The organism is Pseudomonas sp. IT-P176 (assembly GCF_949767245.1).
In the GTDB taxonomy this organism is placed as follows: Bacteria; Pseudomonadota; Gammaproteobacteria; order Pseudomonadales; family Pseudomonadaceae; genus Aquipseudomonas.
In genome coordinates, this window is record NZ_CATKPN010000047.1 from 1 (window position 1) to 57,671 (window position 57,671).

Genomic DNA, 57,671 nt, shown 5'->3' on the forward strand with positions numbered 1-57,671 from the left:
CCGTTTGCGGCTTGCTCGCGAAAAACGTCAACGATAACGCGTGTATTCAGTATAAACGCGGCGCCGTTGAGTTCTTCGCGAGCAAGCCGCAAGCGGGCACCCGCTCCTACAAAAGGGCTTAACTGATCAGCATTAGGCCACCTCGCCCGCTTTTATCACTCAGGCCGACTGCCAGGACACCGGCCCATGGTTACTACATATATCGTTAGCCTGCTTCCTTTTATCCCAACCGCACGCCATGATGCCGGGTACCGCCCGCCCGCGAACGAGCTCCCATGTCTGCGCAGCAAACACCCCCCGTCAGTTCCATGGCGATCACCCTGCAGATCGTCTCCATCGTGTTCTATACCTTTATTGCCTTTATCTGCATCGGCCTGCCCATTGCAGTGCTGCCGGGTTATGTCCACGAACACCTGGGGTTCAGTGCGGTGGTGGCCGGGTTGACCATTGGCTCGCAGTACCTCGCCACCCTGCTCAGCCGGCCCATGGCCGGGCGCATGTGTGACAGCGTCGGCACCAAGCGTGCAATTGTCTATGGACTGCTGGGGATCCTGCTCAGCGGCGTGCTGACCCTGGCCTCGACCCTGCTGCAGAGTCTGCCGCTGCTGAGCCTGGGCATCCTGATCTGCGGCCGGTTGTTGTTGGGCGTTGCCCAGGGCCTGATCGGCGTCGGCACCATCAGTTGGTGCATGGGCCAGGTCGGCGCCGAACACACGGCGCGCTCGATTTCCTGGAACGGCATTGCCTCCTATGGCGCCATCGCCATCGGCGCGCCACTGGGGGTGGTGATGATCGACGCCTGGGGCTTCGCCAGCCTGGGGATTGCCCTGGCCGTGCTGGCAGCGGCCGCCTTGCTGCTGATTCGCAACAAACCCTCGGTACCGGTGATCCGTGGCGAGCGCCTGCCCTTCTGGTCGGTGTTCGGGCGGATCGCGCCCTTTGGCGCCTGCCTGAGCCTGGCCTCGATCGGCTATGGCACCCTGACCACCTTCATCGCCCTGTTTTATGTCAGCCGTGGCTGGACCGGCGCGGCCTACTGCCTGACGGTGTTTGGCCTGTGCTTCATTCTCGCGCGGCTGCTGTTCATCTCCTGCATCAACCGCTTCGGCGGGTACAGCTCGGCCATCGCCTGCATGAGCATCGAGACCCTGGGGCTGGCGCTGTTGTGGCTGGCCCCCTCGACGACCGTGGCCCTGATTGGTGCCGGGCTCGCAGGCTTTGGCCTGTCCCTGGTGTATCCAGCCCTCGGCGTGGAAGCCATCAAGCAAGTACCGAGCAGCAGTCGCGGCGCCGGCTTGAGCGCTTATGCGGTGTTCTTCGATCTGGCACTGGCGATTGCTGGTCCCTTGATGGGAGCCGTGGCGTTGAACCTGGGGTACTCGTGGATCTTCTTTGGCGCAGCGCTGTTGTCGATCAGCGGCTTGGGCCTGACCTTGCTGCTCAAGCGCAGGCACCTGCGGGGCTAGTCACTGCGTCAGGACCCATGTTCCTCGCTGACAGTCTGCAGCCCGGCACGGCTGGGTTTGCCCAGGGTGCGTGAGAAAAACGCGGCAGCTTCGGTGATCAGGTTGCGGTGAATGTCCTCGCGGTCGACACCATCGGCATCGGTGCACAGGGCCGCCATGGACAGCCGTTGTTCAGCGCTACACGGCGCCATGAACACAAAGTGCCCGGCCCCGGCCAGCAGCTTGAAGTCCGGCGCGGTCGGTAGCTTGCGCGCCAGGGCCGCCGCGTTCTTGTCCACTGCCACCAGCTTGTCGCCATCGCCACTGTAGAGCAGCACCGGCACATGCACTCCCGCCAGGGTTTGCCGGCCGAACTTCAGGCTCAGGGGCGCCATCAGCATCAAGGCGTGGACCCGTGGATCGGCGACCGGTTGCAGGTCGTCACGGTCGACGATCAGTTCGCCCTGGGTGTTACAGGCGTCGCGATCCTCCGGGCGCTCCAGGCAGTAGCGGCGCAAGCGATCGAGGTCGGGAGTGGCGCCGGACAGAATCAATGCAGTTTCACCACCGGCTGAATAACCGATGACCCCGACCTGCTCGGGATTGACGAATGGCGCCAGCAGCGGATCAGCCAGGGTCGCGGTGATGGCCTCGGAGATCTGGATCGGCCGCCCGTACAGGTTGCTCAAGGTGCCGAGGCGGCTGTGGTCCTTGGAGTTGTCGCCGGGGTGAATCACCGCCACCACCACAAAACCCTTGCGGGCCAGCGCCGTGGCGAGGTCGTGCAGGGCCAGGGGCGTACCGGTGTTGCCGTGCGACAACATCAGCAGCGGGAAACGGCCGATGGCGACCCGGGCATCTTGCGTGGCCTGGATTTGATAGCCCTCCAGCATGCTGGGGTGTTCGATGCCAGTCGACGGATAAAACGCGATGGCGGACATTGGTTGCAGGTCCAGCGGGTCGAGAAAGCTCAGGGAGTGGTAACCGACGCTCCAATGTGGGGTCAGTCGGGGTGCGGCGTGCACTGAATTCAGGCTGCCCAGCAGGCAGATCAGTAACAGTGCCCACAGACGCGACATGGCATGCCCCACCTTGTTAACCGATTGGTAGAAATATCGAGCTCAGCGCGAAGCTGGCAAACCTAAATTGCAGAATCCTATTGCAGAACCCCATTGCATAACTCAAGCCACTCTCACTCTGCGCGAGCGGCTTTTTTCAAGCGGACACAAAAAACTGCGCGCCTTGATCGTTTTACTCTCGATCAAAGCGCGCAGTCCAGTGGTTGACGCAAGCTTTACGCAGCGGCGAACAGTTGCTCGCTGATGTGCGCCTGGGCATCGCTCATGGCTTTGTTGCGAACCTCATCACCGTAGGCCAGGCCATGGGCACGGACAAACTCGATGTCGGTGATGCCCATGAAACCGAGCATGACTTTCAAATACTCTTCATGGCCAACACCGGTCGGTTGACCGGCATGCAGGCCGCCGGAGGTCGACACCAGCACCACTTTCTTGTTGCCGCACAGGCCTTCAGGGCCGGCCTCGGTGTAGCGGAACGTCTGGCCGGCGACGGCGATGCGGTCGAACCAGGCCTTGAGTTGGGTGGGGATGGTGAAGTTGTACATCGGCGCGGCAATCACCACCGCATCAGCGGCGAGGAATTCGGCCAGGGTCGAAGCACTCAGTTCGGCTTCGTGCTGCTGCGCGGCGTTGCGCAGTTCGGCGGTGGTGCCGGCGGCAACCAGGGTCGCGGCAGAAAAGTGGCTAATGGCATCGCTGGCCAGGTCGCGGTAGGTCACCTGGGTGGCCGGGTCGGCGGCTAACCAGGCCTGGACCACACCCTGGCTCAACTGACGGGAAGCGGAGTTGTCACCGAGGATGCTCGAATCGATATGCAGAAGTTTCATGTGGGATCTCCAAGTGAGGATCGCCACCGGGCGATCAAGTTGAGACAATCCTACAGGTGAATCCAATGGACGATTAGTCGGCAACAATGTGATAGTTCGTCCCACTGATAGGACAATCGAGCGCGCCATGCAAGATCTCAATGACCTCTACTATTTCGCCAAGGTGGTCGAAGCCGGCGGTTTCGCTGCGGCCGGGCGGTTGCTGGGGATTCCCAAGTCGCGGTTGTCACGACGCATCGCCGAGCTGGAAGAACGCCTGGGTGCGCGCCTGCTGCAACGGACGACTCGGCAACTGAAGCTGACCGCAGTGGGTGAACGTTACTTGCGCCACTGCCAGGCCATGCTGCTGGAAGCGGAGATGGCCGATGAAGCGGTGGCCAGCATGACCAGCGAACCGCGGGGACGCTTGCGGGTGTCGTGCCCGGTGGGCCTGGCCCATGAGTTCCTGCCGAGCGTGATCAGCACGTTTCTCGAACGCTTCCCCCTGGTACAACTGGAGATGCAACTGCTCAACCGCCGGGTCGACCTGGTCACCGAAGGCATAGACGTGGCCTTGCGGGTCCGCGATTTGGGCGACGAGGACCCCTTCCTGGTGACCCGCCGCCTGCGCCAGGCGCAAACAGTGCTCGTCGCGACCCCGGCGTTCCTGCGCGAGCGCCAGATCGACCACCCCGACGACCTGAAAAATGTGCCGGTACTCGCGGCCCTGGAAGCCGATCGCCTGGTGCATTTGCGCATGCTCGACGCGCAGGGGCACAGTTGCGACTTGAGCCTGGAGGCGCGCCTGGGCATCGATGACTTTGTCGTGCGCAAGGCCTGCACCCTGGCCGGGTTGGGTTTCACCATTTTGCCGATGCTGTATTGCGAACAGGAACTGGCCGACGGCACGCTGGTGCAACTGCTGCCCCAGTGGTCGCTGCCCGGTGGCTGGTTGCAGGCCGTCTATCCCCATCGGCGCGGCGTGTTGCCGGCGGTGCGGGCGTGGATAGACCATCTGACTGAATCGTTCAAAGGCTGTGGAGATCGACTGCTATGAAAGCCAAGGTGATGAGCGAACAACAGGTCGCCGACTTCTGCCTGGCCCTGCCTGGGGCCCGGGAAGATTACAAATGGGGGGGCGTGCGGGTGTTTTCGGTGGTGGGAAACAAGATGTTCGCCCTGCAGAATCTGCGGGGCGACTCATTGGCGTTCAAGGTGGACAAGGAGTTGTTCCTCGGCCACGTCGACCGCCCGGGGATAGGACCGGCGCCTTATCTGGCGCGCGCCCAGTGGATCATCATGCAGCCCCCCTACCCGCTGGGGGCCGCTGAGCTGCAGGGCCTGTTGCAACGTTCCCACCAACTGGTGGTGAGCAAGTTACCCAAGCGGGTGCAGGTCGGCTTGCTCCTTTAAAACAGGCTGAACAAGCCGGCACCGAGGAATAACTGGTCGATCCAGAACACCTGATGCAGCAGCACGATGATCCAGAACACGACCTGGAACGAGACCTTGCGGGTCTTGTGGCGGAACACTTGCTGGGCCAGCAACGCGCCCGGCCAACCGCCGGCCAGCTCCACTGCGTGCAGGACGTTTTCCGGGGTGCGCCAGCGCTCGGTACGGGCCTTGCGCTTGTCACTCCAGTACAGCAGGAATGCCAGGACGCTGACCACGCCGTAGGCCGCCAGCGCCAGCGGCGAGCCCCCGCGCAGCCACAACAGGCTGGAACCGATCAGCGGCAAGGCACACAGGCCCAGGAAGATCAGGCCCTTGAGACGCGGATGCTGGATGGCAACACCGTTGCGAGGGGCGTTCACGCCTTGGCCGCCGTCCAGTCGATCCAGCCGAACTGCCAGGTCGCCAGGATCAACAGGCCGAAAGCTATCCGGTACCAGGCAAACGCCGCGTAGCTGTGGCTGGCGATGAACTTGAGCAGGCCTTTTACCGCGATCATCGCAAAAATGAACGCGGTGACAAAACCCACGGCAAATACCGGCAGGTCCGAGGCCTGGAACAGGTCACGGTACTTGTAGCCCGAGTACACCGCGGCACCGACCATGGTCGGCATTGCCAGGAAGAACGAGAACTCGGTGGCCGCCTTGCGCGACAGGCCGAACAGCAGGCCGCCGATAATTGTCGAGCCGGAGCGCGAGGTTCCCGGGATCATCGCCAGGCACTGGGTGAAGCCGATTTTCAGCGCATCTTTCCAGGTGATGTCATCGACCGTCTCGGCGCGCACGCTGTGCTGGCGACGCTCGGCCCACAGCATGACGATCCCGCCCACCACCAGGGCCGTGGCCACGGTGATCGGGTTGAACAGGTAATGGTGGATCAGGTCGGCGAAAATCACCCCCAATACCACCGCCGGCAGGAAGGCAATCAGCAGGTTAGCGGTAAAGCGTTGCGCATTGCGCTGGGTCGGCAAGCCGATGACCACGTCGAGGATCTTGCGGCGAAACTCCCAGACCACCGCGAGAATCGCCCCGAGCTGGATGATGATGTTGAATGCCATCGCCCGCTCGCCGCCAAAATCGAGCAAGTCCGCCACGATAATCTGGTGCCCGGTACTGGAAATCGGCAAGAACTCGGTCAGCCCTTCTACAACCCCAAGAATCAACGCCTGTATGGCCGTCCAAAGATCCATCAATCCCCCATGAAGCGATGCCCCTGGCATGCCACGTTATCTAGTTTTTTTGGTGTTCACTGCGCTCAGCGTAGCTGAATGGCAAGGCGTACAGGATCTACCAGAACCGGTAAAAATCCTGTGAAAAATCAGCACGGATTCAGGTTTTCCCGTGCGCGGCCGAAATCCTATCAGACATGCCCGGCCAGTGCTGCGCCGTCATGGGACTTCAGTCGTATTGGCGTAGTGGCAAAAGCATGCCCTTATGCTGGCGCTGGTTGATGACAAGAATAAGAACCTGGAGTGACGCACTATGAACAGCTTGCGCAGTATGTCGATCAGCCGGCGGTTGTGGCTCATCCTGGTAGTGGCTGTACTGATGCTCTTAACCCTGGGTTTGCTGATGCTCAAGCAGATTCATGACGACCTGTATCAAGCCAAGGCAGAAAAGACCCGCCATGTGGTTGAAGCGGCCAGCGGCGTGCTGGATTACTACCGGCAACTGGAAACCGCCGGCACCCTGACCCGCGACGCGGCGCAACAGCAGGCCCTGAGCGTGGTCCGCGGCTTACGCTATGAGCAGAGCGACTACTTCTGGATCAATGACCTGACCCCGGTGATGGTCATGCACCCCACCAATCCCAAGCTGGATGGCCAGAACCTGTCGGCGATCAAGGACCCGGACGGCTTTGCCCTGTTCAACGAGATGGTTGCCATCGCCAAGGCCAAGGGTGCCGGCATGGTCGACTATCGCTGGCCCAAGCCGGGCGCCAGTACACCGGTGCAGAAAACCTCCTACGTCAAATTGTTCGAACCCTGGGGCTGGGTGATTGGCTCGGGGGTCTATATCGACGACATGCAACTCGAGTTCCGGAGCCAGGTGCGGGAAGCCTCGCTGGTGGGCCTGGGCATTGCGCTACTGATGGCCCTGCTGGTGATGCTGATCGCGCGCAGCATTGTGCGGCCCCTGCAGGAAACCGTGGACGCCATGGCCAACATCGCCAGCGGCGAAAGCGACCTGACCCGCAGCCTCGACACCCACGGCCAGGACGAAGTGACCGAACTGGCCAGGCATTTCAATGCCTTCACCGCCAAATTGCGCGGAGTGATCAGCCAACTGCAGGTATCGGCCAGTGCCTTGGGACAATCCTCCACGGACTTGGGCGATAACGCCGCGCAAGCCCAGTCCCGCAGCCAGCAGCAGTCGCAACAGATGGAGCTGGTGGCAACCGCCATCAATGAAGTGACCTACGGCGTACAGGATGTCGCCAAGAATGCCGAGCACGCCGCCAGCGAAATGCGCGATGCCCAGGCGCAGGCGCACCAGGGCCAGGTCAACATTGACGGCAGCCTGCAGCAGATCGATCAGTTGTCCGCCACCATTGAACAGGCGGTGCAAGTGATTCGCACCCTGGCCAGCGAAAGCACCCAGATCGGTAGCGTACTGGAGGTGATTCGCTCCATCGCCGAACAGACCAACCTGTTGGCCCTCAACGCTGCTATCGAAGCGGCCCGGGCCGGCGAACAGGGCCGCGGTTTTGCCGTGGTGGCCGACGAGGTGCGCCTGCTCGCGCAACGCACGCAGAAATCCACCGCGCAGATCCAGACGATGATCGAACGCCTGCAAAACCATTCGGAGGCTGCCGTGCAGGTGATCGGCGACAGCAGCCGCGCCTCCCAGTTGACCATCGAGCAAGCCGGACTGGCCGGTGCCAGCCTGCATGCCATCGGCCAGGCGCTGCACAACCTCAACGGCCTCAATGCGTCCATCGCCAGCGCCACCCTGCAGCAGGCCCACGTGGTCGAAGACATCAACCAGAACGTGACCCAGGCGGCCGGCCTGTCACACAGCACCGCCCTGGCAGCGCAGCAATCGAGTGCGGCGAGCGTGCACTTGAAGGAACTCAGCGAACAGCTCAATGGACTGCTGAGGCAGTTCCGGGTGTAGAGGCGCTGTTGGCATGCCCTCGATTTGCGGCGCTGCTGTACAATCGGCGCCCTCTTCGACTTCCCCAAGGAACCGCCATGTCCGGGCTTGAACTGTTTGCCGCCACGCTCGGCGTGATCGCCGTCTGGCTGACGGTCAAACAGAATCCCTGGTGCTGGCCGATCGGCCTGGTCATGGTGCTGCTCTACAGCTGGATTTTTTTCGAGGTCAAACTCTACTCGGACATGTTGCTGCAGGTGGTCTACGCCGGCTTGCAGCTGTATGGCTGGAGGCAGTGGACGCGCGGTGGCGAAACCCGCCACGGCCGGCAAGTGACGCGCCTGGGCAACGCAAGCATGCTGCGCGACCTGTCCTTGGGCGCAGTCGGAAGTCTGTTGCTGGGCGCCGCCATGGCCCATTGGACCGATGCCGCGCAGCCCTGGCTGGATGCCGCATTGACTGGTTTCAGCCTGGTTGCCCAGTGGTGGATGGCACAAAAGCGGGTGCAATGCTGGCCGTTGTGGATCGCCGTGGATGTGATCTTCGTCGGGCTGTTCCTCTATAAGGGCCTGTACCTGACGGCAGCGCTCTATGCGGTGTTTACCCTGCTGGCGGTCCAGGGACTGCGCGAATGGCGGGCCGACCCGGCGCTGCGCACATGAAGGTGGTGGTCCTCACCGGCCCGGAATCCAGCGGCAAGAGCTGGCTGTCGGCCGAACTGCACCAGCATTTCGGCGGGCTGCTGGTGGGTGAATACGTGCGCTACTTCATCGAGCAGAACCCACGCGATACCTGCCTGGCCGATATCCCGCAGATTGCCCGGGGCCAACTGGCCTGGGAGGACAGCGCCCGGGTGCAACAGCCGGCGTTGTTGATTCTCGATACCCACTTGCTGAGCAACATACTCTGGAGCCAGACCCTGTTTGGCGACTGCCCGCCCTGGATCGAAGAACAATTGCTCGCCCGCCACTACGACCTGCACCTGCTGCTGTCCCCGGAAGCGGTGGAATGGACCGACGACGGCCAGCGTTGCCAACCACAATTGGAGCAACGCCTGGCGTTCTTCGATGCCACCCGTGGCTGGTTGCAGCAGCACGGACGCAAGCTGCAAATCATCGAGGGTGACTGGGCCCAGCGGCGGCGTCTGGCGTTCACTGCGGTAGAGCAATTGCTCCAGGTTTAACCCCTCAAAGCGGCCTTCGAGCCGCACTTTTGCCCCGGTTCCGGGGCCCAAGTGTCCATTCCTGAAACACATACATGCAGCGAAACCGCCGATACAAGCGGGTTCACCGCATTGTCACGCGCACCGTTACACCACTGATACAGCCCCGCCAGAACCCTTGTTCCAGAGCTTTACCTCGACCGCTGCCACGTGCTGGCGGGGTGCCCTGTCTCATGCTTGATACAGTGCCAGCCGGTGATTACCCGGTTGAATCGCCAAGTCGTTGAATTCATGTAAAAAACAAAAAGCGGCACAGCTTCTGCTCTCTCCCTGACAACGCTGACAGGGCCAGCGCATAAAAGAGAAGGAGCGCCGACATGGAGAATAACGATAAAGGCTTTACCCGCTTGCTGATGTTCGGATGCGCATTGAGCTCCGTGCTCAGTATGCCGGTCCAGGCTGAGGGTAATGGCGTCATCGTGCTTCAACGTGACGTCCAGCCCCGCTCCATCGGCAGACAACCTTTCGACAAAGACCCCTACCCCACGACCGTCAACGCCAACCCGTCCGCACGGGTCGTGCAAGCCACCAACAACGAACTGAGTGACGGCGACTTTGCCGGCATCAACAGTGGCTATCGGGTGATCAATCAAAACGTTGTACCCAACCCCAAAAGCGGCGCCGGGATCAACGTACTGACCAATCCCAATGGTCTGCCCGGCATGTCCGCCGGACACGGCGGCGGCAGTGGCAACGCGATCTCCGGAACCATCACTCGCACCATCAATATCGGCCTGTCGCCTTTGACCAACATGGGGAAATGAGATGAAGCGCACCCTGATCTTCATTGCCCTGCTGGGCAGCACCTGCGCGATGGCCGACTCCGCTGTCAACGTCGTGAACAACTCGACCCTGAGCAACTCCGGGGCCAACTACAAAGGCAACATGATGATGAACCAGGCTGCCGGCGACCAGCAACAACAGGTCAACAGCCGCGCCATTGCGATCGGTACCGAGGCTTCGGCCAGCGGCAACCTGCGCCAGTCCATCACCACGCCTGCCGACCGCTCGATGAACGCAACCAGTGCCATCACGGGCAACGCGTTCAGTAATGGCAACGGCGCACTGGGTGTCAACCAGTCGGCCGGCGCCAACAACCAGATGATCAATGCCATGCGGATCAGCGTCAGCGCCGTACCGCAAAGCATCGACGACAGCGTCCTGTCCCAACAGAACGTGGCGCTGTTACCAGACTCAGGAGCAACTGGCACTTCGCAAGGCAGCCGCCAGGTCGTTACCAGCGACCAGGCCTTCACCGGCAGCCGAGGAGTGATACAGGTGAACCAGAGTGCAGGGGTGGGGAACCGAATGGCTAACACCCTGAGCATCCGGGTCGCTGACTGACCCAAACCGCAGTGCGATTAGAAAGTACCAACACTTAACCAACTAATAAGCACGGAGAAACACCATGAAACCTACAACAGCTCTGAAACCACTGGTTTTCGCTCTGGCAGCGGTCATGGCAATTGCGGCTCAGGCCGATGGCGGCAAACGTCATCATCCGACTAAACCACAAGGTCCAACCCTGGATCAGATCCTGTCCATCACCGCCGGTGCTGGCGCCGCGATCCTGGACGAACAGGACAGCAGCGACAACAGCGTGCTCAACCAAGGCACCAACAACAATGCCAAGGCTGATAACTCGCTCAATGGTTCCAACGGCAATATGGGCGCCAACGTTGCAGCCGGTGCTGGCAACCAGCAAGACAACGCTGCGGCGATCGCCACCGCCGATGAAAAATTCATCTTCGGCAGCGCCGTTGCGCTCTCCAGCGCCACTCAAACCAACACCGATAACTATGTGAAAAACCGCTCCACCCAAAACAACGCTACGCTTAACAACTCAGCCAACAACGGCTCCGGCAACATTGGTGTCAACGTGGCTGCTGGCGACTTCAACCAACAGAAAAACAACCTCGCCATTGCTGTTTCGGCAGGTCGCGTAGCCACGGCAGCCGCTGCGGCCAACCAGACTTCTACTGGTCTTGAAGTGGAAAACAAAGCGGATCGCGTAACCAAAGTGGTTGACCTCAAAGGCAGCTTCAAAGCCCACGGCAGCTACAAAGGCACCGGCTACGGCACCATTGACGGTGGCAAAAAAGGTCACGACGACGACGACAGATATGGCGGTGGCAACAACAAGGATCAGAAATTCACCTTCAAAGAACAAGGAAGTATCGAACTGGCTGGCTACTGGACTCAGCAAGTGCTGACCAAAGATGGCTGGAAAAACCCAGTGGTTAACAATGCTTCGATGACCGGCTCCATGAATGGCTTCTCGGGTAACGGCGGTGCCAACGTTGCAGCAGGCGTGGGCAACCAACAAAGCAACTCGCTGTCCATCGCTGCAGGCTGCAAAGCTTGCCCTGGCGGCAACAGCTTCTAACTGCGAAGACCAAGGAAGCCCCGGCAACGGGGCTTTTCTTCAGACCCTACAAGGCGTATCGACCATGCGTGTTGCTGCCCTCTCACTGATGCTTTGTCTGACTGGCCTGACTCAGGCTGCACAGATGCCAGTGGCCGCCCTTCCCGGCGGCGTCATGGTGTACAAAGAAGTGCAAAGCTTGCGCGAGCGCAAATTCGCTGACCTGGTCCAACAGAAAACCGATTTCAGTTGTGGCGCCGCCGCGCTGGCAACGGTGTTACGCCAGGCCTACTGGCTGGATGTCGATGAAGAGCACGTCATCAAAGGCATGTTGGTCAACGCTGACCAGGACCTGGTACGTACCCAGGGTTTTTCCATGCTGGACATGAAGCGCTACATAGAAAGTATCGGCATGCGTGCCCGGGGCTACCGGATCCCTCCGGAAAAACTGGAAGCGGTAACGATTCCCGTAGTGGTTCTGATGGATATTCGTGGTTACAAGCACTTCGTGGTGCTACAGCGGGCACAAAAAGACTGGGTGTACATCGGTGATCCGGTCCTGGGCCACAAACGTTATTCCCACGAAGACTTTGTCAAAGGTTGGAACGGTATTGTGTTTGCCATCATCGGCCCCGGTTACGACAAGGCCAACGCCTTGCTCGATCCACCGGCACCGCTGACTGCCAAGAACAAGCTGGACAATTTCAACCCTGTCAAAGATGCCGAGTTGATGGAGTTTGGATTTATTCAGAGCGATTTCTTCTAGGCGCTCAATAAATATAAAGGAGCAGTTGGACGCTCCAGGAGCCGAAGATGAAAACTTCACATTGGGTGGTCGCCGCATGCTTGGCTGCGAGCTTTCCGTCGCTCACCTACGCAGGTTTTACCCCGATAGAGATCAAAGACTCGGAACTGGCTCAGTTGCGCGGTCGTTACGTCATGCCCGGGCGGATCATCAGCTTTGGTGTGGTCATGAGCAGTACCTGGCGCAATGCCAGTGGCGACATCATCGGTGCCTCCACTTCCATGCAGATTCAGTCCTCAACGGTCAAACCACAGTTTTACGTGTCGACCGTGAATGAGCCCGGCAAAGGCGGCCATACGCCACAACAGGGCAGCGGCAACGTAATAGGCGGCAACGCCTTGAGCACGACCCAGGGCATCACCCAGACCGTGCGTGCCGCGGGCGATGGTAACAGTGCCTACAACGATGTCGGTATCAACGTCAAAGAAGCTTCCAGCGCTCCGGCGCCGATCACTCCGCCCGCGGGCAGTCAGATATTGACCGCTGGCAACACCATCAATGCCAGCAACGGCGCCGGCTCGATCGCCGTGACAGCCACCAGTGGCGGCATTCAGATGGCCATCTCCGCCAACAATAATCAGGGTAATGCCCTGCAGCAAGTCGCCCAGGGTGGACTGCTGCAAAACACCCGCCTGCTGGGCAACAGCAACGTGGTGAATAACCTGACTCAACTCAACGTGGTACTCAATAACAATGGCCCAAGCGCCGGCGCGTTGGATTGCAACCTGAGCCAACTCACAGGACTACGCAACATGGGATATTGAACTACGCTGACTTTCGACCATTGGGCTCAAAGGGACGGCTTATTTCATGTATCGATCGGTGTCATTACGCGCGGTTGTATGTCTGAGTACTCTATTCCCCGCTGCACTGCTGCAAGCAGCGACTGACCCGGACGTAGAGTCCCTGAAACAAGAACTTCTGGAGTTGAAACAACGCTACGAAGTCCAGCAAAAAGCCCTGGCGGTGCTCGAGCAGCGAGTCCGCCAGGTTGAAGATCAACCGGCCGAACCGCCGCCAAAACGGCTGGCCAAATCGCCCGCCGACATGCGCGGCAATAATCAGGTCGCCGGTACAGGCGCCGGGGCAGCATCAGGTGGGGCCGCTGGGGGCGGAGGCGCCAAGGGCAGTTCCTACGGCCAGTCGCTGGCCGACGACACCCAACCGGCACAGAGTGTGTCGAACCTCTATGACGAAGCCAGTGGCTTCTTCGGTGGCGGCAAGTTCAGCGTCGAGACCGGCCTGACCTACGCCCGCTACGATTCCCGGCAACTGGTCCTCAACGGTTTCCTGGCCCTGGACTCGATCTTCCTCGGCAACATCAACCTGGACCGGATCAAGTCTGACACCTGGACCATGGACGTCACCGGACGCTACAACCTCAACAACCGCTGGCAGTTCGACCTCAACGTCCCCCTGGTCTACCGCGAGTCGACCTATCAGTCCGGCGGTGCATCTGGCGGTTCGGCAAGCGTCACCACGGAGGAGACGGTGACCCAGGACCCAACCATCGGCGACGTCAACTTCGGTGTCGCCTACAAGTTCATGGACGAGTCGGTCACCGCCCCGGATGCGGTACTGACCCTGCGCGTCAAGGCGCCGACCGGCAAGGAACCGTTCGGTATCAAGTTGCGCCAGGTCAGCGACAATACCAACCTGTTCGTGCCGGATGACCTGCCAACCGGTAACGGTGTCTGGTCGGTTACCCCAGGGATCTCCCTGGTCAAGACCTTCGATCCGGCCGTGCTGTTCGGCTCCCTGTCCTATACCCACAACCTGGAGGAGTCGTTTGACGACATCAGCGCTGACGTCAACCAGAAGACGCCGGGCAAAGTGCGCCTGGGCGACAGTTTCCAGATCGGCGCGGGCGTCGCGTTCGCCTTGAACGAGAAAATGAGTATGTCGTTCTCGGTCTCCGACCTGGTGCAAAAAAAGAGCAAGCTCAAGCCTGATGGCGGCGACTGGCAATCGGTGACGTCCAGCGATGCCAACGCCGGCTACTTCAACGTCGGCATGACCGTGGCGGCCAGTGACAACCTGACCATCGTCCCCAACCTGTCGATCGGCCTGACCGACGATGCGCCGGACTTCACCTTCAGCCTGAAATTCCCTTACTACTTCTGACCCGTGTCACACAGCAAAAGGCCCGCTGCGAGGTGATCGCAGCGGGCCTTTCACTTTCACCGCGCCCTAGCGGATCTGGTGCTTGTGCAGCAAGCGGTAGAACGTTGGCCGGGACACCCCCAGCACCCGGGCGGCGACACTGAGGTTGTCGCTGTGCCGGTTAAGAACATCACACAAGGCCTGGCGTTCGGCCCGGGTCTTGTAGTCTTCCAGGGTGCCCATGGGCGTGGCGATCGCCTGATGGCTGATCAAGCCGAGGTCACGGGCCTCGATCTGCCGGCCTTCGGCCAACACCAGGCCGCGGCGCACCCGGTTCGCCAGTTCACGGACATTGCCCGGCCAATCGTGCTTGCCCATGGCCACCAGGGCGTCCTCGCTGAAACTGCGGGGCCGGCGTCCGGTTTCCTGGCTATAGAAGTGGGAGAAATGGTTGGCCAGCATCGACAAGTCGCCATGGCGCTCGCGCAAAGGCGCGGTAATCACTTGCAGGACATTGAGCCGGTAATACAGGTCTTCGCGAAAGCGCTTGGCCTCGATGGCCGACTCGAGGTCAACGTGCGTGGCGGCCAGTACCCGCACATCCACCGCAATTGGCTGGCTGCCGCCTACCCGCTCGATATGTTTTTCCTGCAGGAAGCGCAACAGGTTGGCTTGCAATTCCAGCGGCAGGTCGCCGATTTCGTCGAGAAACAGCGTGCCGCCATGCGCGGCCTCAATGCGGCCGATCTTGCGCTGATGGGCGCCGGTGAAGGCTCCCTTCTCATGGCCAAACAGTTCGGACTGGATCAGGTGTTCGGGGATCGCCCCGCAGTTGATCGCCACAAAGGGCTTGCTGTGGCGTTGCGACTGGCGGTGCAGGGTCCTGGCCACCAGTTCCTTGCCGGTGCCGCTTTCGCCACGGATCAACACCGGGGACTCGGTCGGCGCCAGCTTGCTGAGCAGTTTGCGCAGTTCGCGGATCGGTTTGCTGTCGCCCAGCAGTTCGTGCGCCGGCTGGTCGACATGGATCGTGCCCTGGCCGCGCAAGCGCGCCATGCCAAAGGCCCGGCCCAGGGTGACCTGGACCCTGGAGACGTCGAACGGCAAGGTATGAAAGTCGAAGAACCATTCGCAGACAAAGTCACCGACGTTCTGCAGGCGCAACACTTCCTGGTTCAATACGGCAATCCATTCGGTGCCGCTGCGGCTGATGAGGTCCTTGACCGCTTCGGGCCGCTCCAGGTGAAAAGGTTGCAGGCGCAGCAGGCCGACGTCGCAACTGCGGTCGCCGGCATTTTCCAGGCTGCAGCTGTCGACATCCCAGCCGATGGCGCGCAGACCGGGCAACAATTGGTGGCAATCGTCACAGGGATCCACCACCAACAGACGGCGTAGTGCAGGGACTTCGAGCATGACTGTTCCTTGGCGCCAAATAATGGAAAAGTTATTAGAAACAGTCGTTTGGCAGACCTGGGTGTAACATTAGCAAGAACTTGACAGGGTCTTGTATCGTTTAACTATAAGGTTAATGACGTTTTAGTTATAAGAAGCAAGTTGCTTAGCAAGCTATCGACTCCCAAGCTTTCATTCAGCTTTCAAAGTGTCCGCTAATCCCAAGTCTATGAAAGAAAGTTTAAATTTCTTTAGAAGATGTGTGACCTACCCGGTGGTTGCGCGCATCAGTACAAGTAACCAGCCGAACGGTAAGCCCAACCGACGGCAGATCACTTGATTGGGCACTACGAGAGAAGACCCCATGAACGCCCCGCTCCGTCTCAACGAAGCTCTTTTGATTGCCGACCACGCATTTACTCCTTTCCAATGCGTGGCCTGGGCCCCACAAGATGGCACTGGCGAACTGACGCTGACTGTGATCGACCGTACCAGCACCCCGATTGAACGCAAGCAAGTGCCGTCCAGCATCTACACCGACCCGGTACAGCTCGAGAGCCTGCTCAAGCAGGCGCGTGCCGAACTGAGCGAAGAAGGTTACCAGTTGCAATCCTGGACTATGCCGCAATAAAACAGCGCGCGGGTCACTGATCCAGGTGGCCCGCCTGTTTATCGAGATAACTTCCTGGCATCCTCTGCCGCAATCTCGGTGAGCCTTGGTTAGTTAGCCAGGAAAACTCCGGTTAATTGACGACAAGCGGTCGCTTTTCATGGCTAATCCAAACTTCAGCTCGCAAAGACACTGTTCTGGCACACAACGCCGCACCGCCTGTAATTTCTGACAGTTGTGCATTATTTGAATCAGCGCTTGAATGTTTTCTTCATGAAGTCCTCCTCCTCGATACCGGATCAGGTCGACTCGCAAGGAGAAGCGGCATGTCCATCCACGCCATTCACAGCGCCCTGGCTTACTGTGCCCCCACAGATACGGCAGGACAACTTGACAGCAGTTTTGCCTGCGCCGGCAAAGCCTGGGTCGATTTCCCCGGCAGCCAGTGGAGCCTGGCCAATGACGTTACGGTCGACCGCCAGGGCCGATTGCTGGTCGCGGCCAAAGTCGGTCTGGACCACGGCTGCCACTTCGGCCTGGCCCGCCTGCACACGGACGGTTCGCCGGACCTGAGCTTTGGCACTCAGGGCTGCGTGCTCGGACAATTCGCGCCAGGCCTGGAGTCCTCTGGCGGCAAGGTGCTGGCCTTGGCCGACGGGCGCATCCTGGTATCGGGTCTGATATATGAAAGCCCATACCGCACCCTCCCTGCCCTCGCCTTGTTCGACTCTCAGGGTCGCCCGGACTTCTCGTTCGGTGATGGCGGCGTACAGGTGGTCCGCCTGCCGGGCAACCTTTCCCAGGGCCTGCGTGACGCCTGGCTGCCTCCCGGCGTACCCGGCGCCGAAGCCTGCGACGCTCAGGTTCAGGCCGATGGGCGGATCCTGCTATTGGCCAATCACCATTTCGAATTTGCCGATCATGTCGGCATCCTGATTCGCCTGGAGCCGGACGGCAGCCTGGACACCTCGTTCAATGGCCGGGGGTTTGTCATGGTCCGCCATTTGCTCCTCAACACCTGGCTGTCCAGCATCCTGGTGCAGCGCGATGGCGCAATTGTGGTCGGCGGCTCGATCGACCTGCCCCAGGAAGGTTTGCTGGCACGCTTCGACAAGGATGGCCGTCTGGATAGCAGTTTTGCCGAACACGGCTTCCTGAGTTTCCGCGCCCAGGAGCGCAGTGCCCAGGTCAGTCGGGTGGTGCAACACGTGGATGGGCACCTGCAGTGTTTTGGCAGCAGTCGCGACCCAATGCATTGCCTGTCCCTGAACGTACGTTGCGATGGTCGTCCAGACATGACTAACAACGCAGGCCATGCCCACCTCACACAGATCGCCAAGGTTCCCAGCCAATGGACGGCTGCAACTACCTGCCCGGATGGCCGGGTGCTCAGCGTGGGTGCCACTATCGGCGGGGTCGAGGCAGACTTCCTGGTCGCCCGGCACCTGGCCGACGGCCGCCCGGACCTGGATTTCGGCGAGGGTAACGGCTGGGTTCGCACCCGTCTGGGGCATAGCCTGGACACCGCGACGTCACTGGTGGTGCAGGCGGACGAAGGCATCGTGGTCGGCGGCTACTCGCTGGACGGTCACTATCGTGCCGTGCTGGTTCGCTATCGGGCTTAACCCCCGATCGTTCATGAACAACAATAAAACTCAAGAACTTGATCTTGTCCGAGTGTTACGGCAAGTTGCGCGCTTCTTAATCAAAGGAGCAGCCGATGTCCGGTTCAATGGCCCAGGCGTTTGCGCATAATTTCCTCGGGCATTCGCCGCGCTGGTACAAGGCGAGCATTCTCGCTTTCCTGATACTCAACCCCTTGCTGCTGTGGACCGCTGGCCCGGTGGTGGCTGGCTGGTTGCTGGTGGCCGAGTTCATCTTCTGCCTGGCCATGGCCCTCAAGTGCTACCCCTTGATGCCGGGTGGCTTGCTGATGGTCGAGGCGCTGCTGCTGGGCATGACCACGCCCCAGGCGCTGTATGACGAGTTGCTACACAACTTCCCGGTGATCCTGCTGCTGATGTTCATGGTGGCCGGGATTTACTTCATGAAGGACTTGCTGCTGTTCCTGTTCTCCCGGTTGTTGCTGGGGGTTCGCTCCAAGGCCGTACTGGCGTTGCTGTTCTGCTTTCTCTCAGCCTTTCTTTCGGCGTTTCTCGACGCCTTGACCGTGACGGCGGTGATCATCAGCGCGGCGGTGGGGTTTTACTCGGTCTATCACCGCGTCGCCTCGGGCAACGATCCGCGCCAGGACAGCGCGTTCAATGACGACCACGACTTGCCGGTGTTGCACCACGAAGACCTCGAACAGTTTCGCGCCTTCCTGCGCAGTCTGTTGATGCACGGCGCGGTGGGGACCGCCCTGGGCGGCGTGTGCACCCTGGTGGGTGAGCCGCAGAACCTGCTGATCGGCCATGAGATGGGCTGGCATTTTGCAGAATTCTTCCTCAAGGTCGCGCCGGTCTCGCTGCCGGTACTGGCCGCCGGCCTGGTGACCTGCGTGCTGCTGGAGAAACTGCGCTGGTTCGGGTATGGCACGCTGCTCCCGGACTCCGTACGCACGGTGCTGGCCGACTACGCGGCGCAGGACAACGCCGAACGCACCAACCGCCAGCGCGCAGCCTTGTTGGTGCAAGGCGCAGCGGCGGTGATCCTGATCATCTGCCTGGCGCTGCACGTGGCTGAAGTGGGCCTGATCGGGCTGATGGTGATTGTGTTGATCACTTCGCTGACCGGGATTACCGATGAGCATCGCCTCGGCAACGCCTTCAAGGACGCCATGCCCTTTACCGCGCTGCTGGTGGCTTTTTTTGCCGTGGTGGCAGTCATTCACGATCAACAACTGTTCACCCCGTTGATCCAGTGGGTGCTGGCCCTGCCAGTCGAGCAGCAACCGGGCATGCTGTTCATTGCCAATGGCCTGTTATCGGCGATCAGTGACAATGTGTTCGTAGCGACTATCTACATCACCGAGGTCAAGCAGGCGTTCCTCTCCGGCCACATGAGCCGGGAGCACTTCGAGACCCTGGCGATTGCCATCAACACCGGTACTAACCTGCCCAGCGTTGCCACTCCCAACGGTCAGGCGGCATTCCTGTTCCTGCTGACCTCGGCGATCGCGCCGCTGATTCGCCTGTCGTACGGGCGCATGGTGTGGATGGCGTTGCCCTATACCGTGGTGATGGGCGTATTGGGCTGGTATGCGGTGAGCTACTGGTTGTAGTGGTGTGCGAGCGAGCGCGCGCTCCAGGCTGAACGCGTAACCTTGTGGGAGCGAGCTTGCTCGCGATGGTCTGGGGCGCGCCGCGGTCGCCAACGATAACGCGTCGGCCTGGCGTCGGGGTCAGCCCAGGCTGTGCCACTTGCGGCCGTCGCGGGCCAGCAGTTCGTCGGCGGCGCTGGGGCCGTCGGTGCCGGCGGCATAGGCCTGGACGCTGGCGTCTTCCTGCCAGGCATCGAGGAAGGGTTGCACCGCACGCCAGCCGTTTTCGATGTTGTCGGCGCGCTGGAACAGGGTCTGATCGCCGGTCAGGCAATCGTAGATCAAGGTTTCGTAGCCCGTGGAGGGCTGCATTTCGAAGAAATCCTTGTAGGCAAACCCGAGTTCGATGTTGGCCATGTCCAGCGCCGGGCCCGGACGTTTGGCCAGCAGGTCGAACCACATACCTTCATTGGGCTGGATCTGAATTCTGAGGTAAGTCGGTTGTAGCTCATCGACTTCCGTATCGCGAAACTGCGCGTAGGGCGCAGGCTTGAAGCAGATGGCAATTTCCGTGTCGCGCACGCTCATGCGCTTGCCGGTGCGCAGGTAGAACGGCACGCCGACCCAGCGCCAGTTGTCGATCATCACTTTGAGCGCCACGAAGGTTTCCGTGGTGCTGTCAGGCGCCACTTTGGGCTCCTCGCGATAACCGGCCACCGGCTGGCCGCCGCTGTCTCCCGTGCTGTACTGGCCACGTACCGAGTTGGCACGCGCCTCAGCCGTTGACCAGGGGCGGATCGCCCCCACCACCTTGGCCTTTTCACCGCGGACCGCATCGGCGCCAAACGCCGCCGGCGGTTCCATGGCAACCATGGCCAACAGCTGGAACAGGTGGTTGGGCACCATGTCGCGCAAGGCGCCAGTGTGCTCGTAAAAACTGCCACGGGTCTCGACGCCGACGGTTTCCGCGGCGGTGATCTGGACGTGGTCGATGTAATGGTTGTTCCAGAACGCTTCGAACAGGCTGTTGGAAAACCGGCTGACCAGAATGTTCTGCACGGTTTCCTTGCCCAGGTAGTGGTCGATCCGGTAGATCTGCTTTTCCGTCATCACCTTGAGCAGACACGCGTTCAAGGCTTCGGCGGTATGCAGGTCGGAACCAAAGGGCTTTTCAATCACCACCCGGCGAAAAGCCTCGGGGCCCTCCTCCAGCAGCCCGGCCGAGCCGAGCTGGCGCACCACTTCGCTGAAGAAACGCGGTGCGGTGGCCAGGTAGAACACCGCATTGCCTGTGCCGCTATCGGCGATTTTCGCCGCCAGCGCCTGGTAGGTGCTAGCGTCGAGAAAGTCACCCTGGACGTAGCTGATGCCCTTGGCCAGCTTGGCCCAGAGCGCCGGGTCCAGGGAGTCATGGCCGTTACCGACCTTGTTCGCCGCCTCGTTGCGGATGAAGTCTTCGAGTTTTTTCGCGAAGTCGAGATCGCTGATGGCGTTGTGATCCACCCCGATGATCCGCAAGTTGTCCCCCAACAAACCATCGCGACTGAGGTTGTACAGCGCCGGCATCAGCAAGCGCTTGACCAGGTCGCCATGGGCACCGAACAGAAACAGTGTGGTCGCCGGTGCTGGTTGTGCCTTGGACTTCTTGCGGATCGAGGTCATTTTTTCGGAGTCTCGACGTGGCCACCAAAACCGAAGCGCTGGGCCGAAAGGATCTTGTCACCGTAGACGCCTTGCTGGCGCGAGCGATAACGGGAGAACAGCGAGCTGGACAACACCGGCACCGGTACGGCCTGTTCCATGGCCGCCTCGATGGTCCAGCGCCCTTCACCGCTGTCAGCCACGGAGCCGGAGTAACCCTCAAGCTTCGGATCGCTGGCCAGCGCATCGGCGGTCAGGTCCAGCAACCAGGACGAAACCACGCTGCCACGACGCCAGACCTCTGCGATATCGGCGACGTTCAGGTTAAAACGCTGGTCTTCCGGCAGCATTTCCGAGGATTTGGTCTTGAGGATGTCGAAGCCTTCGGCAAACGCCTGCATCATCCCGTATTCAATACCGTTGTGAATCATCTTCACGAAGTGCCCGGAACCGGCGGGGCCGGCGTGGATATAGCCGCGCTCGGCACGGTCATCTTCCGACACCCGGTCCTTGGTCCGCGGGATATCGCCCATGCCCGGGGCCAGCGCCTCGAACAACGGGTCCAAACGCTTCACTTCGTCGCAGTCGCCGCCGATCATCATGCAATAACCACGCTCCAGGCCCCACACGCCGCCGGAAGTGCCGACGTCGATGTACTTCAGGCCTTTTTGCGCCAAGGTCTTGGCACGACGGATATCGTCTTTATAGAAGGTGTTGCCGCCGTCGATGATCACGTCACCGGCTTCCAGCAGCTCGCTCAGGGTTTCGATGGTGTCTTCGGTCGGTGCGCCAGCGGGCAACATGACCCATACCGCGCGCGGCTTGGCCAGGCCAGCCACCAGTGCCGGCAGGTCGGCAACGCCGGTCGCGCCTTCTTGAGCCAGGGTATCAACGAACGCGGTGTTGCGGTCGTAGACCACAGTGCTATGCCCGTTGAGCATCAGGCGCCGTGCAATGTTGCCGCCCATGCGGCCCAGTCCAATGATCCCTAATTGCATGTGCTGATGCTCCTTACTGCGAAAAAATAGTGTGCCAAAAGTCGATAGCGCCACGAACCAAGTCAAGCTTAGTCCAGAGCGTTGCTACATAGTTTCCGGGCATTTTGCCTGAACTATAGGGATAACGTCCCAAACAATGGCGAAGACACAGGGACAACGTAAAATAAAAAAGTTCCCTTCAACGGCAAAAGAAATCAAAATCGCCGTCGAAAGTGGCTGCGCACACGCTTCTGCGTGCCGGACCACCGTTGTCAGACGCCATTTGCGAGGTGAGCAATGGGCACAGTAGTAACCGCACTCCCAGTACAAACCCTGTACGTCACCGTTCGTCGTGATGAACTGCGCCAACTCAAGGCCGAACGCGAGCAGTTGCTCAACGAAGTCGCGCACCTGCGTCAGCAGCTACAGGCGCAGCGCGGTGAAGGGTTGACTGCGCGCATGCCGATACGCTCACTGGATTGATCACCCCCGCCTGAAAGGTTGCGCCTGCTTCCCCGGCAAGCGCAACGCACTGATCAGGACACCAGGGCATGCTATGCCATCGGTGGAACGGCATCGAAAAAGTACTTTTTCGCGAACGCCGCCTTCATTCCCCCCGGGTACACCACTTTTCCCGCGTTGAGCTCGGGGTGTTGCACCTGATCCTTGACCGTGACGAACCGCAGGCGCGCCAGTTTCAGGTGGGCTTCGGTCAGGGTCAGGACCGATTTGGCCGTACAGTGAAAGTGTGCGTACCACAGTACCTTTCTACCAATGCGGCTGGCGCTGTCGACGATGTCGTATTCCAGCAAATAGCTTGTTTGATTGGCAGTAGACTTGTCGGTCCAGGACGGATTCTCGACGTGGACCTCCCGCTCCCCCAGCAGGTACTCGAAGCTTCCGGCATTCGGTGGCAGCTGTTTGGTAATCTCGACGCGCAGCTTTTTCCCTTCGCGGATCAATTGTTCTCGAGCGCTGTTGAGATCCTGATATATCTTGACTGCCCTCCCCCGATCCGCACCTGTAACACCTTGCATTCCATGTTGGATTTGCGTAGCCAGCTCCGAGAGTTTTTGGGCCTGAGACAAAAACCGGTCTTCCACACTGGCAGGCTCGCGGTACCGGGAGACATCTTTTTTATAGTTTGCGATCAGCGGGGTTATCCCTTCGACCAGTTTCCTGCCTTTGTCCAGCAGCGATTGGAGCGCCAGGGCCGGCTTCGGTGGAGCTGCCACAGGTACTTCAGGCTCCTCCTCCCGCTGCCGGTAAAGATCTTGCCCTTCATCCTTGTAGAAAATGATCTGCTTGTCCGTTGCCGCGTCCTGGACCACCACCGTTTCGCCGGTTTCATCTGAACTTTGCTCGCGGACATCGCCCACTCGATAACCATCCGCCGTTTGGATCAGACGCTCGTTGGGGCGCTTGATTCTCCTCCTGGTTTTTTTCACCCGCTCTTCGGCAGGTAGCGTGCCCTCTTGCTCCGCGGGCTCTTCCTGCAAGTCTTCACTGATTGATTCGCTGAGTTCTGTTTCCGCGATCGCTCGTGCCCGCCTCAGAGCATCAAGAAATTTCTCGAGAAAAAACTGCGCGACGTAGCTTTGTCGATCGCCAATCTTGCGCAGGTTGGCCGCCATCAGCTCCGCATCGTTGTAGACATAGATCGCGGCCTGCAGTAGCTCAACACGCTGCCTGGGCTCAAACCCCTGCGTCGTGCTCAAGCGCAAAACGCTATCCGTCACCGCGCTCAGCTTCGCCTTGCCCAGCCCTTCCAGTCCTGCGACTTCCGCCAGGCTGGGTTCAAGCGCAGGGTCACCCACCAATGCACCGCGTAAACACACCATCTCGTGCACGATTAGCCAGTCGGTGTTACTCACCCGTTTGTCCAGTATGTCCTTGAGCCTTTGAGTATTTTCCGATAGATAGCCGGTTCTTTGCAGATAGCCTTTTCGAACGCTGCGATCCAGAACCTCAAGTTCCGTCATTGTCTTCTCGAGCTGGGTACTGATCCTGATACGCTCCGCAAATCCATTGACGATGCGTTTCCTGGCTTCCAGCAACACGCTGTACGGCACATCGGTGACAGCCGTGCGCAGCTCAAAGGCCAGTGGAAAAAGGGTCCGAATTGAAACCCCTGACTCTTCCCATACCGCCGACATCCTGATCAGGTTTTCGTCGACAACACCATAACCGGAAACGATTCCCTGGAGATTTTCCAGTATGGCGTCACGCTGGTAGTCTTTGTCCTTTGCAAGCAGGCCATCAATCTCCTCACACAGTTTGATCCGCCCCAGATGGCCATCAATGTAGGTCCTGACCTTCTTCTTGTATTCGATGTCCGCGGCGTGCAATTTCTTTCTCAGCGCCACACGTTCCTCCAGCAGCCGGCTCCGCTCGGCGTCACTGGAAGCCTCAATCGCCGTCGTCTTGTGCGCAATTTCTTCGGCGAGTTGCAGCACCTTTTCCTGTGCCGCCTGCCCAATTTCCTGTGCCTGCTTGATGCTGGCATCCAGTTCCGGCAGGCGATCCTTGAGTCTTTTGACTTTCAGCGCATAGTCGGCACGTCGCGCCCGCAGCTGCGAATCAGCGAAGACATCCGACAGGTAGCGACTCATGCCCGGTCCACCCCCGCGCACACGAAACTCCGGCGCTACCTCCCAGAGGTCCTGGCCATTGTTCTTCAATTCCAGTCCTTTTATCGGCCTCCCAAGATGATCGAGGATGACCACATTGCCGCCCTCGGCGGGCTCTACATTGGCCCATCCGTACCCACGCAGGCGAGCCGGCACTTTTGCATACCAGCGCCCCCCGACCACTACGATGCCTTGGGGCGCTGGCGCTGTGACCTCCCGCCCGCGTCCGACCTGCTCGGTGCTCAGGAAACGCTCCAGCAATCGACGCGAGTCACCCGATACCGGGGTAGAGAAATCCAGCACGCTGTCACTGATGGCGCTGGCCGCACCCGGCCCAATGGGTGGTTTGATCACTGCGCTGACTTCAAGAGCACCCGGCCGGGAGACGATCGCATGGTGCTCGAAGGGTTTTACCGCTGTACCGGCGCCCGGTGAAAGACGCTGGATCAGCAAGGCCACTGCCAGATTGATGAGCAGGTTGTAGGTGAAGTCTTTGGCCGGCGCGCTGTCGTCGCTCGCCAGTGACTCAAGGGCCTCCAGAACCGCGGTTTCCACCACTAACAACCAGCCAACGGCAGCTGCAGGTCCGCTGACAAAGGGTAATACCGTGTTAAGCACGCTATTGAAGATGATCAAGCCCATCTCTTTCAGCGTATTCCAGCGGTACTCGGCATTGGACAGCGTCTGTTCGTCAGCCAACTGGGCCAGGACGTTGGCGTTGGCTTCATACAAATGAGCCAGCACCTTATCGTCGAGCTGCTGCAGATCGAATCGGGCGGGAGCCGATGGCCATAGCTGCGTTTCGAATATGATTCCCACTGGGTGGGGTTCCAGAAAACCGCCATTGTCATAGATTTTCCGTGCATCGGGCGCCAACCAGTCGAGGATGCTTTGCTGTAGCGAGGGGTTGGACTTGCCATCCGGGAGAGCCGACATCGCAGTTCGAGGGTTATTGCTCACGATCTCAGCCATCAAGGCGTCGAGCGAAGCAAACTCGATCAATGGTTCGGGGTACAGCGGCCGATACAGCACATGGGGCCCGGCCGTCACATCAGCGGGGCCAAACACAAACATATCGGCAACCACATGCGTGTGGTTCGATACGTCGGTCTTGAAGGCCAGGGTCCTGGCCAGCATCACTTGCCCGCTCACACGCCGGGCTTGCGGATCCGACTCCATGATGGCCGCCACACAGCGATACCCGGCATCAGTGAACCCCGAGCGCTTCCTGATCCTGTTCTCCAGTGCCAGCATCGGTAATTGAATGCGCAATTGGTCGCTGAACAGCTTTTCGCGCTCGGCTCGCTGTACCGGATCATCGAGCAGTAGCCTTTTGACTTCATCGGGGTAGTTTTTGCCGATATCGGCATCGCGAATCAGTTCCCTGACGGTGTCGAGGGTCATCCAGGCCGGTGCCGCCGAACCGTCCTTGCGCTTGAACTCAGAGACCAGGAAAGGCACGCCGGCAAGATTGTTCAACGCTCGATGAGTCAGGCTGAGGGTTTCACTGGTAAACCGTCCGGTTCCTGGCCCTACGATCACCAACAAACCGTCTTCATTGCGATACTGAGTGATGTCGACCTGGTCTGGATCCACCGCCTCGCCGTACGCGGCCATGCCGTCCTGCAGGACTTCCCGGGCGAATTGCTCAGCCGTACGAATCCCGTGGCTGTACTCCTGCCCCTTGCTCGCCAACTGGAGGGCGGCCAGGCGAAACATGTAGCGACTGTACTCCTGGGTCTCGGCGGGCGTGGCCAGTTCTATCCAGTCAGGCAACTGGCTGCCGACTTCGCTGTACAGTACTTGCTCATACGCACCGGGGTTCTGCTTGAGCAAATGGGGAGCCAGATCCGTCAGACTCGCATAGCGCTCTTCCAGCACTTTCAGGTCCTGGCCTTCGAATACCCCGAAGAAGCTCAAGCTTTCAAGTTGATTATTGAGCAGCGCCTGGGCCTGAGTCACAAAGACATCGCCGAACGACTCATAGGGTTGCAACTCAAGCACACTCAGTTCCTGCCTGCGCCCCCATTTGTCGCCCTCTGAATCAGCGAAGGCCTGCCATGTGTCGTAAGTCTCGATAACGCCGCTGGTGCTAAACCCCATCACAATGTCCCGCGTCGATACCGTGCGCACGGCTACCAGATCAAACGCCAGGTGAGCTTTGTGAGTACGTCCGGTCCGGGCGTGATAGTCGATGAGGAAAACCTGTGTGCAGTCCGGTCCGTAACGAGCCACTCGGTCCTCCTTGATGGGGCAACGAATGACTTGCAGGACGGTATCGACCTGCCCGGCATCCAGAAACGCACCGCTGCCCGAAGGCCCCATGCTGACCAGCAATGCGCTTCTGAGGACATCGCCGAGCCATTGCCAGCGGCTGGTGCCGTCAACCGCCGGCTCATTCCAGTAATCCGTCAGCGCCTGCTGCAATGCAGCAAGCATGACCTTGGGCAGTCGTCGCAAAAGGTCTTCGACTTCGCGCATTTCGACGGCGATTCGCCGGTCGTCCCCGTCGCTCAAATAGTGCTCACGGGTGAAGGTCAATTGGGCGCTGGCAGTGATGGCGTGAATCATCACTTCAAACAGCGGTGTTGTGGTGTAGCCGTCGATCCAGGGATCGTCGTGCTCGACGAGGTGTCCGCTATCGCCCTCTCCCTCTAGCGCCGCCCGACTTGTGCGGACCCAGTTGGGTGAATTGAGCGAAGTCGTCAACACGTCGATGTTCAGCCCGGGGTACCGATTGTTCAGGGCCGCGCCGAATTGTTTCAGGGCCGCTGTGACCACTATCGGTCGCCCCTTGAACTCTTCGTATACCGCCTGCGCCAATGTGTCGGAAACGTCCTCGGGTGTTGCGCGAGTGCCTGTCATTTCAGCATCCTGTTGTCATGGAATGAGCAGCAGGCGCCCTGGCCTGCTTCAACCGGATGTAATGCGGTTTCACTGAAGAACGTGCGGTAACTAAGTATCCTCATCCATAGCTTCACAAAACTTTCACATGAACTTACAGATACTTGTAAACACTGTTGACGCTCGATTTTCGAGCGTTTTTTTGTCACTGGCGCTCAACACTTTCAGTGGTTGAAGTCATTAATCAGCTGGAGCGCTGAATGGCGATGTTTAAACGCAGCAGTACGCCTGCAAAAGGGTTTGATTGGGCAGGCTTGGGCTGGCTGTTCCTGTTCTTCTGGTATTTTTCCGGCATCACCCAACTATTGATCCTGTTGACCGGAACCTCCGGGTTCACCGGTTTTCGCCAGGCCTTCGTGATGTCCGCCATCTGGCTCGCGCCGATGCTGCTGTTCCCGGCCCGTACGCGCCTGCTCGCGGCGGTGATTGGCGTGGTGCTCTGGGCCTGTTCGATGGCTAGCCTGGGTTACTTCTTCATCTACCAGCAGGAGTTCTCGCAGAGCGTCATCTTCATCATGTTCGAGTCGAACGTCTCGGAAGCCGGCGAGTACATGACGCAGTACTTTGCCTGGTGGATGGTGGCCGCATTCCTCGCGCACACCGCCGTGGCCCTGTTCCTCTGGAGCCGCCTGCGCCCGGTTTACCTGCCGCGCGGCAAGGCCTTGCTGGCAGCCACGGCAATCCTGGTCGCGGTCATTGGCTACCCGCTGGTCAAGCAGACCGCGCGCACCGGCAGCCTGGCCGCCGGCTACGAAAAATTCGAAACCCGCATCGAACCGGCAGTGCCATGGCAGATGCTGGTTGCCTATCGCCGCTACGGCGAAACCCTGGCCAGCATGCAAGGCATGCTCGACAACGCCAGCCAGGTCCCGCCGCTGCACAACTTCAAGGACTCGATGGCCGGCCAGCCCGCGACCCTGGTCCTGGTGATCGGTGAATCGACCAACCGCCAGCGCATGAGCCTGTACGGGTATCCACGGCAAACCACGCCGGAGCTGGACAAGCTCAAGGACCAACTGGCGGTGTTCGACAACGTCATCACCCCGCGCCCCTACACCATTGAAGCGCTGCAACAGGTACTGACCTTCGCCGACGAAGAGAACCCAGACCTGTACCTCAAGACACCATCGTTGGTCAGCGTGATGAAGCAGGCCGGCTACAAGACCTACTGGATCACCAACCAGCAGACCATGACCAAGCGCAACACCATGCTTACCACGTTCTCCGAGCAGGCGGATGAGCAGGTCTACCTGAACAACAATCGCAACCAGAACGCCCGCCAGTACGATGGTGACGTGCTGGAGCCCTTCACCAAGGCCCTGGCCGACAGTGCGCCGCGTAAATTCATCGTGGTGCATCTGCTGGGCACCCACATGAGCTACCAGTACCGCTATCCTGCGACCTACGACACCTTCAAGGACCGTCAGGGCGTGCCGCCCGGGGTCAGCGACGACCAGTTGCCAACCTATAACAGCTACGACAACGCGGTGCGTTACAACGACTTCGTGGTCTCGAGCCTGATCAAGGACTACGCCAAGACCGATCCGAACGGCTTCTTGCTGTACCTCTCCGACCACGGCGAAGACGTGTTCGACTCGGCGGGTCACAACACCCTGGGCCGTAACGAGTCCAAACCCACTGCCCCCATGTACACCATTCCGTTCATGGCCTGGGCTTCGCCGAAATGGCGGGCAAACCACGCCTGGGATTTTGCCGGCGACTTGCAGCGGCCCTACAGCAGTTCGCACCTGATCCACACCTGGGCGGACCTGGCCGGCTTGAGCTTCGACGAACTGGACCACAGCAAGAGCCTGGTCAGCGACAGCTTCAAGGCGCGCCCGCTGTTGATTGGCAACCCCTACGAACGTGAGCAGAAGGCGCTGATCGACTTCAGCCTGATGAAGCCCAAGGCGCCTACCGCGGCCGTCGTTACCCAATAAGTGAACCCTGCGGGGGCCGGTTCCGGCCCCCCGTTTTTGCTGGCCATGAGCCTTCGCGAAAGCCCCTCGAATAAAATAGATTAATAATTATTCGCATTTGAGCTAAATTTTCTGATTCACCTTCGTCTTTGAGCAAACGGAAATTTTCCATCGAAGACAAGGAGTCGGCTGCGATGTTCGCGCCTATTACCCGTTCCATGACCTTGACCCTGGGCCTGTGCAGTCTCGCCCTGTGCCCTTCCGCCCATGCGGACACCAAGCCGGATAAACAGCAGGAGCCTGCCGCCAAGGCGCTCGAGCTGGATACCACCAACGTCAATGCAGTGGGTCTGGGTACCACCACTGAAAACACCGACTCCTACACCACCGGTGCAATGAGTACGGCGACACGGCTCAATCTTTCCATCAAGGAAACCCCGCAGTCGGTCTCGGTGGTCACTCGCCAGCAGATGGACGACTTCAAGCTCACCACCCTGTCCGAGGCCATGAGCCAGACCACCGGCGTGGTGGTCCAGCACAACGACTCCGACCGGGTCAGCTATTCCTCGCGCGGCTACTCGATCAACAACTTCCAGATCGATGGCATGCTCAACACCTTCGGGCGCATGAAGTCCGACTCGGACACCATCATCTACGACCGCATCGAAGTGGTCCGCGGCGCCACCGGCCTGACCACCGGCGCGGGCGACCCTTCGGCCACCATCAACATGGTGCGCAAGCGTCCGACCGCTCAATGGGAAGCCAAGACCGGCGTCAGCGGCGGCAGCTATGACGATTACTACAGCTACGTCGATGTTGGTGGCCCGCTGGCGTTCGACGGCCGCCTGCGTGGCCGCAGCGTGCTGGCGTACCGTGACAGCAAATCGTTCCGTGACCACTACCAACTGCAACGAGAAGTCGGCTACGGGATCCTCGAGGCGGACCTCACCGATGACACCGTGCTGGCGGTGGGTTACGACTATCAGGACAAACAGGTCCAGGGCACGTCCTGGGGCACGGTGCCGTACTGGAAATCCAACGGCGACAAGGCCAACCTGTCGCGTTCGACCAACATGGCGACCAAATGGAGCTCCTGGCCCCTGAAGGACAAGACCGCCTTCGCCAACCTTGACCAGAACCTGGGCAATGGCTGGCACATGAAGGGCGCCTATACCTACCGTGAGAGTGACACCGACGGCAAGGTCTACTACGGCGGTGGCGGTTACCCCAACGACGACCGCAGCGGCATGGTCGCCTACCGCAGCCACATGAAGGGCGAGCAGAAGATGGAAGTCTATGACTTCAACTTCGCCGGCCCCTATCAGTTGCTCGGACGCGAACACGAGTTGATGATCGGCTACGGCGAAGCCGAGCGCAGTGCGTCCAACCCGTACCTGGTGTCTGCGCCGACGCCAGCGGGCTACGACAACATTGCCGACTGGAAGTACATGGGCAACATCGCCAAGTTCCGCGACACCGACACCGGTATCGAAGGCTCAAACGACAGCACCAAGCAAAAAGCCGGTTATCTGGCCACCCGCCTGAGCCTGGCCGAGCAGTGGCATGCGGTCCTGGGCAGCCGTTATGGCAGCTGGAAAACCGACAGCAACTCCTACAGCTTCAACGACCAGAACCAGCGCACCGGCAACGATCACAGCAGCCAGACCCAAAACGACGTCTTCACCCCGTACGCCGGCTTGCTGTACGACATCACCCCTGAGTACACGGCGTATGTCAGCTACACCGACATCTTCAAGCCGCAGACCGAGCGTGATTCCAGCCGTAAGTACCTGGACCCGATTGTCGGCCAGAACTACGAACTGGGGCTCAAGGGCAGCTTGCTCGATGAGCGCCTGAACGTCGCCACGGCGGTGTTCTGGAGCAAACAGGACAACGTCGCTGAATTGGATGACTCGGTGCGACCGGCCCCAACCACCGGTGAAGACTTCTACAAGTCCGGCGGCAAGGGCAACAAGGTCAACGGTTTCGAGGCTGAAGTATCGGGCGAGGTGATGCAGGGCTGGAACATGACGGCCGGCTACACCTACACCCATTCGAAAAACGGTGAAGGTGAGCGCAACGTCACCAACCAGCCATTGAACATGCTGCGCATCTCGACGGCGTATCGCCTGCCGGGTGAATGGAATGCACTGACGGTGGGGGGTGCGGTGAACTGGCAGAGCGATATCTACGAATTCGCCAGCCGCCCCGTCGGACGCGACGCCGATGGCGACATCGTGACCAAGGAAACCCGGATCAACCAGAACAGCTATTCGGTGGTCAAGCTGATGTCGCGCTACGAGTTCGACAAGCACCTCACCGCATCGTTGAACGTCGACAACCTGTTCGACGAGAAGTACTACGACAACGTCGGCTTCTACAACGGTGTGTTCTGGGGTGACCCGCGCACCGTCACCTTGAGCCTGGACTACAAGCTCTAACCCTCACGTACTGCAGGAGCGCCGTCCGGCGCTCCTGCACGTTACAGCGGCTTGGTCCAGAACAGCATCCGCCCGTGGTCCGGATCGAACATGCCGGGGGCGAAGCCAAATTTGTCATACGCCGCCTGTGCAACGGCGTTGCCTTCCAGTACTTCCAGGGTGATCTTGCAGCAGCCACGCTGACGGGCAATCTCCTCGACCTTGAGCAACATCTTCTGACTCAGCCCCAGACCGCGAAACTTGCCGACCACCGCAACGTCATGGACGTTGACCAGCGGGCGACAGGCAAAGGTCGAAAACCCTTCGAAACAATTCACCAAGCCGGCCGGCTCACCATTGACGAAAGCCAGGACGCTGAACGCATGGGGACGCTTGGCCAATTCACCGGGTAATTGCTGCAATACGTCGGCGGGCAACGGTGCGCCACTGCCCATCGGGTCTTGCGCATAGTGGTCCAGTACCACGCCTATGGCTTCGGCGTGAGTCGGGTTGCTGTAGCTGGCCTGGAGTACCAGGATGTCTGCGGATTCCATTTCCTTCCTCGATCGAACAATAAGCGGGCATCCCTGCGGCTAGCGCCCGGGGCAATCGACATTACCCTGTGACGCGCGCCCGGACAACAGTGGCATCAGCCCTGGGCCTGGGCAAACCGCCGCAACTGCATCTCCTTCAAACGGCTCAAGGTGCGGCGAAAGGCAAACTCCAGGTAGCCCTCGGTATACAGCTGATCCATCGGCACCTGCGCCTCCAGATACAACGGGACCTTGCGGTCGTAGCACTCATCGACCAAGGCAATGAAGCGCCGCACGCTGTCATCGTGGACGGACAGCTGCGGCAACTCGCGATCACCGGCAGCGACACGGGCACTGCCATCTTCGGTACCGCGGGCAATCCGCCCAGGGCGTTGCCGGGCACTGAGATTAGGCACTTCGCTGATCAAAATAGCGCTGAAGCGATCACACAGCGCCATGAAGTCCATGGCGGCCAACGGTTGCTCGCAGAGGTCGGCATAACGGCACCAGAGCACCTTGTCACTGGCCTGGACCACCGCCACCGTACGGTAACCGATAGTCACCGGCGCGCTGGACACCGGCTGGCCCGCGGTCAGCTCGGCAAAGACCTGACTCAGCCCCCCGGGCTCACCTGCTTCGCTGACCCAATAGCGCTGCAGATTCACCCCCGGATGCAAGCGGTGATCCTCACCGCCGTCCACCGCCACCACCTGCATATGCGCCTGGATCGCGGCAATCGCCGGCACAAAACGGTCACGGTTGAAGCCATCCGCATACAACTGCTCGGGCGGCTGGTTGGAAGTGCAAACCAACACCACGCCTTCATCGAACATCACCTGGAACAAGCGGCCGAGGATCAGCGCGTCACCAATATCATTGACGAACAGCTCGTCAAAACACAGCACCCGCACCTCCCGGCTCAACTCCCGGGCCAACGCCCGCAGCGGGTCGGCGGTGCCGGTCAGTTGAAACGAACGCTGATGCACCCAGGCCATGAAATGATGAAAATGCTGCCGGCGCGCCGTAACCCGCAGGGTCTGGTAGAACTGATCCATCAACCAGGTCTTGCCCCGCCCCACCGGCCCCCACAGATAAACCCCAGTGATCGGCGCCTGACCTTGATGCAGGGCCTGGTGACACTCCTGCAACGCCAACACTGCGCGTTCCTGCGCAGCGTCGACAACAAAGCCCTGCTGACGGATGGCCGATTGATAAGCGCTGAGGGGTGAGTCGAAGGTCATGGCTGCTTGGGGTCAGTGCGCAAAAACCGGAGTATCGCATGCCCTCAGGGATAATCCGCCAGATGCCAGGTAGAGACCGGCCGTAAGGGCTGAACCCTAATCAGCCATCACCGCACCAACGGATATACCCACAAACTTCAACGCTTTAGTGCCTTGGCACTTCTGGCCGCCCCCCCTTTCTGGCATCCTGCGCCTCCATTTTCTGACCTGGCCTTAATGGCACTCTCCCCGTGACCTCATCTGACCACGCAAAAACTGCCCTGCGTTCCGACCTGATCTACGGCCTTTACGACCGCCCACACTTCACTGCGACCGTGTTTGCCGCGCTGCAGCACGTACTGGCGAGTTTCGTCGGGATCATTACCCCGACCCTGATCATGGGCAGCGCCCTGGGGCTGCAGAGCGAAATCCCCTACCTGATCAGCATGGCGCTGTTCGTTTCCGGCCTCGGCACTTTTGTCCAGGCACGCCGATTCGGCCCGGTCGGTTCCGGCCTGCTGTGCCTGCAAGGCACCAGCTTCTCGTTTATCAGCGTGATCCTCAGCGCCGGCTTCATGGTCAAGGCGCGGGGTGGCGGCACCGATGAAATCCTCTCGACGATTTTCGGCGTGTGTTTTTTTGCCGCGTTCATCGAGGTGGTGCTGAGCCAGTTCATCGGCAAGCTGCGCATGCTGATCACCCCGGTCGTCACCGGCACCATCATCACCCTGATGGGCCTGTCGCTGATCAAGGTCGCCATGACCGACATCGCCGGCGGCTTTGGCGCGACTGACCTGGGTGGCGCCCACCATTTACTGCTGGCCGCCCTGGTGCTGGGCACTATCGTGGTACTGAACCGGGTCGACGTGCCATTCCTGCGCCTGGGGGCCATCGTCATCGGCCTGACCCTGGGTTACCTGGTGGCCTGGTTGATGGGCGACGTCGACTTCGCCAACATGACCGCCGTGCCCCTGATGAGCGTGCCGGTGCCATTCAAGTACGGGTTTAATTTCGACTGGGTGGCGTTCATTCCGATCGCGGTGATTTTCCTGGTCTCGCCCCTGGAGGCCGCGGGCGACCTGACGGCCAACTCGATGATCTCGCAACAACCGGTCAAGGGCCCGCTGTACATCCGCCGGATCAAGTCCGGGCTATTGGCCGACGGTCTCAACTCGGCGATGGCCGCGGTATTCAACAGCATGCCGATGGTGACCTTCGCCCAGAACAACGGGGTGATCCAGCTGACCGGCGTCGCCAGCCGCTATGTGGCGTTTTTCATCGCCGGCCTGCTGGTATTGCTGGGGCTGTTCCCGATGATTGGCGCAGTGTTGCAACTGATGCCCAAGCCGGTACTGGGCGGCGCTGAACTGGTGATGTTCGGCACGGTGGCCGTGGCCGGGATCAAGATCCTCGCCGAGGCCGGGCTGCACCGGCGTAACATGCTGATCGTGGCGATCTCCCTGGGCATGGGCCTGGGTGTCGCGGCAGTGCCGGAAGTGCTGCGTGAGTTGCCCAAGGCGTTGCACAACATCTTCGAGTCACCGATCACCGTCGGTGCGTTGTGCGCTATCGTGCTGAATATCTTTTTGCCCGAGGAGTTCATCGAGCTGGAAGAAGACGACTTCGACCCCGAGGCCTCGATTCTCCAGGTCATGGAAAACCCCGATGTCAGCCACCCGGGTGAACCGCTCAAGCCCGCGGCGGTCGCATCCTTGAAGCGCTAACCCGCTGGTGGGTCGAGCCGCTGGCGGTTCGACCCTTGTTGATGAGAGCCCCTCTATGCGCCGATTCATCGTTGCCGGCCTTGCCCTGTTGCTGCTCAGCCTGAGTGGCTGCGCGCTGTTTCCCGATCGCGACCCGTTGAACGTCAACGTGGTCGGCCTCGAGCCGCTGCCAAGCCAGGGCCTGGAGGTGCGATTTGCGGTCAAGATCCGCCTGCAGAACCCCAACGACAATCCGATCGACTACAACGGCGTGGCCCTAAACCTTGAGGTCAACGGCCAACCACTGGCTAGCGGCGTCAGTGACCAGCAAGGCTCGATCCCCCGCTTCAGCGAGGCGCTGATCAGCGTGCCGGTGAGCATTTCGGCGTTCTCGGTGATGCGCCAGACCCTGGGGCTGAGCCAGACCCAGTCCCTGGACAACCTGCCCTACGTGCTACGCGGAAAATTGGCGGGCGGCCTGTTCGGCACCCAGCGTTTTGTCGACAGCGGCCAATTGAGCCTGGCCGGCCCAACTGCCGGTGTCCGCTGACGTCGCGCGCCGATCACTCCAAGGAGGTGGATTGCTACATGGCCCCATACCCCACGCTGTACACCAAGCGTTTGATTCTCAAGCCGCTGGAACTCGCCGATGCCCCGGCCATCCAGCAGCAGTTCGCCCACTGGGACGTGGTGCGCTACCTCAATGCCCTGGTGCCCTGGCCGTATCCAGCGGACGGTGCCTTGGTCTACCTGCGTGACATTGCCCTGCCGGCGATTGCCCGAGGCGAGGAATGGCATTGGTCGATTCGCTTGAAGTCGGCCCCCGAGCAACTGATCGGCAACATCAGCCTGATGGACGAACAGGACAATAACCGTGGTTTCTGGCTGGGCACTGCGTGGCAGGGCCAGGGGCTGATGGCCGAAGCTTCGGCCGAGGTCACTCGCTACTGGTTCCAGGACCTTGGGCGCGAGCTGATGCGAGTGCCCAAGGCCTCGCCCAACCTGGCGTCACGCCGACTCTCGGAACGCAGCGGCATGCGCCTGATCCGGGTCGATGAAGGCAACTTCGTCGGCGGCCGCTACGCCACAGAAACCTGGGAAATCACCCGCGAGCAGTGGCAGCGCCTGTAGGAGCGAGTGCCCGCTTGCGGCGTGCTCGAGATGGACCCGAGAACACCGCGCTGCCAACCCGCCGCGTTTACTTGGCCGCCATCAGGCGATTGACTTCGCTGCGCACCATGTTGGCGTATTCCGGCGGCGACATGGCGTCCAGCTCCGCGCGGACCCATTCGGCCCATTTGCCTTTGCGCTTGGAGCGCTCACCGAACAGACGGGCCGCTTCACCTTTGGATTTGCCCAGGTTGCTCTGCCAGAGGTCGAACAGACGGGACTTTTCATCTTCAAGCGCGGCGCGCTCGGCAAGGGGCTTGTCGGCCAGATTGAAGCTCATGGGAGTTACCTGCTGCATAAAATAGGCGACATCTTACACTGTAGGTGGAAATCTCCGGCGACGGATTTACCCGGACCAAGGGCCATCGCAGAAAAAATCTGCAACTTTTACCTGCCGCCTACACTCCATTGTTCACTGTCCCTTTACCCTGCAAGGAGTTACCCGATGGCCCGAAAAACTGCCGCCCAGGCTCACGAAGAGCAAATCAAGGATCAGGCGTTCAGTGAGCTGCAAGCGCTGATCGAAGAGTCGGAAAAGCTCCTGAAAAGCAGCGCCGCCCTGGTCGGCGAGGAAGCCGAGACCCTGCGCGGGCAAATTGCCCTGAAACTGCAGCAGGCTCGCGACTCGGTCACCAGCGTGCGTGAACGCACCCAACCGGTGGTCGAGGCCACTGAAACCTACATCGGCGGGCATCCTTGGCAAACTGTGGCGATCTCCGCCGGGTTTGGCCTGGTGGTGGGGTTGTTGTTGGGGCGCCGTTGAGTCCCGCAAGAGACCGCTGACTGTCGGTGTAGGAGCATCGTTAGGCGGTTGCAGTGACTGGGGTCTGGTGGACGCAGGACTTGTAGGAGCGAGTGCCCGCTTGCGGCTTGCTCGCGAAGCACTCAAGAACGACGCGTCCATCCAGGCCTGCACCTCAACGTTGACGACCCTCGCCGGCAGGTCAGTCCTCTGCCAGGCTGCGCAACTGCGCCAGGGTTTCATCGTCCAGCACTATGCCGGCCGACTCAGCTTTACGCCGCTCGCGATGGCGGCGGTCACCCGGCAGTCGGTGCAAACCGACTGCATGCATCTGCCGCACCAACTCCTGGCTTCTCTCGGCAAAGTTCTGCCCCGCTGCCTTGCTCGGGTCGATGACGATCAGCAACTGCCCGGTCCATGGGGTTTTGGCGCCAGGGTGGTTGGACCAGTCGAACTCGAACGAAAAATTGCCCCCCGTCAACGCCGCCGCCAGCAACTCGACCATCATCGACAGCGCCGATCCCTTGTGCCCGCCAAACGGTAACAACGCACCGCCCTCGAGGATCGCTTTCGGGTCGGTAGTCGGCTGGCCCAGGCTGTCCACCCCCATGCCAGGAGGCAAGCGCTCGCCCTTGCGTGCAGCGATTTGCACATCGCCGTGGGCGATGGCGCTGGTGGCCAGGTCGAAGACGATCGGCTCGGCATCCGCCCGTGGCGCCGCAAACGCAATCGGGTTGGTGCCAAACAGTGGGCGGTCGGCGCCATGGGGCACCACGCAGGTCATGCTATTGACCACGCTGAGCGCAACCAGCCCCTCATAGGCAAAGGGCTCGACGTCCGGCCAGAGCGCCGCAAAGTGATGGGAATTGCGGATCGCCATGACCGCGATCCCGGCGCTGCGGGCTTTCTCCACCAGTAATTCGCGGCCAGCAGCCAAAGCCGGCTGGGCGAAGCCGTTTTGCGCATCGACCCGCACGAACCCCGAGGCGACATCTTCCACCACGGGTACCGCCTGGCCATTGACCCAGCCGCTTTTAAGCGTCGAGACATATCCCGGAATGCGGAACACCCCATGGCTGTGGGCGCCATCACGCTCGGCCCCGGCACAGTTGTTGGCCAGCACCGCGGCGACCTCGGGACTGGTGCCATGGCGCAGAAAAATCCCTTGCAGAAGATTCACCAGTGCTGGGTACGACACAGCATGTGAGCCAGCTTGATCGTGTGACACAGACATCTGAAGCTCCAGATTTTTTATTGGAGGGGGCAACAGCGCGGGGGATCCTGAGGCGCTGATTAAACACCCCTTGACGCGCCCGCTGTCAACCGTCGAAAGGCGATCCGCAGCCCACTAACTATCTACCGCCCTGCGCCGTCTCGGCCAACTTAGCCTTGGACTTTCCCCCAGCGACTGAAAATCGTCGCGTCACACCGAGACCAACACCATGACTGACCAACTCCTACCGCTGTTTTTCCCTGAAGCCCTGCAAGACATCAAAGTCCTCAGCCCAAGGTTACGGGCCCTGGATTTCACCCTCGCGGACCTGGCCTGGTTGCGCAGTGTAGAACTCGCCAGCCACACGATACGTGCGGCGCAGCCCAACCCCATGACCGTCGAGTCCATCGCGCTCAAGGTCAAGGACCGCGAGCCACAGCCCCTGGCCGGCAGCTTCATGCTGCACCCGACCCCGGTTGACCATAAGGCGGTGCTGTACACGCCCTACGGCGGGTTGCAGAAGTTCGACAACCCTCGTGCCGTGATTCAGGCACTACAAGAGTCGCTCAAGGCCCCCGGCAAGCGGCTGGAACTGTTGCGCTTCCTGCCCATCGCCTGGCGTGAAGCATGGCCCAAAGACAACAGCGTCAGCCTGAGCCATGCGGTCATCGACGACCTGGTGTTCGAGCACCAGTCGCGACAATTCGCGGCCAGCCAGGGCAACAACCTCAGCCTGATGCGCGAACAACTTGAACAGTTGCCCACCTTGAGCCACTTGCTTGAACAATTGCTCGACCGTGAACTGGGTAGCGCGCTCCCCGGCCTGGATCAACGCCAAAGCCGTGTCGATTTCTTCGCGCTTGGCACTGAAGGTCAACGAAGCAAGGTCGACAGCAAACCCTTGACCCAGGCTCTGCTTGATTTTTTCCTGCAACGCGCATGGCCTGCGGGCCTTAGCCGGCAGTTTGCCAATCCGCGCCTGGCGCCAACTGCCGGTGACCCTGCCCCCTGGGAAAAAGCAGTCAAGACCATCGCCCAAGGGCTGGCGCCCATGTTGGCCGAGCGATTACGCAGCTATTGGGCAGCGGACGCCGGGGTCGTCGGTACGCGCCAGGTTTTTTTTGCCCAGGCCATGCGTGACAAGGCGCGCCTCGACCTGCTGCGCAAGCGCCAGAATGCAATCCTTGACCCCGAACAGCATCAGGCCCTGGTGGCGCTGCTCGAGCGTGCGGACACCCCCACCAACTACGACGCCGAACAGTTACAGGCAGAAACCGTGCGCCTGTGGGAGCACCCTGAGCACTTTGTCGAACCGGCCAGCACACTGATGCTGAGCAACCGCAGCAATGCGTACCTGTATAGCCAGCCCCTGGGCCTGCAAGTGCTGGGCAACTACGCCGAGCTGAAACAGACCGTGCAACGCATGGTCACCAGCAGTGGGCATGACGATCAGGTCTACAGCCTGTTGAGCCTGCCGGAGCGCAACCTGCTGCTGCGCCTGGAGCAGCCCCAAGTGTCTGGCGAACCGCTGTTCGGCAGCCTGTTCCAGCGCCTGGTAGCGGACATCATCAGCAAGCAACAGCAGAGCATCAGCCACGCATTGGATGTATTTCGCAACAGCGAAGGGGCGATCGACCTGCCGGCATTGTTCGATCAGTCACTGGATGTGCGCGTCATGCTCGACAGCGCGTTGCTGGAGTCGGCTGATCAGCAGCGCTGGAGTCTGCGGCCGTTGATCAGCGGTGAGCATCACCCCTCCATCGTGGTGACGGACAGGGCCAAGCTGCACCTCAAGTCCCTGCGCAGCGTACTCGACTCCCTGACTGCAAAATTCGCCACGTTCCCCGCGGACAACCTGGCACTCCAGCAAACCTTCCTCGAAGGTCTCAAGCCCGACCTCGGCCACGCCCTGGCGGTCGGTATTCGCGGCGAAGCCGCTCTGCGCCAACTGCTCAGTACGTTCAGTGCGTACGACAAGGCCATCGTCGACACTGCGCTCAATCCCGATGCCGCAACCAGACGACAACGCCACGCATTACGCGGCTTCCGGCCCGATGCCTGGTCGTTGACCCTGCACTGCACGGGCGAGCCTGACCTGATGCCGCTGGCCAATTGTTTGCTGCTGACCGAACGGGGTGGCATGGACCCATCACACTCGGGACGGGCCATCCTCTGGACGCCGGCACAAGGGCTGGAGGCCTTCGCTTCCATTACCCACGCCCAGCTCGAACTGGGCCAGCGCTTGCTCGATGAAGGTGCGCGCCAGGGGCTGCTTGAAAACCTGACGCGTGACCTCTACCGCCCTCATCGTCACTACACCCTGGGACCATTGCGCCTGATTGAAGGCCATGTACTGCAGGAGCGTCAGCAATCGGCGATCAACCACTTCATCGCCGCACGCCGGCATACCCGCGCACTCGGACTGTCGGATGCCAGCGTACGCGCGGATTTCGTACGGCATAAATTGTCGCCCACGCCGCTCAATCTCGAACATGCCATGCAGATTGCCCAGGCAATCATCACCCGAGGCTCATTACCCGCTTGGCTCGGCGCTGCCTCTCTCGGACAACTGCAGCAGCATGCCGAATTGCTGGAGCAATTTCGTCTCAGCCTTGACCCCGGAAGCGATTACCTGGATGACCTGCAACCCTTTTCAGCCTACGTCTGCGAGCGTCTCAAGCAACTGCTTGGCGCGCGATTCCCTGGAGTCGAGCTTGACCCCGATCAGTTGCAGGTGACGCCTACACTGGCCTTGACCGGCCCGGTACAGACCCTGAGTGAATTCGCACTCAACCCCACCCATGTGCTGCATGACGCCGGTTTCGCGATCACTTCGGGCAGTGCCCTGGCGCTCCCCGCGCAGGTAACTGCCAGTGAAATCAGGAAGCTGTTGCTACAACTGGACATCAAGACCGCCTACCGTGAACGACTGAACCAACACCTGAGCGGCAACACCAGCGCGGTCCTCAAGCGCCAGCAATGTTTCGTCCGGCAGTTACCCTGGCAATTGCTGCTGCACGCCCACGCACTGAACCTGCAGGGTGCACTCTCCGAGCAAGGCTTGGCCCTGGTCGAGCAAGTGTTGGACATGCCGGATGCATTGGCGCGCGCCAGCGTCAGCGAGGCCAAGGCGATCGTCCGGCCCCTTGAACTGATCGCTACCGAAGGTGCCTCTGCCGTCAAGGCGTTGGGGTTGTACCTGATCGGCGAACCCGAGAGCGGGCCGCAGATTCTCTATGCGCCCTATGACAAACACCTGGGCTTGAGCGAGTTTGAAAACGCTGCCAGCGTGGTGGCTGCGATCAACCACCCGGGGCCGCTGCAGGATTTGCTGCTGCGCCGCTTACCCGACCCGCACAAGGCGACCTACCAGAACCTGCTGGCTAGCGGCCCCGACAGCGATATCCAGCTCGCCTGCCAGCCGATCCAGGGCAACCTGCTGCATCGCTTGTTCAGCGACAACAGCGTTCTGCTGTCACACCTGCTGGGCAGTCAGGGCGAACGTAGCGCGCTGGCCGATTGGGACGCGCTCAAGGCTCTGTTCGCCAAGGGTTTGAAATACGGCGGTAGTTTTTTGCCGGGCAAACTGGCGATTCCCATAGCGCTCTGGCAAAGCTACACATCCTTCAAGGAGTCGGCCGAGGCCTTGCAGGATCATCACTGGAGGAGCGTGCTGCCGAGTTTTATCAACGGTGTTGCGCAACTGGTGAGGCTCGGCAAGTTGTTGCATGTCCCCGAAGGGGTGCGCCGCGAGACCAAGGCCATCGACCTCTGCGCGCCCGTGCGGACCCGGCTGCAGCCGTTCGAAGCCACGCAGATGACCCTCTCCGGCAAGCGCGCTGCCGATGGCAGCTACCCCTTGGCTGTCGGGAAGCACTATGCCCCGGTGGAAGGCAAGGTCTATCAAATCAGCAAGAAAGCCATCGCACCGCGCATCATCGAGAGCCAGCGCCAGGGGCCCTATGTACAGAACCGGGGTAGCCAATGGTTGCTGGATCCTGATGTGCATAGCGTTCACTACGGCAAGGCGCTGTCGAAACTGCACAGCAAACTGGTAACCCGGCACCAGGTACGCAGGCTCATCAATATCGAGGCCCGGGGCATGGAATCGATCCGCCAACTGTTCCCGGAAAAAGCCAGGCAGATCGTGCAAGCACTCGACCTTGCTCGGTTCTACGCCTTCAACAGCCTGCACAACCTGGCCCAGCTCAAGAGCACCCAGCGCGGGGCACGCCTGGAGGTCTTCTTCAAGGAAATGTTTGACGTCGACAGCGTCGATGAAAACCTGCTGCGCAAAATCAAAGAGGCAATTGTGCCCCTGTGCAAAGCCCTGGTGGATCCGAGCCTGGACCAACTCAACCACAATCGATTTGTGGTTGGCTCCAACCTGAATCCCTCGGAGGGTGTGATCGCTTTTGTGGTCAGTGAGGACGCGCAGCGCGCGGTGCATTTCACCGAGCACTTCTTCAACCAGCAACTGGACATGTATGAGGGGGCCTTGACCGAAGCGTTCGATATTACCGCCCACGCCCAGGCCGCGACCCTCATCCACGAGTTTTCGCACCTGTTTTCCAATACCTATGACTTCGCCACCCTGGAAGCCCGCAGACCCTTCAGCGACCTGGTCTCGACCCTCACCCACGCTCACCGCCTGCTCAAGGCCGCACATGAGGAGTTCCAGCGTAACGCGCTGTCCCTGCGCACGCCGGCGGAGGAACTGTTCGCCTACTGGAACGACGCAGAAAGTGAATGGGAAAGTTTTGACGACGCCCCGGAAGCTAGCCTATTGCGCGCGGCGGTCAGGTCCGCCACCGGCACCAATAATATGCGTGAGGCGCGTATTGCCTTCCTCAACCCGGACTCAGCCGATCGACGCATCGACACCATCCTGCGCAATGCCGATTCGGTGGCACGCCTGGTATGTGAAATGGGCCGGCGCCTGGACCCAGTCCCGTAAATTGACGAAAAAGCCGCTCATTGATGCTCAATCGCCATGACGGCTGTTCTCGCCGGCTGGTGGTGAAGGTTAGAATGCGCGAAACCAGGAAGCATCAATGAGCCAAACCCCACTCACTCCAGCAGACGACGACGCCGTCACTGACGCCGCAGCGCATTGGTGCATGCGCTTGCATGCCCAGGACTGCAGCGCAGCCGAGCGCCAGGCATTTGTGCAATGGCGCGACGCCCATCCCCTGCATGCGTTGGAGTATGAGGCGATGCTGGAGATCTGGGAGGTCAGTGACCATCTGCCCCGCCCGGGACACTTGGCCGTAGCTCCCAGCCCTGTGGTCCGCCCAGGCTGGCAGCGGCTGGCAATGGCGGCGGCGGTCTGTGCCCTGGCCTTGCCGCTGGCCGCATTCAGTGGCTGGCAGCTGGGTTGGTTGCCAGACTCCTACGAGCGCTTCGAGGCCCAAGGTGCACTGCGCCAGGTGACGTTGAGCGACGGCAGCCAGGTTGAACTGAACCTGGGCACGGTGCTGACCTACAGCAATTACAAGGACCAGCGCCGGGTCACCCTGAAACAGGGCGAAGCATTCTTTCGAGTCAGCCATGACGCCAGCCACCCGTTCGTGGTCAAGGCGGCAGACGGCCAGATTCGCGTCACTGGCACCCAGTTCAACGTCTGGAAATACCAGGACCAGGTCCGGGTGACCTTGCTCGAAGGCTCGGTCCTGGTGACCAGCAATGATGCCCAGCGCGGCGATGGCTTTCGCCTGGGTCCTGGCATGCAGGCGCGCTACAAGGGCGGCGACTACCAACCGCAGATCAATCAGACCTACGCCAACGACACGTCCCTCAGTTGGCGCGATGGCCGCCTGGTGCTCGACAACCTGACGCTCAACGAAGCCCTGCCGCTGATCAATCGTTACCTGCAGGAGCCGGTGCTGCTGGCCGACACTGACACCGGGATGATCCGCATCGGCGGGGTCTACAACATCAGCCAGCTACACAGCCTGGTGCCTTCACTGCCCAAGGTGTTGCCGGTGTACCTGACGCACAACGCCGACGGCCGGACCGTGCTCAACTCCCGGCCGAAGTAACCCCGGGGCCGGTCCCGCAATGAAAAAAACATTATTTGCCTTGCCATCGATACGATTCGGCGGAAAATAATTGACAGGCCATTGGCCCGAAATATCGGCGTCTCACCCTTCGCTGACGTACTTTCGACAAAATTTCTACATTCAGAGCTTCATGATTTGCCCCGCTCATTCGTCTTAATGACAGAGAGCACAAATCACATTTTCCTGATCAGGCTCTGAAAAGGAGTTTTCTGCATGTACAACTCGCAATTGCCAACGGATGGTAAACCCGCGCCGAAAGGTGTTTCCCTGGGTCAGGATGTCACTGTGTTCGGCAAACCGGTCGAGCGCCACGGTAACGAACGGATCCGCCAACTGCTCAAGAGCTTTGGCCTGCGCACCAGCCTGATACGCTTGAAAGTGATCGATGCACTGCTCAGCGCCGCGGAAAACGACCACCCGCTGGGCGTGCGTGGGGTGCACAGCCACCTGCTGGAACTGGACATCCCGCTGTCTTTTCTCAGCGTGCGTGAAGTCTTGAAGCGCCTGTGCAGCGAAGGCGTGATCGTGCTCAACCCGGATAAAAGCTACAGCCTGCATCCACAGGCTGCTGCCGTGCTCCAGCGCCTCGACTGACGCTGGCCCACCTCGCTCAGGGCTTGACCTTGCGCCGCATCACGCCGTTGATCACCACCACCGACACGGCCACGCCAATGGCGATGTACTGGAACAGCGTTTCGCTGATGATCCCGGCATTCTGCAGATATGACAGCCCAAGCATGATCGCCAGGACCACCAGGGAAATCAGAATCGAGTATTTCAAACGTTGCGACTGGGTCATTGCGGGTTCCTGAACCTGTGAATGTGTGAGTCCTGCAGCGGGCCGGCCCCATCCCGGTTCGGGGGCGCCAGCAGCACGCGGGCCACATGGTACACCCAAGATGTTTCGCCGGGCGCGCCACGCAGCTGACAAATCGGTAATCCGCGCCTCAGTTTACTGACAGCGCGGGCCATTTAAGGTCCTGCCAAACCTGAAGCTTCAGGATTGACAGGACTTTTTTATGCCTTCAACACCCTCGCGACGCTCTTTGCTCAAAAGCCTGGCCGCCGGCACTGTCCTGGCGGGCACCGGCCTGTGGCGCCCCACCAGCTGGGCCGTGACCGCAGACACAGCCTCCTCGACCCTGACCGGTAGCCGCTTCGACCTGTGGATCGGCGAATCGCCAGTCAACTTCAGTGGCAGCCCACGCACCGCCATGACCATCAACGGCGGTATTCCCGGCCCCTTGCTGCGCTGGCGTGAGGGCGACACGGTGACCTTGCGCGTGCACAACCGACTCAAGCAGGACACCTCGATCCACTGGCACGGGATTATCCTGCCGGCCAACATGGACGGCGTGCCCGGCCTGAGCTTCCACGGCATCGCCCCCGATGGCCTGTACGAATACCAATTCACCCTGAAGCAGAACGGCACCTACTGGTACCACAGCCATTCCGGCCTGCAGGAACAGGCCGGCGTCTATGGCCCACTGGTGATCGACGCCCGCGACCCCGAACCCTTCGCCTACGACCGGGACTACGTGGTGATGCTCAGCGACTGGAGCGACCAGGCCCCGGAACACCTGATGCGCACCCTGAAAAAGCAGTCCGACTACTACAACCGGCACCAGCGCACGGTCGGCGACTTCATAACCGACGTCAGCCGCGACGGCTGGGCGGCGACAGTGGCGGACCGCACCATGTGGGCCCAAATGAACATGAGCCCCACCGACCTTGCAGACGTCAGCGGCGAAACCTACCACTACTTGCTGAACGGCCAGACGCCACAAACCAACTGGACCGCCCTGTTTCAGCCGGGGGAAAAGCTGCGCCTGCGACTGATCAACGGCTCGGCCATGAGTTACTTCGACTTTCGCATTCCCGGCCTGCAGATGACCGTGGTCGCGGCCGATGGCCAGTACGTGCAGCCGGTCACCGTCGACGAGTTGCGCATCGCCGTTGCCGAGACCTACGACGTCATCGTCCAGCCCACCGGCGCCCGCGCCTACACCCTGTTCGCCCAATCGATGGACCGCAGTGGTTATGCCCGCGGCACGCTCGCCACCAGCCAGGGGCTCAGCGCCGACGTCCCGCAGCCTGACCCGCGCCCGTTAATCAGCATGGCCGACATGGGCATGGACCACGGCAGCATGGCGGGCATGGCGGGCATGGATCATAGCCAGATGGCCGGCATGGATCACAGCAATATGCCCGGCATGGCCGCCCCGCTGCAAAGCCATCCGGCTTCGGAAACCGCCAACCCGTTGGTGGACATGCAGACCATGCGCCCCAGCGCCAAGCTCGCCGACCCGGGCATCGGCCTGCGCGACAATGGCCGCCGAGTGTTGACCTACGCCGACCTCAAGAGCACCTTCGCCGACCCCGACGGGCGCGAGCCCTCGCGCACGCTCGAGTTGCACCTGACCGGGCACATGGAGCGCTTCGCCTGGTCATTCGACGGCATCAAGTTCAGCGACGCCCAACCCCTGCGCCTGACCTACGGCGAGCGCCTGCGCATCACCCTGGTCAACGACACGATGATGACCCACCCGATTCACCTGCACGGCCTGTGGAGTGATCTTGAGGACGAGCACGGGCGCTTCCAGGTGCGCAAGCACACCATCGACATGCCGCCCGGCACCCGCCGCAGTTATCGGGTAACCGCCGATGCCCTGGGCCGCTGGGCCTATCACTGCCACCTGCTGCTGCACATGGAGATGGGCATGTTCCGTGAAGTGCGCGTCGATGAACCGGGGAGCCCGACATGAACATTCGCCTGCTGCTGGCCGCACTGTGCGGCGTTTACCTGAGCCCGACCCAGTCGGCCGAAAGCATCGACCACGCGGCCATGGGCCACGGCGCGATGCCTGCCATGGACCACAGCCAGATGCCCACGCTGCAGAGCCGCACGCCGATTCCCGTGCCCAGCGACGCGGACCGCCGGGCAGCCTTCCCGGCGGTCAATGGGCATAGGGTTCACGACAAGGCGCTCAATGGCTTCTGGTTGATCGACCAACTGGAGTACCAGGATGCCGACGACGGCAGCGCCCTGGCCTGGGACATGAGTGGTTGGGTGGGCGGCGATATCGACCGGCTGTGGCTGCGCACCGAAGGTGAACGCAACAATGGCCACACCGAAAAAGCCGAAGTGCAGGCGTTGTGGGGACATGCCATCGGACCCTGGTGGGACCTGGTCGCCGGCCTGCGCCAGGACTTCCAGCCAGGCTCGCCGCAGACCTGGGCCGCGTTCGGGGTGCAAGGCCTGGCCCTGTATAACTTTGAAACACAAGCCACGCTCTTCGTCGGCGAAAAGGGGCAAAATGCCCTCCGCCTGGAAGGCGAGTACGACATTCTGCTGAGCAACCGGCTGATCCTGCAGCCCAGCGCCGAGCTCAACCTGTACAGCCGCAACGACCCCGAACGGCGGATCGGCGCGGGGTTGGCCAACACCGAAGCCGGTGTGCGCCTGCGTTATGAAATCGTCCCCGAATTTGCCCCGTACATTGGCGTGACCTGGAGCAGCACCTACGGCAACACCGCCGACTACACTGGCGAGGATGACGAACAGCGCAACCAAACGCGCTTCGTCGCCGGCGTGCGGCTCTGGTTCTGAGCCCATCAACGCAACGATCGACAAAGAGATTCCCCATGCACACCACAGCACTTCGCCTGGCCGCCCTGGGCGCCCTGTTCATCAGCACCCAGGCCCTGGCGGCCGAACTGATCCCGATCGACGTCCATCGCGACGCCAACTGCGGTTGCTGCAAAGCCTGGATCAGCCACCTGCAGGACAACGGCTTCAAAGTCACCGACCACGTCGAACCCAACATGAGCGAAGTCAAGCAACGCCTGGGGGTGGCGCCGCGCCTGGCGTCCTGCCATACCGCGCTGATCAACGGCAAGTTTGTCGAAGGCCACGTCCCGGCCGAACAGGTGCTGGCCCTGGCCAAGCGTGACGACTTGCTGGGCATGGCCGTACCGGGCATGGTCACCGGTTCGCCTGGCATGGAAATGGGCGATACCGTCGACCCGTACCAGGTAATCGGCGTGTCCAGGGATGGCAGTCAAACGGTGATCGCCGACTACCCGGCCAAGTAGTGCTGCTGGCGTACCTCGGGCTGTTTGCGGCGGCATTCGGTGCCGCCACACTATTGCCCTTGCAGTCCGAGGCAGTGCTGGTGGGATTGCTTCTCAATGGCCAGTACTGGTTGTGGCTGCTACTGGCCGTCGCGACCCTGGGCAATGTCCTCGGGTCGCTGGTCAACTGGTGGCTGGGCCGCGGCATCGAGCGCTTCAAGGATCGCCGCTGGTTCCCCGTCAGCCCAACCAACCTGGAAAGGGCCCGCCGGCATTATCAGCGTTACGGGCACTGGTCGTTGCTGCTCAGCTGGTTGCCGGTGATCGGCGATCCATTGACCCTGGTGGCCGGCGTAATGCGCGAGCCGCTTGGGCGTTTCCTGCTGATCGTCACCCTGGCCAAAGGCGCCCGGTACGGCGTGCTAGCCCTGGCCACGCTCGGCTGGCAGGGCTGACCTTTTCCCCGGACACAACAAACCCTGTGGGAGCCGGCTTGCCGGCGATGGTCTTCAACGATGATGGGTATTTCCCAGGCCAACCCCCTCCAAGTCGCGCACTTATTTGGTGCGGCCACCTGCAACCCTCCGCTCCACAGGCACCCATCCCCTGCCTCTTTTTAACCGACCACCACTGAAAACCTGCCCTTCGTCGGTGCAATTGTCACAATTTTCCAGTTGTCTTCTCCTGATCCAAACCGATTGTCGAACAATCCGAAAACCCGCCTACCCCGCTCTAGGTTCTGGCCTAGACTGGATTTCGCGGGGCCAGACCGTCGGGTCATATAACGGAGAAAAACTCGAAACTTTCCGCTATAGCGACGGGTCAGGTGATTAGAGGGGTCACGGCCGCTGGTGCAATCCTTGCAATGTTCACAACAGCCTTGGGAGCTTCAACGCATCGGGCCGCGCTTGCGCCACGACGCGTGGCGCATTTGCGCCTGGCCACAGGAAACGGCCGCTTGATGCACGGGTGAGATGCCTAAAGCAGATCAATAAAACGGGAGAAAAACATGAACAGTGCCGCTTTAGAAATCCAGGGAGAACGTACTCAGCAGGCCATCGGCGAGGCGACATCGATGGCGATCCTGGCCCTCGGTGCAAAGACGGTACTGCCCACTCCACGTCAGAATCCGAACAAAAAGAAAGTCTTGTTCGTGACGTCGGAAATCGCTGACCTGGTGAAGACCGGCGGCCTGGGTGACGTCTCTGCCGCACTGCCTCGGGCCATGGCCCACCTGCACGACGTCCGGGTGCTGATCCCGGGTTACCCGCAAGTCATGCACAGCGATAACCCGATCCACATTATTGGCGAACTCGGCGGCCACGCGGCCCTGCCACCGTGCAAGATCGGACGCATGGACATGCCCGACGGGCTGGTGATCTACGTCCTGATCTGCCCCGAACTGTACGAGCGCGAAGGTTCGCCCTACGGTGCCAACAATGGCCGTGACTGGCCCGACAACCATATCCGATTTGCCCGCCTGGGCCTGGCTGCCGCCGACATCGCCGCCAACCTGGCGCAAATCCATTGGTGCCCGGACCTGGTGCACGCCCATGACTGGCCCGCCGGCCTGGCCCCGGCCTACATGCACTGGCGTGGGCAGCGCACCCCGACCCTGTTTACCATCCACAACCTGGCCTACCAGGGCGTGGTCAGCCTGGCTTCGTGCCCGGAGCTGGGAATTCCCGAACACGCCCTGCAGCAAGAAGGCATGGAGTTCTACGGCAAACTGTCCTTCCTCAAGGCCGGCATGGCCTATTCCAGCCACATCACCACGGTCAGCGCGACCTACGCCCAGGAAATCACCACCCCGGCGTTTGGCTGCGGCCTCGATGGTTTTCTGGCCAGCAAGACCCAACAGGGCCTGCTCAGTGGCATCCCCAACGGCATCGATGAAAGCTGGGACGCAGCCACCGACCCGCACCTGTCCTGCCCCTTCACCATCGGTGACTGGGACGGCAAGGCCGCCAATGCCGCCCAGGTCCGCGACTTGTTCGGCCTGCAGGACAGCGAGGGCCCGCTGTTTGCCGTGGTCTCGCGCCTGGTCTACCAGAAAGGCCTGGACCTGACCGAAGGAGTGGCCGAGTACATCGTCAAATCCGGCGGGCAGATCGCAATCATCGGCCGTGGTGAACCAGAGGAAGAACAAGCCATGCGCAACCTGGCCCTGCGCTTCCCAGGGCAGATCGGCGTGCGCATCGGCTTCAATGAAACCGATGCGCGGCGCATGTTCGCCGGCAGTGACTTCCTGCTGATGCCCTCGCGCTACGAGCCCTGCGGCCTGAGCCAGATGTACGCCCAGCGTTTTGGCTCCTTGCCGGTCGCGCGTAACACCGGGGGCCTGGCCGACACCATCGAAAATGGCGTCACCGGTTTTCTGTTCGACGAGTCCACCGTGCCCAGCTACGAAGAGGCGCTGAGCCGGGCCTTCAAGGTCTTTGCCTTCCCTGCCCTGCTCAATGCCATGCGCTGCCGGGCCATGGCCGCACCCTTCAATTGGTGCAAGGCCGTCGAACCCTACGCTGAACTCTACGAACAACTGGTGGCCAAGGCGCTGGGGAAATCGGTCAAGTTATAAGAGGGAACTGTGCATGCCGTTACGGACTATGGAAACCTGGCCCCACGGCGCTGTCATGCTGGATGCGCAACACACCCGGTTTGCGCTGTGGGCACCCGATGCATTTTATGTGAGTGTCGAGTTGGACGAGGGGCCGTCGCTGCCCATGCTGCCCCAGGCCAATGGCTGGTTTGTCCTCAAGACCCCCTGCCCGGCCGGAACCCGCTACCGCTTTAACATCGATGGTGAACACGACGTTCCCGACCCCGCCTCCCGCGCCCAGGAGGCGGGGCCGGAGTCGGCCAGCATCGTGGTCGACCCGCTCGCCTACCGCTGGCAACACTCGTCCTGGCAGGGCCGGCCCTGGCATGAGGCGGTGATCTACGAGCTACACGTCGGCCTGCTCGGCGGGTTTGCCGCAGTCCAGCAGCAGTTGCCGCGCCTGGTGGACCTGGGCATCACGGCAATCGAGTTGATGCCTCTGGCGCAGTTTCCCGGCGAGCGCAACTGGGGTTATGACGGCGTGCTGCCCTACGCCCCGCAATCGTCCTATGGCTCGCCCGAAGCGCTCAAGCAGTTGATCGACTGCGCCCACGGCCTGGGCCTGGCGGTGATCATAGACGTGGTCTACAACCATTTCGGGCCAGACGGCAATTACCTGCACCATTACGCCAAGAGCTTCTTTCGCGAAGACCGGCACACGCCGTGGGGCGCCGCCATTGATTTCCGGCGCCGCGAAGTGCGTGATTTCTTTATCGACAACGCCTTGATGTGGTTACTCGAGTACCGCTTCGATGGCCTACGCCTGGACGCCGTGCACGCCATCGACGACCCGGACTTTCTCCAGGATCTGGCAAACCGGGTCCATCAGCAGATCGATCCGGCACGGCATGTGTGGCTCACCGTGGAAAACGAGCACAACCAGGCCAGCTTGCTGGAGCAGCGGTTCGACGCCCAGTGGAACGACGACGGGCACAATGCCCTGCATGTCCTGCTGACCGGGGAAACCGATGCCTACTACGCCGACTTCGCCCACAACCCCACAGAGCAACTGGCCCGCTGCCTGAGCCAGGGGTTTGTCTACCAGGGCCACACCAACCGCCATGGCCAGACCCGTGGAGAGCCTAGCGGTCACCTGCCCCCCAGCGCGTTTGTGCTGTTCCTGCAGAACCATGACCAGATCGGCAATCGCGCCTTTGGCGAACGCCTGCACCAGTTGTGCCCGCCCCAAGCCCTGCACGCTGCCACGGTGCTGTTGTTATTGTCGCCGATGATTCCCCTGCTGTTCATGGGCGACGAAGTGGCCGCCGATCAACCCTTCCTGTTTTTTACCAGCCATCACGGCGACCTCGAGCAACTGGTGCGCGAAGGCCGGCGCAATGAGTTCGCCTGCTTCAAAGCCTTTGCCGACCCCCACAGTCGCGAGCGCATACCCGACCCCAATGCCCCACAGACCTTCGAAGACTCGCGGCCCAACCTCACCCCCGGGGACTACGGCATACGCCACAGCACCCAGGCCCTGTACCGACAGTTGCTGCTGATTCGCCACCGCGAAATCATCCCACGCCTGCCCGGCGCCCACGCCCTGGGTGTTTCGGTGCTCGGCGAGGGGGCGATCAGCGCGCGTTGGCAACTGGGGGACGGCAGCATGCTGCACATTGAGTTGAACCTCAGCGCCAACGCTGTTGCCCATATACCGCAAGCCCAGGCCCAACTGCTGTTCGAGTACCCGCCACAGGCGTGCACCCGATTACAGCAAGGCACCCTGGCTCCCTATTGCGCGCTGGTCAGCCTGACGGCAGCGGCATCCATGCTACCCCCCGCAGGAGAGCGCCAATGAGCGATGCGCAACTGGAAATTCTCGCCAGCCGGGCCGGCCTGGCCGTGGATTGGATCGACGCCAATGGGCGTGCGCAAAAAGTTGCCCCGGCAGTCCTGCGCGCGGTCCTCAACGGCCTCGGCCACCCGGCCGGCAGTGCCCAGGAAATCGACGCCAGCCTGTTGCAGGTGCAGCAGAGCCAGGCGCGCAGCCAGTTGCCACCGCTGTTGACCGTGGATGTCGGTGCCGGGCTTGACCTGGCGCGCTACTTCGAACCGCACACGCCCTGCGAGATTCATCTGGAAGACGGCGCCATCCTCAATCTGAAACTCGACGACGAGGCGCGGTTGCCGGGGCTGATCCCGGTGGGTTACCAGGAAGTCAGCATCGCCGGTCGCTATTTCACCCTGGCCGTGGCGCCCCTGCACTGCCACAGCGTCGCCTCGGCCGTGGACAGCGACACCCCGCGGGCCTGGGGCCTGAGCGTGCAGCTGTACGCCTTGCGCCGCCCGGGCGACGGCGGTTTTGGTGACACCCTGGCCCTTGAAGAGCTGGCCCGGGTTGCCGGTGAACGCGGCGCCGAAGCGCTGGCGATCAGCCCGATGCACGCAATGTTCAGCTGCGACACCCAGCGTTTCAGTCCCTACTCACCGTCCAGCCGGCTGTTCCTCAATAGCCTGTACGCCGCTCCCGGCGAGATCCTTGGCGAACGCGCCCTGCGCATGGCCATCGACGCCACGGAGTTGGCCGACGAACTCGCCCAGCTGGAAAACCAGCCCTTGGTGGACTGGCCCGCTGCCGCCCAGGCCAAACAGAAACTCTACCAGGCCCTGTATGAAGGGTTTACCCGCGGCGATCACCCGTTGCACGCCGACTTCAGCAGCTTTCGCCACAGCGGTGGCGAAGCCCTGGAAAACCACTGCCGTTTCGAAGCCCTGCAAGAAGCCTGCGCTGCCCGTGGCGAAAGCCTGGACTGGCGCCACTGGCCCGAGCCCTGGCGCAATCCGCGCAGCCCGGAGCTGGCCGCGTTTGCCGAGCAGCATGCCGCACGCATCGGTTTCTACGCGTTTTGCCAATGGCTGATCGCCCGCTGCCTGCAGCGTGCGCAAAACGTCGCTCGCAGTAGCGGCATGGGCATCGGCCTGATTGCTGACCTGGCGGTCGGAGCGGACGGCGGGGGCAGCCAGGCCTGGAGTCGCCAGGATGAACTGCTGGCCTCCCTCACCGTCGGCGCGCCCCCAGACATTCTCAATCGCGCCGGCCAGGGCTGGGGCATCTCCGCGTTTTCACCCGAAGGCCTGGTGCGCAACGGTTTTCGCGCCTTCATCGAAATGCTCCGGGCCAACTTTGCCCACGCCGGCGGTTTGCGCATCGACCACGTGATGGGCCTGCAACGGCTGTGGGTCATCCCCCTCGGCGCGCCGCCCTGTGACGGCGCCTACTTGTATTACCCGGTAGACGACCTGCTGCGCCTGCTGACGCTGGAGTCGCACCGGCACCAGGCGATCGTCCTCGGCGAAGACCTCGGCACCGTGCCCGATGGCCTGCGCGACAAACTCATCGCCCGCTCGATTCTGGGCATGCGCGTATTGCTGTTCGAACAGGATCACAGCACACGCTTTCGGCCGATTCTCGACTGGCCCGATAACGCGCTGGCCACCACCAGCACCCACGACCTGCCCACGCTCAACGGCTGGTGGCACGGCCGTGATATCGAATGGAACGCTCGCCTGGGGCTTGTGACCAGCGACGACGAAAGCCATTGGCGCGCCCACCGCCAGCGCGAGCGTGACAGCCTGCGCAGCGCCCTGAGCCAGGACCCGCAGAACTTTCGCGAAGAGCAGCACGAGACCGACCAGGTGCTCGATGCCAGCGTGCGTTTTCTCGGGCATACCCGGGCGCCACTGGTGTTGCTGCCGCTGGAAGATGCCCTGGGCCTGGACGAACAGGCCAATCTGCCGGGCACCGTCGACACCCACCCAAACTGGCGCCGGCGCTTGCCTGGCGAGAGCAGACAACTGCTGGACGATGCCGACGCCGCTCGGCGCCTGGAAATGCTCGCCTGCGCACGCCTGCAAGCCAGCGAGCGTGATCGATGAGCAGTCTGCGGGCCACCGTCAGGCTGCAGTTTCATCAAGGTTTCACCCTGGATGACGCGGTGCCGCTGGTGCCCTATTTCGCTCGCCTTGGCATCAGTCACCTGTATGCCTCGCCGCTGCTCAGTGCCCGCAGCGGTTCGATGCACGGCTATGATGTGGTCGACCCAACCCAGGTCAACCCGCAACTAGGTGGTGAGGCAGCGCTACGGCGCCTGGTCAAGGCCCTGCGCGCCCACGACATGGGCCTGATTCTCGACGTCGTGTCCAATCACATGGCCGTGGGTGGCGCCGATAATCCCTGGTGGCTGGATCTGCTGGAGTGGGGGCGACTCAGCCCCTATGGCGAATTCTTCGATATCCAGTGGCACTCGCCCGACCCGCTGCTCGAAGGTCAGCTGCTCCTGCCATTCCTGGGCTGCGACTATGGCAGCGCCTTGCAGGACGGCAGCCTGGCGCTGCGTTTTGACTCGGCGCGGGGGCGGTTTTATGCCGAGCACTACGAGCACCATTTCCCGATCTGTCCCAGTGACTATGCAGCATTGCTGATGCCGGACGAGCATCTGGACGCCGAACAGCGCGCCGCACTGAAAACCCTCGCCGAGGGTTTTACCCGCCTGCATTACCAGACCGCCGCCCATACGCTCGCCGGCCCCTTGCAACAGGCCTTGGCGCAGTTGGCCAGGGAGCCCGCGCTGGCCCGTTGCATCGAACACAACCTGGCCCTGCATGACGCTCGCCAGCCCGAGGGTTTCACCCGCCTGCACAACCTGCTGGAGCGCCAGAGTTATCGCCTGGCCAGTTGGCGCACGGCGGCGGACGACATCAATTGGCGGCGCTTCTTCGACGTCAATGAACTGGGCGGCCTGCGGGTCGAACGCCCGGCCGTGTTCGAAGCCACCCACGGCAAGATCTTCGAGTTGCTTGCCGCAGGCCTGGTGGACGGCTTGCGCATCGACCACATCGACGGACTCGCCGACCCGCGGGGCTACTGCCGCAAACTGCGGCGCAGGGTCGACGCTCTGGTCCCGTCTCGGCACATCCCGATCTACGTGGAAAAAATCCTCGGTCCCGGGGAAACCCTGCGTCGCGACTGGCGGGTCGATGGCACCACCGGCTATGAATTCATGAACCAACTGTCGTTGCTGCAGCACGACCCGCAAGGTGCGTTGGCCCTGGGCGAGCTGTGGGTACGCCATAGCGAACGTCCGTCGGCCTTCATCGAAGAAGCGCGCCTGTCCCGCCAGCAGATTCTCAACGGCTCGCTGGCCGGCGATTTTGAGAGTGTCGCCCAGGCCCTGTTGCAAGTGGCCCGCGATGATGTGATGAGCCGCGACCTGACCCTCGGCGCGATCCGCAGGGCACTGCAGGAACTGATCGTGCATTTCCCGGTTTACCGCACCTACATCAGCCCGCGCGGACGCTCCGTCGAGGACCAGGTTTTTTTCCAGCAAGCCATGGACGGTGCCCGCCAGACCCTGGGCGAAGCCGACTGGCCGGTGCTCGACAGCATCGCCCTGTGGCTGGGCGGCCAGCCTTGGCGCGAGCGTCCGGTGGGGCGCCAACGCAAGATCCTCAAGCACGCCTGTGTGCGGTTCCAGCAACTGACGTCACCGGCGGCGGCCAAGGCCGTAGAAGACACCGCGCTGTATCGTTCGGGCGTGCTGTTGTCACGCAACGATGTCGGTTTTGATACCGAACGCTTCAGTGCGCCCTTGGACGATTTCCATGCCGCCTGCATCCAGCGTCTTGCGACCTTCCCGGACAATCTGCTGGCCAGCGCCACCCACGACCACAAGCGCGGTGAAGACAGCCGAGCGCGGTTGGCCGTGCTCAGCGAGCGCAGCACCTGGTATGCGCAACAAGTCGACACCTGGCGCACCGAGGCCACGAGTCTACGGGACGACAGCCAGGCGCCGGCAGCCGGTGACGAACTGATCCTCTACCAGGCGCTGCTCGGCAGTTGGCCACTGGGCTTGCGTTGCGACGACCTGCCGGCCCTGACTCATTACTGTGAACGCCTGTGGCAGTGGCAACAAAAAGCCCTGCGCGAAGCCAAGCTGCACAGCAGTTGGAGTGCCGCCAACGACGCTTACGAGCAGAGCGCCCGCACGTTTACCGAGCGCCTGCTGCTCGCCCCCGAGGGCCTGGCGTTGCGCAGCCGTATCGCCGACGCCGTAGCGGTCATTGCCTGCGGCGGTGCCCTCAACGGATTGGCGCAAACCTTGCTGCGCATGACAGTGCCGGGGGTTCCAGACCTGTACCAGGGCAATGAGTTCTGGGATTTCAGCCTGGTGGACCCGGACAACCGGCGACCGGTGGATTACCAGGCGCGGATCCAGGCACTGGAGCAGGAGCAGAATCCGCCCCGGTTGCTCGACACCTGGCAGGACGGGCGCATCAAGCAGGCCTTGA

General features: G+C 61.3%; 46 protein-coding genes (1 of these 46 running past the window's edge). 33 read left to right on the forward strand and 13 right to left on the reverse strand.

Annotated elements, in window-relative coordinates; genetic code table 11:
• Positions 1-275: 275 nt before the first annotated feature.
• Entirely contained in the window at positions 276-1,466 is a 1,191-nt protein-coding gene (locus tag ACM6IP_RS14235; RefSeq protein WP_414861702.1) for an MFS transporter, read from the forward strand.
• A gap of 8 nt (positions 1,467-1,474) precedes the next feature.
• Here ACM6IP_RS14235 and ACM6IP_RS14240 read toward each other — a convergent pair whose 3' ends face one another.
• Together ACM6IP_RS14240 and ACM6IP_RS14245 are read right to left on the reverse strand one after the other, a co-directional pair.
• On the reverse strand, positions 1,475-2,524 hold the full coding sequence (locus ACM6IP_RS14240; protein ID WP_320332254.1) for a dienelactone hydrolase: 1,050 nt from the start codon (positions 2,522-2,524) through the stop codon (positions 1,475-1,477).
• Positions 2,525-2,739: 215 nt separating this feature from the next.
• A complete protein-coding gene (locus ACM6IP_RS14245) occupies positions 2,740-3,351 on the reverse strand; it encodes an FMN-dependent NADH-azoreductase (protein WP_414861703.1) in 612 nt (203 codons plus the stop codon).
• Positions 3,352-3,478: 127 nt separating this feature from the next.
• On the opposite strand from ACM6IP_RS14245, the gene ACM6IP_RS14250 reads away from it, so the two are divergent.
• Together ACM6IP_RS14250 and ACM6IP_RS14255 are read left to right on the forward strand one after the other, a co-directional pair.
• Positions 3,479-4,387, forward strand: coding sequence for a LysR substrate-binding domain-containing protein (locus tag ACM6IP_RS14250; RefSeq protein ID WP_159996171.1), 909 nt, complete (start codon positions 3,479-3,481; stop codon positions 4,385-4,387).
• A gap of 11 nt (positions 4,388-4,398) precedes the next feature.
• A complete protein-coding gene (locus ACM6IP_RS14255) occupies positions 4,399-4,743 on the forward strand; it encodes an MmcQ/YjbR family DNA-binding protein (RefSeq protein WP_414861716.1) in 345 nt (114 codons plus the stop codon).
• Here the strand turns inward: ACM6IP_RS14255 and ACM6IP_RS14260 are convergent.
• Both ACM6IP_RS14260 and ACM6IP_RS14265 read right to left on the reverse strand, forming a co-directional pair.
• Entirely contained in the window at positions 4,740-5,144 is a 405-nt protein-coding gene (locus tag ACM6IP_RS14260) for a DUF1294 domain-containing protein (RefSeq protein WP_095170435.1), read from the reverse strand. The genes ACM6IP_RS14255 and ACM6IP_RS14260 overlap by 4 nt on opposite strands.
• Positions 5,141-5,971 (reverse strand): undecaprenyl-diphosphate phosphatase, encoded by an 831-nt coding sequence (locus ACM6IP_RS14265; RefSeq protein WP_414861704.1) that lies wholly within the window; start codon positions 5,969-5,971, stop codon positions 5,141-5,143. The genes ACM6IP_RS14260 and ACM6IP_RS14265 overlap by 4 nt, the downstream gene beginning before the upstream one ends.
• A gap of 292 nt (positions 5,972-6,263) precedes the next feature.
• Between ACM6IP_RS14265 and ACM6IP_RS14270 the strand changes: the two genes are divergently transcribed.
• The 9 genes from ACM6IP_RS14270 to ACM6IP_RS14310 all read left to right on the forward strand — a co-directional run bounded on the left by ACM6IP_RS14270 (position 6,264) and on the right by ACM6IP_RS14310 (position 14,393).
• Complete coding sequence (locus tag ACM6IP_RS14270) at positions 6,264-7,898, forward strand: methyl-accepting chemotaxis protein (protein ID WP_414861705.1); 1,635 nt, start codon at positions 6,264-6,266, stop codon at positions 7,896-7,898.
• Positions 7,899-7,975: 77 nt separating this feature from the next.
• Positions 7,976-8,539 carry a nicotinamide riboside transporter PnuC gene (pnuC, locus tag ACM6IP_RS14275; protein ID WP_095170438.1) on the forward strand — a complete coding sequence of 188 codons (564 nt, stop codon included), beginning with the start codon at positions 7,976-7,978 and terminating at the stop codon, positions 8,537-8,539.
• Entirely contained in the window at positions 8,536-9,060 is a 525-nt protein-coding gene (locus ACM6IP_RS14280) for an AAA family ATPase (protein ID WP_401129407.1), read from the forward strand. The genes pnuC and ACM6IP_RS14280 overlap by 4 nt, the downstream gene beginning before the upstream one ends.
• A gap of 356 nt (positions 9,061-9,416) precedes the next feature.
• Positions 9,417-9,863, forward strand: a complete 447-nt coding sequence (locus ACM6IP_RS14285) for a hypothetical protein (protein WP_095170440.1) — start codon at positions 9,417-9,419, stop codon at positions 9,861-9,863.
• A gap of 1 nt (position 9,864) precedes the next feature.
• On the forward strand, positions 9,865-10,443 hold the full coding sequence (locus ACM6IP_RS14290) for an adhesin (protein WP_095170441.1): 579 nt from the start codon (positions 9,865-9,867) through the stop codon (positions 10,441-10,443).
• Between the two features lie 64 nt (positions 10,444-10,507).
• Entirely contained in the window at positions 10,508-11,485 is a 978-nt protein-coding gene (locus ACM6IP_RS14295; RefSeq protein WP_095170442.1) for a heme utilization protein, read from the forward strand.
• Between the two features lie 64 nt (positions 11,486-11,549).
• Positions 11,550-12,230, forward strand: a complete 681-nt coding sequence (locus ACM6IP_RS14300) for a C39 family peptidase (protein WP_095170443.1) — start codon at positions 11,550-11,552, stop codon at positions 12,228-12,230.
• Positions 12,231-12,277: 47 nt separating this feature from the next.
• Positions 12,278-13,033 (forward strand): hypothetical protein, encoded by a 756-nt coding sequence (locus tag ACM6IP_RS14305; RefSeq protein WP_095170444.1) that lies wholly within the window; start codon positions 12,278-12,280, stop codon positions 13,031-13,033.
• Between the two features lie 46 nt (positions 13,034-13,079).
• On the forward strand, positions 13,080-14,393 hold the full coding sequence (locus ACM6IP_RS14310) for a transporter (protein WP_095170445.1): 1,314 nt from the start codon (positions 13,080-13,082) through the stop codon (positions 14,391-14,393).
• A 66-nt stretch (positions 14,394-14,459) separates the two neighbouring features.
• Here ACM6IP_RS14310 and ACM6IP_RS14315 read toward each other — a convergent pair whose 3' ends face one another.
• Positions 14,460-15,785: a sigma-54 dependent transcriptional regulator gene (locus tag ACM6IP_RS14315; protein ID WP_320332266.1), complete on the reverse strand. Its 1,326-nt coding sequence runs from the start codon at positions 15,783-15,785 to the stop codon at positions 14,460-14,462.
• 343 nt (positions 15,786-16,128) lie between these two features.
• On the opposite strand from ACM6IP_RS14315, the gene ACM6IP_RS14320 reads away from it, so the two are divergent.
• The 3 genes from ACM6IP_RS14320 (at position 16,129) to nhaB (ending at position 19,597) form a co-directional block, all read left to right on the forward strand.
• Positions 16,129-16,395, forward strand: a complete 267-nt coding sequence (locus ACM6IP_RS14320; protein ID WP_095170447.1) for a hypothetical protein — start codon at positions 16,129-16,131, stop codon at positions 16,393-16,395.
• Between the two features lie 305 nt (positions 16,396-16,700).
• Positions 16,701-17,999 (forward strand): hypothetical protein, encoded by a 1,299-nt coding sequence (locus tag ACM6IP_RS14325; protein WP_414861706.1) that lies wholly within the window; start codon positions 16,701-16,703, stop codon positions 17,997-17,999.
• A 95-nt stretch (positions 18,000-18,094) separates the two neighbouring features.
• Positions 18,095-19,597, forward strand: a complete 1,503-nt coding sequence (gene nhaB, locus ACM6IP_RS14330; protein WP_095170449.1) for a sodium/proton antiporter NhaB — start codon at positions 18,095-18,097, stop codon at positions 19,595-19,597.
• Positions 19,598-19,717: 120 nt separating this feature from the next.
• Here the strand turns inward: nhaB and zwf are convergent, their stop codons facing one another.
• Both zwf and gnd read right to left on the reverse strand, forming a co-directional pair.
• Positions 19,718-21,238: a glucose-6-phosphate dehydrogenase gene (zwf, locus tag ACM6IP_RS14335; RefSeq protein WP_414861707.1), complete on the reverse strand. Its 1,521-nt coding sequence runs from the start codon at positions 21,236-21,238 to the stop codon at positions 19,718-19,720.
• Positions 21,235-22,269: a phosphogluconate dehydrogenase (NAD(+)-dependent, decarboxylating) gene (gene gnd / locus ACM6IP_RS14340; RefSeq protein WP_335929850.1), complete on the reverse strand. Its 1,035-nt coding sequence runs from the start codon at positions 22,267-22,269 to the stop codon at positions 21,235-21,237. The genes zwf and gnd overlap by 4 nt, the downstream gene beginning before the upstream one ends.
• 222 nt (positions 22,270-22,491) lie before the next feature.
• Between gnd and ACM6IP_RS14345 the strand changes: the two genes are divergently transcribed.
• Positions 22,492-22,677 carry a DUF6026 family protein gene (locus ACM6IP_RS14345; protein ID WP_095170455.1) on the forward strand — a complete coding sequence of 62 codons (186 nt, stop codon included), beginning with the start codon at positions 22,492-22,494 and terminating at the stop codon, positions 22,675-22,677.
• Positions 22,678-22,748: 71 nt separating this feature from the next.
• Here ACM6IP_RS14345 and ACM6IP_RS14350 read toward each other — a convergent pair whose 3' ends face one another.
• Positions 22,749-27,689, reverse strand: coding sequence for a dermonecrotic toxin domain-containing protein (locus ACM6IP_RS14350; protein WP_414861708.1), 4,941 nt, complete (start codon positions 27,687-27,689; stop codon positions 22,749-22,751).
• 239 nt (positions 27,690-27,928) lie between these two features.
• Here ACM6IP_RS14350 and ACM6IP_RS14355 point away from each other — a divergent pair, with 239 nt between their 5' ends.
• Complete coding sequence (locus ACM6IP_RS14355) at positions 27,929-29,668, forward strand: phosphoethanolamine transferase CptA (RefSeq protein WP_095170459.1); 1,740 nt, start codon at positions 27,929-27,931, stop codon at positions 29,666-29,668.
• Positions 29,669-29,841: 173 nt separating this feature from the next.
• Positions 29,842-32,088, forward strand: a complete 2,247-nt coding sequence (locus tag ACM6IP_RS14360; protein ID WP_414861709.1) for a TonB-dependent siderophore receptor — start codon at positions 29,842-29,844, stop codon at positions 32,086-32,088.
• 41 nt (positions 32,089-32,129) lie between these two features.
• Here ACM6IP_RS14360 and ACM6IP_RS14365 read toward each other — a convergent pair whose 3' ends face one another.
• Together ACM6IP_RS14365 and zapE are read right to left on the reverse strand one after the other, a co-directional pair.
• Entirely contained in the window at positions 32,130-32,621 is a 492-nt protein-coding gene (locus ACM6IP_RS14365) for a GNAT family N-acetyltransferase (protein ID WP_095170463.1), read from the reverse strand.
• A 95-nt stretch (positions 32,622-32,716) separates the two neighbouring features.
• Positions 32,717-33,841, reverse strand: coding sequence for a cell division protein ZapE (gene zapE, locus ACM6IP_RS14370; protein ID WP_095170465.1), 1,125 nt, complete (start codon positions 33,839-33,841; stop codon positions 32,717-32,719).
• 230 nt (positions 33,842-34,071) lie between these two features.
• On the opposite strand from zapE, the gene ACM6IP_RS14375 reads away from it, so the two are divergent.
• Genes ACM6IP_RS14375 through ACM6IP_RS14385 form a run of 3 tightly spaced genes read left to right on the forward strand, consistent with a single transcriptional unit; the run spans position 34,072 to position 36,654 of the window.
• The gene (locus ACM6IP_RS14375; protein ID WP_095170467.1) at positions 34,072-35,544 is read left to right on the forward strand and encodes a nucleobase:cation symporter-2 family protein; all 1,473 of its coding nucleotides are present in this window, start codon (positions 34,072-34,074) and stop codon (positions 35,542-35,544) included.
• A gap of 55 nt (positions 35,545-35,599) precedes the next feature.
• Positions 35,600-36,073, forward strand: coding sequence for an LEA type 2 family protein (locus ACM6IP_RS14380; protein ID WP_401129386.1), 474 nt, complete (start codon positions 35,600-35,602; stop codon positions 36,071-36,073).
• A gap of 38 nt (positions 36,074-36,111) precedes the next feature.
• Positions 36,112-36,654 carry a GNAT family N-acetyltransferase gene (locus tag ACM6IP_RS14385; protein WP_401129384.1) on the forward strand — a complete coding sequence of 181 codons (543 nt, stop codon included), beginning with the start codon at positions 36,112-36,114 and terminating at the stop codon, positions 36,652-36,654.
• 67 nt (positions 36,655-36,721) lie between these two features.
• Here ACM6IP_RS14385 and ACM6IP_RS14390 read toward each other — a convergent pair whose 3' ends face one another.
• Complete coding sequence (locus ACM6IP_RS14390) at positions 36,722-36,973, reverse strand: hypothetical protein (protein ID WP_095170472.1); 252 nt, start codon at positions 36,971-36,973, stop codon at positions 36,722-36,724.
• 165 nt (positions 36,974-37,138) lie between these two features.
• On the opposite strand from ACM6IP_RS14390, the gene ACM6IP_RS14395 reads away from it, so the two are divergent.
• The gene (locus ACM6IP_RS14395) at positions 37,139-37,456 is read left to right on the forward strand and encodes a DUF883 family protein (protein ID WP_095170474.1); all 318 of its coding nucleotides are present in this window, start codon (positions 37,139-37,141) and stop codon (positions 37,454-37,456) included.
• 181 nt (positions 37,457-37,637) lie between these two features.
• On the opposite strand, the gene ACM6IP_RS14400 is transcribed toward ACM6IP_RS14395, so the two are convergent.
• Positions 37,638-38,669 (reverse strand): Ldh family oxidoreductase, encoded by a 1,032-nt coding sequence (locus ACM6IP_RS14400; protein WP_401129381.1) that lies wholly within the window; start codon positions 38,667-38,669, stop codon positions 37,638-37,640.
• Positions 38,670-38,877: 208 nt separating this feature from the next.
• Here ACM6IP_RS14400 and ACM6IP_RS14405 point away from each other — a divergent pair, with 208 nt between their 5' ends.
• The 3 genes from ACM6IP_RS14405 (at position 38,878) to ACM6IP_RS14415 (ending at position 45,304) form a co-directional block, all read left to right on the forward strand.
• Positions 38,878-43,605 (forward strand): dermonecrotic toxin domain-containing protein, encoded by a 4,728-nt coding sequence (locus ACM6IP_RS14405; protein WP_414861710.1) that lies wholly within the window; start codon positions 38,878-38,880, stop codon positions 43,603-43,605.
• A 97-nt stretch (positions 43,606-43,702) separates the two neighbouring features.
• Positions 43,703-44,689 (forward strand): FecR family protein, encoded by a 987-nt coding sequence (locus ACM6IP_RS14410; protein WP_095170480.1) that lies wholly within the window; start codon positions 43,703-43,705, stop codon positions 44,687-44,689.
• Positions 44,690-44,923: 234 nt separating this feature from the next.
• A complete protein-coding gene (locus ACM6IP_RS14415) occupies positions 44,924-45,304 on the forward strand; it encodes a fe2+ zn2+ uptake regulation protein (protein ID WP_095170482.1) in 381 nt (126 codons plus the stop codon).
• Between the two features lie 16 nt (positions 45,305-45,320).
• Here the strand turns inward: ACM6IP_RS14415 and ACM6IP_RS14420 are convergent, their stop codons facing one another.
• Entirely contained in the window at positions 45,321-45,509 is a 189-nt protein-coding gene (locus tag ACM6IP_RS14420; RefSeq protein ID WP_095170484.1) for a hypothetical protein, read from the reverse strand.
• 220 nt (positions 45,510-45,729) lie between these two features.
• On the opposite strand from ACM6IP_RS14420, the gene ACM6IP_RS14425 reads away from it, so the two are divergent.
• The 8 genes from ACM6IP_RS14425 to ACM6IP_RS14460 form a co-directional block, all read left to right on the forward strand.
• Complete coding sequence (locus ACM6IP_RS14425; RefSeq protein ID WP_401129376.1) at positions 45,730-47,475, forward strand: copper resistance system multicopper oxidase; 1,746 nt, start codon at positions 45,730-45,732, stop codon at positions 47,473-47,475.
• On the forward strand, positions 47,472-48,320 hold the full coding sequence (locus ACM6IP_RS14430) for a copper resistance protein B (protein ID WP_237234920.1): 849 nt from the start codon (positions 47,472-47,474) through the stop codon (positions 48,318-48,320). Before ACM6IP_RS14425 ends, ACM6IP_RS14430 begins: the two co-directional genes overlap by 4 nt.
• 35 nt (positions 48,321-48,355) lie before the next feature.
• A complete protein-coding gene (locus ACM6IP_RS14435; RefSeq protein ID WP_159996209.1) occupies positions 48,356-48,805 on the forward strand; it encodes a DUF411 domain-containing protein in 450 nt (149 codons plus the stop codon).
• Entirely contained in the window at positions 48,805-49,239 is a 435-nt protein-coding gene (locus tag ACM6IP_RS14440) for a YqaA family protein (protein ID WP_095170492.1), read from the forward strand. Before ACM6IP_RS14435 ends, ACM6IP_RS14440 begins: the two co-directional genes overlap by 1 nt.
• Before the next feature lie 554 nt (positions 49,240-49,793).
• Positions 49,794-51,362 carry a glycogen synthase GlgA gene (glgA, locus tag ACM6IP_RS14445; RefSeq protein ID WP_414861711.1) on the forward strand — a complete coding sequence of 523 codons (1,569 nt, stop codon included), beginning with the start codon at positions 49,794-49,796 and terminating at the stop codon, positions 51,360-51,362.
• 13 nt (positions 51,363-51,375) lie between these two features.
• A complete protein-coding gene (treZ, locus tag ACM6IP_RS14450) occupies positions 51,376-53,181 on the forward strand; it encodes a malto-oligosyltrehalose trehalohydrolase (protein ID WP_414861712.1) in 1,806 nt (601 codons plus the stop codon).
• Positions 53,178-55,259, forward strand: coding sequence for a 4-alpha-glucanotransferase (gene malQ, locus ACM6IP_RS14455; protein WP_095170498.1), 2,082 nt, complete (start codon positions 53,178-53,180; stop codon positions 55,257-55,259). Before treZ ends, malQ begins: the two co-directional genes overlap by 4 nt.
• On the forward strand, positions 55,256-57,671 hold the 5' portion of the coding sequence (locus tag ACM6IP_RS14460) for a malto-oligosyltrehalose synthase (RefSeq protein ID WP_414861713.1). The gene runs 356 nt beyond the window's last position; only the first 2,416 of its 2,772 coding nucleotides appear in the window; it begins with the start codon at positions 55,256-55,258; its stop codon lies off the right edge, out of view. Before malQ ends, ACM6IP_RS14460 begins: the two co-directional genes overlap by 4 nt.

Bases quoted from the DNA above. Each gene is read 5' to 3' on its own strand.
- ACM6IP_RS14235 (WP_414861702.1), top strand. From the start codon at position 276: ATGTCTGCGCAGCAAACACCCCCCGTCAGTTCCATGGCGATCACCCTG.
- ACM6IP_RS14240 (WP_320332254.1), bottom strand. From the start codon at position 2,524: ATGTCGCGTCTGTGGGCACTGTTACTGATCTGCCTGCTGGGCAGCCTG.
- ACM6IP_RS14245 (WP_414861703.1), bottom strand. From the start codon at position 3,351: ATGAAACTTCTGCATATCGATTCGAGCATCCTCGGTGACAACTCCGCT.
- ACM6IP_RS14250 (WP_159996171.1), top strand. From the start codon at position 3,479: ATGCAAGATCTCAATGACCTCTACTATTTCGCCAAGGTGGTCGAAGCC.
- ACM6IP_RS14255 (WP_414861716.1), top strand. From the start codon at position 4,399: ATGAGCGAACAACAGGTCGCCGACTTCTGCCTGGCCCTGCCTGGGGCC.
- ACM6IP_RS14265 (WP_414861704.1), bottom strand. From the start codon at position 5,971: ATGGATCTTTGGACGGCCATACAGGCGTTGATTCTTGGGGTTGTAGAA.
- ACM6IP_RS14270 (WP_414861705.1), top strand. From the start codon at position 6,264: ATGAACAGCTTGCGCAGTATGTCGATCAGCCGGCGGTTGTGGCTCATC.
- pnuC (WP_095170438.1), top strand. From the start codon at position 7,976: ATGTCCGGGCTTGAACTGTTTGCCGCCACGCTCGGCGTGATCGCCGTC.
- ACM6IP_RS14280 (WP_401129407.1), top strand. From the start codon at position 8,536: ATGAAGGTGGTGGTCCTCACCGGCCCGGAATCCAGCGGCAAGAGCTGG.
- ACM6IP_RS14285 (WP_095170440.1), top strand. From the start codon at position 9,417: ATGGAGAATAACGATAAAGGCTTTACCCGCTTGCTGATGTTCGGATGC.
- ACM6IP_RS14290 (WP_095170441.1), top strand. From the start codon at position 9,865: ATGAAGCGCACCCTGATCTTCATTGCCCTGCTGGGCAGCACCTGCGCG.
- ACM6IP_RS14295 (WP_095170442.1), top strand. From the start codon at position 10,508: ATGAAACCTACAACAGCTCTGAAACCACTGGTTTTCGCTCTGGCAGCG.
- ACM6IP_RS14300 (WP_095170443.1), top strand. From the start codon at position 11,550: ATGCGTGTTGCTGCCCTCTCACTGATGCTTTGTCTGACTGGCCTGACT.
- ACM6IP_RS14305 (WP_095170444.1), top strand. From the start codon at position 12,278: ATGAAAACTTCACATTGGGTGGTCGCCGCATGCTTGGCTGCGAGCTTT.
- ACM6IP_RS14310 (WP_095170445.1), top strand. From the start codon at position 13,080: ATGTATCGATCGGTGTCATTACGCGCGGTTGTATGTCTGAGTACTCTA.
- ACM6IP_RS14315 (WP_320332266.1), bottom strand. From the start codon at position 15,785: ATGCTCGAAGTCCCTGCACTACGCCGTCTGTTGGTGGTGGATCCCTGT.
- ACM6IP_RS14320 (WP_095170447.1), top strand. From the start codon at position 16,129: ATGAACGCCCCGCTCCGTCTCAACGAAGCTCTTTTGATTGCCGACCAC.
- ACM6IP_RS14325 (WP_414861706.1), top strand. From the start codon at position 16,701: ATGTCCATCCACGCCATTCACAGCGCCCTGGCTTACTGTGCCCCCACA.
- nhaB (WP_095170449.1), top strand. From the start codon at position 18,095: ATGTCCGGTTCAATGGCCCAGGCGTTTGCGCATAATTTCCTCGGGCAT.
- zwf (WP_414861707.1), bottom strand. From the start codon at position 21,238: ATGACCTCGATCCGCAAGAAGTCCAAGGCACAACCAGCACCGGCGACC.
- ACM6IP_RS14345 (WP_095170455.1), top strand. From the start codon at position 22,492: ATGGGCACAGTAGTAACCGCACTCCCAGTACAAACCCTGTACGTCACC.
- ACM6IP_RS14350 (WP_414861708.1), bottom strand. From the start codon at position 27,689: ATGACAGGCACTCGCGCAACACCCGAGGACGTTTCCGACACATTGGCG.
- ACM6IP_RS14355 (WP_095170459.1), top strand. From the start codon at position 27,929: ATGGCGATGTTTAAACGCAGCAGTACGCCTGCAAAAGGGTTTGATTGG.
- ACM6IP_RS14360 (WP_414861709.1), top strand. From the start codon at position 29,842: ATGTTCGCGCCTATTACCCGTTCCATGACCTTGACCCTGGGCCTGTGC.
- ACM6IP_RS14365 (WP_095170463.1), bottom strand. From the start codon at position 32,621: ATGGAATCCGCAGACATCCTGGTACTCCAGGCCAGCTACAGCAACCCG.
- zapE (WP_095170465.1), bottom strand. From the start codon at position 33,841: ATGACCTTCGACTCACCCCTCAGCGCTTATCAATCGGCCATCCGTCAG.
- ACM6IP_RS14380 (WP_401129386.1), top strand. From the start codon at position 35,600: ATGCGCCGATTCATCGTTGCCGGCCTTGCCCTGTTGCTGCTCAGCCTG.
- ACM6IP_RS14385 (WP_401129384.1), top strand. From the start codon at position 36,112: ATGGCCCCATACCCCACGCTGTACACCAAGCGTTTGATTCTCAAGCCG.
- ACM6IP_RS14390 (WP_095170472.1), bottom strand. From the start codon at position 36,973: ATGAGCTTCAATCTGGCCGACAAGCCCCTTGCCGAGCGCGCCGCGCTT.
- ACM6IP_RS14395 (WP_095170474.1), top strand. From the start codon at position 37,139: ATGGCCCGAAAAACTGCCGCCCAGGCTCACGAAGAGCAAATCAAGGAT.
- ACM6IP_RS14400 (WP_401129381.1), bottom strand. From the start codon at position 38,669: ATGTCTGTGTCACACGATCAAGCTGGCTCACATGCTGTGTCGTACCCA.
- ACM6IP_RS14405 (WP_414861710.1), top strand. From the start codon at position 38,878: ATGACTGACCAACTCCTACCGCTGTTTTTCCCTGAAGCCCTGCAAGAC.
- ACM6IP_RS14410 (WP_095170480.1), top strand. From the start codon at position 43,703: ATGAGCCAAACCCCACTCACTCCAGCAGACGACGACGCCGTCACTGAC.
- ACM6IP_RS14415 (WP_095170482.1), top strand. From the start codon at position 44,924: ATGTACAACTCGCAATTGCCAACGGATGGTAAACCCGCGCCGAAAGGT.
- ACM6IP_RS14420 (WP_095170484.1), bottom strand. From the start codon at position 45,509: ATGACCCAGTCGCAACGTTTGAAATACTCGATTCTGATTTCCCTGGTG.
- ACM6IP_RS14425 (WP_401129376.1), top strand. From the start codon at position 45,730: ATGCCTTCAACACCCTCGCGACGCTCTTTGCTCAAAAGCCTGGCCGCC.
- ACM6IP_RS14430 (WP_237234920.1), top strand. From the start codon at position 47,472: ATGAACATTCGCCTGCTGCTGGCCGCACTGTGCGGCGTTTACCTGAGC.
- ACM6IP_RS14435 (WP_159996209.1), top strand. From the start codon at position 48,356: ATGCACACCACAGCACTTCGCCTGGCCGCCCTGGGCGCCCTGTTCATC.
- glgA (WP_414861711.1), top strand. From the start codon at position 49,794: ATGAACAGTGCCGCTTTAGAAATCCAGGGAGAACGTACTCAGCAGGCC.
- treZ (WP_414861712.1), top strand. From the start codon at position 51,376: ATGCCGTTACGGACTATGGAAACCTGGCCCCACGGCGCTGTCATGCTG.
- malQ (WP_095170498.1), top strand. From the start codon at position 53,178: ATGAGCGATGCGCAACTGGAAATTCTCGCCAGCCGGGCCGGCCTGGCC.